Origin of the sequence: Nocardiopsis sp. NPDC058631 (assembly GCF_042716955.1) — a bacterium.
Lineage (GTDB): Bacteria > Actinomycetota > Actinomycetes > Streptosporangiales > Streptosporangiaceae > Nocardiopsis.
On the sequence record NZ_JBHXQY010000009.1, the window covers coordinates 1 to 56,519 of the forward strand.

General features: G+C 70.5%; 56 protein-coding genes and 1 pseudogene. 19 read left to right on the plus strand and 38 right to left on the minus strand.

Annotation, left to right across the window (positions count from 1 at the left end; translation table 11 throughout):
- Window positions 1–30: 30 nt before the first annotated feature.
- Window positions 31–1,023, minus strand: a complete 993-nt coding sequence (gene rpsB / locus ACFWTE_RS05220) for a 30S ribosomal protein S2 (protein ID WP_378778066.1) — start codon at window positions 1,021–1,023, stop codon at window positions 31–33.
- Between the two features lie 312 nt (window positions 1,024–1,335).
- Between rpsB and ACFWTE_RS05225 the strand changes: the two genes are divergently transcribed.
- The 4 genes from ACFWTE_RS05225 to ACFWTE_RS05240 are packed head-to-tail and all read left to right on the plus strand — an operon-like array spanning window position 1,336 to window position 5,274.
- Window positions 1,336–1,905, plus strand: a complete 570-nt coding sequence (locus ACFWTE_RS05225; protein ID WP_378778068.1) for a peptidoglycan DD-metalloendopeptidase family protein — start codon at window positions 1,336–1,338, stop codon at window positions 1,903–1,905.
- A gap of 51 nt (window positions 1,906–1,956) precedes the next feature.
- On the plus strand, window positions 1,957–2,295 hold the full coding sequence (locus ACFWTE_RS05230) for a hypothetical protein (protein ID WP_378778069.1): 339 nt from the start codon (window positions 1,957–1,959) through the stop codon (window positions 2,293–2,295).
- A 20-nt stretch (window positions 2,296–2,315) separates the two neighbouring features.
- A complete protein-coding gene (locus ACFWTE_RS05235; protein ID WP_378778070.1) occupies window positions 2,316–4,823 on the plus strand; it encodes a hypothetical protein in 2,508 nt (835 codons plus the stop codon).
- 43 nt (window positions 4,824–4,866) lie between these two features.
- Complete coding sequence (locus ACFWTE_RS05240) at window positions 4,867–5,274, plus strand: hypothetical protein (RefSeq protein WP_378778071.1); 408 nt, start codon at window positions 4,867–4,869, stop codon at window positions 5,272–5,274.
- On the opposite strand, the gene ACFWTE_RS05245 is transcribed toward ACFWTE_RS05240, so the two are convergent.
- From ACFWTE_RS05245 to ACFWTE_RS05330, 18 genes are all read right to left on the minus strand, one after another.
- Complete coding sequence (locus ACFWTE_RS05245) at window positions 5,275–6,150, minus strand: tyrosine recombinase XerC (protein WP_378778142.1); 876 nt, start codon at window positions 6,148–6,150, stop codon at window positions 5,275–5,277.
- Window positions 6,147–6,500 (minus strand): RidA family protein, encoded by a 354-nt coding sequence (locus tag ACFWTE_RS05250; protein ID WP_378778072.1) that lies wholly within the window; start codon window positions 6,498–6,500, stop codon window positions 6,147–6,149. The genes ACFWTE_RS05245 and ACFWTE_RS05250 overlap by 4 nt, the downstream gene beginning before the upstream one ends.
- A gap of 71 nt (window positions 6,501–6,571) precedes the next feature.
- A complete protein-coding gene (locus ACFWTE_RS05255; protein ID WP_378778073.1) occupies window positions 6,572–7,744 on the minus strand; it encodes a DNA-processing protein DprA in 1,173 nt (390 codons plus the stop codon).
- A 91-nt stretch (window positions 7,745–7,835) separates the two neighbouring features.
- Window positions 7,836–9,359 (minus strand): YifB family Mg chelatase-like AAA ATPase, encoded by a 1,524-nt coding sequence (locus tag ACFWTE_RS05260; protein WP_378778074.1) that lies wholly within the window; start codon window positions 9,357–9,359, stop codon window positions 7,836–7,838.
- On the minus strand, window positions 9,359–9,724 hold the full coding sequence (locus ACFWTE_RS05265; protein ID WP_378778075.1) for a YraN family protein: 366 nt from the start codon (window positions 9,722–9,724) through the stop codon (window positions 9,359–9,361). Before ACFWTE_RS05265 ends, ACFWTE_RS05260 begins: the two co-directional genes overlap by 1 nt.
- A 165-nt stretch (window positions 9,725–9,889) precedes the next feature.
- Window positions 9,890–10,234 (minus strand): DUF2469 domain-containing protein, encoded by a 345-nt coding sequence (locus ACFWTE_RS05270; RefSeq protein ID WP_378778076.1) that lies wholly within the window; start codon window positions 10,232–10,234, stop codon window positions 9,890–9,892.
- Window positions 10,235–10,485: 251 nt separating this feature from the next.
- Complete coding sequence (gene lepB, locus ACFWTE_RS05275) at window positions 10,486–11,361, minus strand: signal peptidase I (protein ID WP_378778077.1); 876 nt, start codon at window positions 11,359–11,361, stop codon at window positions 10,486–10,488.
- A gap of 67 nt (window positions 11,362–11,428) precedes the next feature.
- Window positions 11,429–11,788, minus strand: a complete 360-nt coding sequence (gene rplS / locus ACFWTE_RS05280) for a 50S ribosomal protein L19 (RefSeq protein WP_378778143.1) — start codon at window positions 11,786–11,788, stop codon at window positions 11,429–11,431.
- Window positions 11,789–11,977: 189 nt separating this feature from the next.
- Entirely contained in the window at window positions 11,978–12,742 is a 765-nt protein-coding gene (gene trmD, locus ACFWTE_RS05285) for a tRNA (guanosine(37)-N1)-methyltransferase TrmD (protein ID WP_378778078.1), read from the minus strand.
- 10 nt (window positions 12,743–12,752) lie between these two features.
- Entirely contained in the window at window positions 12,753–13,265 is a 513-nt protein-coding gene (gene rimM / locus ACFWTE_RS05290; protein WP_378778079.1) for a ribosome maturation factor RimM, read from the minus strand.
- A gap of 118 nt (window positions 13,266–13,383) precedes the next feature.
- On the minus strand, window positions 13,384–13,626 hold the full coding sequence (locus tag ACFWTE_RS05295; protein WP_378778080.1) for an RNA-binding protein: 243 nt from the start codon (window positions 13,624–13,626) through the stop codon (window positions 13,384–13,386).
- Window position 13,627: 1 nt separating this feature from the next.
- Window positions 13,628–14,095 (minus strand): 30S ribosomal protein S16, encoded by a 468-nt coding sequence (gene rpsP / locus ACFWTE_RS05300; RefSeq protein ID WP_378778081.1) that lies wholly within the window; start codon window positions 14,093–14,095, stop codon window positions 13,628–13,630.
- Between the two features lie 244 nt (window positions 14,096–14,339).
- Entirely contained in the window at window positions 14,340–15,935 is a 1,596-nt protein-coding gene (gene ffh / locus ACFWTE_RS05305) for a signal recognition particle protein (RefSeq protein ID WP_378778082.1), read from the minus strand.
- A gap of 273 nt (window positions 15,936–16,208) precedes the next feature.
- Window positions 16,209–17,411: a hypothetical protein gene (locus ACFWTE_RS05310; protein WP_378778083.1), complete on the minus strand. Its 1,203-nt coding sequence runs from the start codon at window positions 17,409–17,411 to the stop codon at window positions 16,209–16,211.
- Window positions 17,412–17,802: 391 nt separating this feature from the next.
- Entirely contained in the window at window positions 17,803–19,131 is a 1,329-nt protein-coding gene (locus tag ACFWTE_RS05315) for an ammonium transporter (protein WP_378778084.1), read from the minus strand.
- A 472-nt stretch (window positions 19,132–19,603) separates the two neighbouring features.
- Window positions 19,604–20,779, minus strand: a complete 1,176-nt coding sequence (gene ftsY, locus ACFWTE_RS05320) for a signal recognition particle-docking protein FtsY (RefSeq protein ID WP_378778085.1) — start codon at window positions 20,777–20,779, stop codon at window positions 19,604–19,606.
- A gap of 117 nt (window positions 20,780–20,896) precedes the next feature.
- Window positions 20,897–21,931 (minus strand): FecCD family ABC transporter permease, encoded by a 1,035-nt coding sequence (locus ACFWTE_RS05325; protein WP_378778086.1) that lies wholly within the window; start codon window positions 21,929–21,931, stop codon window positions 20,897–20,899.
- A 1-nt stretch (window position 21,932) separates the two neighbouring features.
- Window positions 21,933–22,934: an ABC transporter substrate-binding protein gene (locus tag ACFWTE_RS05330; RefSeq protein WP_378778087.1), complete on the minus strand. Its 1,002-nt coding sequence runs from the start codon at window positions 22,932–22,934 to the stop codon at window positions 21,933–21,935.
- A gap of 633 nt (window positions 22,935–23,567) precedes the next feature.
- Between ACFWTE_RS05330 and ACFWTE_RS05335 the strand changes: the two genes are divergently transcribed.
- On the plus strand, window positions 23,568–26,216 hold the full coding sequence (locus ACFWTE_RS05335; RefSeq protein WP_378778088.1) for a S8 family serine peptidase: 2,649 nt from the start codon (window positions 23,568–23,570) through the stop codon (window positions 26,214–26,216).
- A gap of 64 nt (window positions 26,217–26,280) precedes the next feature.
- On the opposite strand, the gene ACFWTE_RS05340 is transcribed toward ACFWTE_RS05335, so the two are convergent.
- The 11 genes from ACFWTE_RS05340 to recG all read right to left on the minus strand — a co-directional run bounded on the left by ACFWTE_RS05340 (window position 26,281) and on the right by recG (window position 38,273).
- Window positions 26,281–26,454: a hypothetical protein gene (locus ACFWTE_RS05340; RefSeq protein WP_378778089.1), complete on the minus strand. Its 174-nt coding sequence runs from the start codon at window positions 26,452–26,454 to the stop codon at window positions 26,281–26,283.
- 70 nt (window positions 26,455–26,524) lie between these two features.
- Window positions 26,525–30,070: a chromosome segregation protein SMC gene (gene smc / locus ACFWTE_RS05345; protein ID WP_378778090.1), complete on the minus strand. Its 3,546-nt coding sequence runs from the start codon at window positions 30,068–30,070 to the stop codon at window positions 26,525–26,527.
- Window positions 30,071–30,437: 367 nt separating this feature from the next.
- A complete protein-coding gene (locus ACFWTE_RS05350) occupies window positions 30,438–30,629 on the minus strand; it encodes a hypothetical protein (protein ID WP_378778091.1) in 192 nt (63 codons plus the stop codon).
- Window positions 30,630–30,995: 366 nt separating this feature from the next.
- Window positions 30,996–31,256, minus strand: a complete 261-nt coding sequence (locus tag ACFWTE_RS05355; RefSeq protein ID WP_378778144.1) for an acylphosphatase — start codon at window positions 31,254–31,256, stop codon at window positions 30,996–30,998.
- A 184-nt stretch (window positions 31,257–31,440) separates the two neighbouring features.
- The gene (gene mutM / locus ACFWTE_RS05360; protein ID WP_378778092.1) at window positions 31,441–32,295 is read right to left on the minus strand and encodes a bifunctional DNA-formamidopyrimidine glycosylase/DNA-(apurinic or apyrimidinic site) lyase; all 855 of its coding nucleotides are present in this window, start codon (window positions 32,293–32,295) and stop codon (window positions 31,441–31,443) included.
- Window positions 32,296–32,302: 7 nt separating this feature from the next.
- The gene (rnc, locus tag ACFWTE_RS05365; RefSeq protein ID WP_378778093.1) at window positions 32,303–33,058 is read right to left on the minus strand and encodes a ribonuclease III; all 756 of its coding nucleotides are present in this window, start codon (window positions 33,056–33,058) and stop codon (window positions 32,303–32,305) included.
- A 391-nt stretch (window positions 33,059–33,449) separates the two neighbouring features.
- On the minus strand, window positions 33,450–33,626 hold the full coding sequence (gene rpmF / locus ACFWTE_RS05370; RefSeq protein ID WP_017545944.1) for a 50S ribosomal protein L32: 177 nt from the start codon (window positions 33,624–33,626) through the stop codon (window positions 33,450–33,452).
- Window positions 33,627–33,759: 133 nt separating this feature from the next.
- Window positions 33,760–34,308, minus strand: coding sequence for a YceD family protein (locus tag ACFWTE_RS05375; protein WP_378778094.1), 549 nt, complete (start codon window positions 34,306–34,308; stop codon window positions 33,760–33,762).
- Between the two features lie 246 nt (window positions 34,309–34,554).
- Window positions 34,555–35,055, minus strand: coding sequence for a pantetheine-phosphate adenylyltransferase (coaD, locus tag ACFWTE_RS05380; protein ID WP_378778095.1), 501 nt, complete (start codon window positions 35,053–35,055; stop codon window positions 34,555–34,557).
- Window positions 35,056–35,455: 400 nt separating this feature from the next.
- The gene (gene rsmD, locus ACFWTE_RS05385) at window positions 35,456–36,037 is read right to left on the minus strand and encodes a 16S rRNA (guanine(966)-N(2))-methyltransferase RsmD (protein WP_378778096.1); all 582 of its coding nucleotides are present in this window, start codon (window positions 36,035–36,037) and stop codon (window positions 35,456–35,458) included.
- 28 nt (window positions 36,038–36,065) lie between these two features.
- Window positions 36,066–38,273, minus strand: a complete 2,208-nt coding sequence (gene recG / locus ACFWTE_RS05390) for an ATP-dependent DNA helicase RecG (RefSeq protein WP_378778097.1) — start codon at window positions 38,271–38,273, stop codon at window positions 36,066–36,068.
- Window positions 38,274–38,703: 430 nt separating this feature from the next.
- Here recG and rpmB point away from each other — a divergent pair, with 430 nt between their 5' ends.
- On the plus strand, window positions 38,704–38,889 hold the full coding sequence (gene rpmB, locus ACFWTE_RS05395; RefSeq protein WP_013151263.1) for a 50S ribosomal protein L28: 186 nt from the start codon (window positions 38,704–38,706) through the stop codon (window positions 38,887–38,889).
- Between the two features lie 158 nt (window positions 38,890–39,047).
- Here the strand turns inward: rpmB and ACFWTE_RS05400 are convergent, their stop codons facing one another.
- Both ACFWTE_RS05400 and ACFWTE_RS05405 read right to left on the minus strand, forming a co-directional pair.
- The gene (locus ACFWTE_RS05400; RefSeq protein ID WP_378778098.1) at window positions 39,048–39,707 is read right to left on the minus strand and encodes a cellulose binding domain-containing protein; all 660 of its coding nucleotides are present in this window, start codon (window positions 39,705–39,707) and stop codon (window positions 39,048–39,050) included.
- 215 nt (window positions 39,708–39,922) lie between these two features.
- The gene (locus ACFWTE_RS05405) at window positions 39,923–40,927 is read right to left on the minus strand and encodes a thiamine-phosphate kinase (protein WP_378778099.1); all 1,005 of its coding nucleotides are present in this window, start codon (window positions 40,925–40,927) and stop codon (window positions 39,923–39,925) included.
- Window positions 40,928–41,067: 140 nt separating this feature from the next.
- Between ACFWTE_RS05405 and ACFWTE_RS05410 the strand changes: the two genes are divergently transcribed.
- Together ACFWTE_RS05410 and ACFWTE_RS05415 are read left to right on the plus strand one after the other, a co-directional pair.
- Window positions 41,068–41,301 (plus strand): Lrp/AsnC family transcriptional regulator, encoded by a 234-nt coding sequence (locus ACFWTE_RS05410; RefSeq protein WP_378778100.1) that lies wholly within the window; start codon window positions 41,068–41,070, stop codon window positions 41,299–41,301.
- 38 nt (window positions 41,302–41,339) lie between these two features.
- Entirely contained in the window at window positions 41,340–41,801 is a 462-nt protein-coding gene (locus ACFWTE_RS05415; RefSeq protein ID WP_378778101.1) for a DUF3515 domain-containing protein, read from the plus strand.
- 118 nt (window positions 41,802–41,919) lie between these two features.
- On the opposite strand, the gene ACFWTE_RS05420 is transcribed toward ACFWTE_RS05415, so the two are convergent.
- Entirely contained in the window at window positions 41,920–42,666 is a 747-nt protein-coding gene (locus tag ACFWTE_RS05420; RefSeq protein WP_378778102.1) for a DUF3105 domain-containing protein, read from the minus strand.
- An 89-nt stretch (window positions 42,667–42,755) separates the two neighbouring features.
- Between ACFWTE_RS05420 and ACFWTE_RS05425 the strand changes: the two genes are divergently transcribed.
- Window positions 42,756–43,493: a DUF305 domain-containing protein gene (locus ACFWTE_RS05425; RefSeq protein ID WP_378778103.1), complete on the plus strand. Its 738-nt coding sequence runs from the start codon at window positions 42,756–42,758 to the stop codon at window positions 43,491–43,493.
- 36 nt (window positions 43,494–43,529) lie between these two features.
- Here the strand turns inward: ACFWTE_RS05425 and ACFWTE_RS05430 are convergent, their stop codons facing one another.
- The 4 genes from ACFWTE_RS05430 to ACFWTE_RS05445 form a co-directional block, all read right to left on the minus strand.
- Entirely contained in the window at window positions 43,530–43,664 is a 135-nt protein-coding gene (locus tag ACFWTE_RS05430) for a zinc-ribbon domain-containing protein (protein WP_378778104.1), read from the minus strand.
- A gap of 3 nt (window positions 43,665–43,667) precedes the next feature.
- Window positions 43,668–44,111: a hypothetical protein gene (locus tag ACFWTE_RS05435; protein WP_378778105.1), complete on the minus strand. Its 444-nt coding sequence runs from the start codon at window positions 44,109–44,111 to the stop codon at window positions 43,668–43,670.
- Window positions 44,112–44,229: 118 nt separating this feature from the next.
- A complete protein-coding gene (locus ACFWTE_RS05440; RefSeq protein WP_378778106.1) occupies window positions 44,230–44,430 on the minus strand; it encodes a DUF397 domain-containing protein in 201 nt (66 codons plus the stop codon).
- 10 nt (window positions 44,431–44,440) lie between these two features.
- Entirely contained in the window at window positions 44,441–45,283 is an 843-nt protein-coding gene (locus ACFWTE_RS05445) for a helix-turn-helix domain-containing protein (RefSeq protein WP_378778107.1), read from the minus strand.
- 228 nt (window positions 45,284–45,511) lie between these two features.
- Between ACFWTE_RS05445 and ACFWTE_RS05450 the strand changes: the two genes are divergently transcribed.
- The 7 genes from ACFWTE_RS05450 to cydC all read left to right on the plus strand — a co-directional run bounded on the left by ACFWTE_RS05450 (window position 45,512) and on the right by cydC (window position 52,832).
- On the plus strand, window positions 45,512–45,700 hold the full coding sequence (locus tag ACFWTE_RS05450) for a hypothetical protein (protein ID WP_378778108.1): 189 nt from the start codon (window positions 45,512–45,514) through the stop codon (window positions 45,698–45,700).
- A complete protein-coding gene (locus ACFWTE_RS05455; RefSeq protein ID WP_378778109.1) occupies window positions 45,697–45,975 on the plus strand; it encodes a hypothetical protein in 279 nt (92 codons plus the stop codon). The genes ACFWTE_RS05450 and ACFWTE_RS05455 overlap by 4 nt, the downstream gene beginning before the upstream one ends.
- On the plus strand, window positions 45,972–46,301 hold the full coding sequence (locus ACFWTE_RS05460; protein ID WP_378778110.1) for a hypothetical protein: 330 nt from the start codon (window positions 45,972–45,974) through the stop codon (window positions 46,299–46,301). Before ACFWTE_RS05455 ends, ACFWTE_RS05460 begins: the two co-directional genes overlap by 4 nt.
- A gap of 200 nt (window positions 46,302–46,501) precedes the next feature.
- Window positions 46,502–47,947, plus strand: a complete 1,446-nt coding sequence (locus ACFWTE_RS05465) for a cytochrome ubiquinol oxidase subunit I (RefSeq protein ID WP_378778111.1) — start codon at window positions 46,502–46,504, stop codon at window positions 47,945–47,947.
- A 12-nt stretch (window positions 47,948–47,959) separates the two neighbouring features.
- Window positions 47,960–49,060 (plus strand): cytochrome d ubiquinol oxidase subunit II, encoded by a 1,101-nt coding sequence (gene cydB / locus ACFWTE_RS05470; RefSeq protein WP_378778112.1) that lies wholly within the window; start codon window positions 47,960–47,962, stop codon window positions 49,058–49,060.
- Window positions 49,061–49,257: 197 nt separating this feature from the next.
- Window positions 49,258–51,015 (plus strand): thiol reductant ABC exporter subunit CydD, encoded by a 1,758-nt coding sequence (gene cydD, locus ACFWTE_RS05475; protein ID WP_378778113.1) that lies wholly within the window; start codon window positions 49,258–49,260, stop codon window positions 51,013–51,015.
- Window positions 51,016–51,140: 125 nt separating this feature from the next.
- Window positions 51,141–52,832 (plus strand): thiol reductant ABC exporter subunit CydC, encoded by a 1,692-nt coding sequence (gene cydC, locus ACFWTE_RS05480; RefSeq protein ID WP_378778145.1) that lies wholly within the window; start codon window positions 51,141–51,143, stop codon window positions 52,830–52,832.
- Window positions 52,833–52,892: 60 nt separating this feature from the next.
- Here cydC and ACFWTE_RS05485 read toward each other — a convergent pair whose 3' ends face one another.
- Window positions 52,893–53,495, minus strand: a complete 603-nt coding sequence (locus ACFWTE_RS05485; RefSeq protein ID WP_378778115.1) for a TetR/AcrR family transcriptional regulator — start codon at window positions 53,493–53,495, stop codon at window positions 52,893–52,895.
- A gap of 112 nt (window positions 53,496–53,607) precedes the next feature.
- Between ACFWTE_RS05485 and ACFWTE_RS05490 the strand changes: the two genes are divergently transcribed.
- The 3 genes and pseudogenes from ACFWTE_RS05490 to ACFWTE_RS05500 form a co-directional block, all read left to right on the plus strand.
- Window positions 53,608–54,261 (plus strand): hypothetical protein, encoded by a 654-nt coding sequence (locus ACFWTE_RS05490; RefSeq protein WP_378778116.1) that lies wholly within the window; start codon window positions 53,608–53,610, stop codon window positions 54,259–54,261.
- A gap of 22 nt (window positions 54,262–54,283) precedes the next feature.
- The gene (locus tag ACFWTE_RS05495) at window positions 54,284–55,522 is read left to right on the plus strand and encodes a DUF418 domain-containing protein (RefSeq protein ID WP_378778117.1); all 1,239 of its coding nucleotides are present in this window, start codon (window positions 54,284–54,286) and stop codon (window positions 55,520–55,522) included.
- Between the two features lie 126 nt (window positions 55,523–55,648).
- Window positions 55,649–56,473 (plus strand): annotated as a pseudogene (locus tag ACFWTE_RS05500) (EI24 domain-containing protein); the annotation flags it as partial.
- Window positions 56,474–56,519: the final 46 nt, after the last annotated feature.

Sequence of the window (56,519 nt, forward strand, 5' to 3'; positions counted from 1 at the left end):
GCGACCGCTCCCGCAACGTGTGGTGGCTGACTACTCGGCGGAGCCCTCGGTCGACTCCTGGGCCGGAGCCTCGGCGGGGGTCTCGGCGGGGGTCTCGGCGGGGGTCTCGACCGGAGCCTCGGCGGCCGGGGCCTCGGACTCGATCTCGGCCTCGACCTCGGGCTTCGGGGTCTCGGCCGGAGCCTCGGTCAGGTCCTTGTCGACCTCGGGGGTGTCCACGGCCGCGGCCGGAGCGGCCTCGGTCTCGGGCTTGCCCTCCAGGAGCTCGCGCTCCCACTCGGCCAGGGGCTCCTCGGCGGCCTTCTGCTCGCCGGAGCCCTCGGAGGCACCGGAACGGGCCATGAGGCCGTCGGCGACGGCGTCGGCGATCACGCGGGTCAGCAGGCTGACCGAACGGATGGCGTCGTCGTTGCCCGGGATCGGGTAGTCGACCTCGTCCGGGTCACAGTTGGTGTCGAGGATCGCGACGACCGGGATGTTCAGCTTGCGAGCCTCGCTGATCGCGATGTGCTCCTTCTTGGTGTCCACGATCCACACCGCGCTGGGCACGCGGGACATGTCGCGGATACCGCCGAGGGTGCGCTCCAGCTTCTCCTTCTCACGGCGAAGGTTGAGAAGCTCCTTCTTGGTGAGCGCGGAGCCGGCGACGTCGTCGAAGTCGATCTCCTCCAGCTCCTTGAGGCGCTGGAGCCGCTTGTGCACGGTGGAGAAGTTGGTGAGCATTCCGCCCAGCCACCGCTGGTTGACGAAGGGCATGCCAACACGACGAGCCTGCTCGTCGATGGCCTCCTGCGCCTGCTTCTTGGTTCCGACGAACAGGACGGTGCCGCCGTGGGCGACCGTCTGCTTGACGAACTCGTAGGCGCGGTCGATGTGCGCCAGCGACTTCTGGAGGTCGATGATGTAGATGCCATTGCGCTCCGTCAGGATGAAGCGCTTCATCTTCGGGTTCCAGCGACGGGTCTGGTGCCCGAAGTGGACGCCGCTCTCCAGGAGCTGGCGAGTCGTCACGACTGTGGCCATGACTGGTCCTCTCTTGCGGTGGCGGAGAGGGGTTCTCCGCCGTCGGTTGTGCCTGACGCCCCGACCGCACCGCCATCCCGCCGTAGCGGGGTGGACCGTAGGTACGACCCCTCCCTGAGGAGGCGCGTGGACGTGCGTATTGTGGATTGGCCCAGAGGGCCACGGACGATTCTATCCTCCGTCGGACACACACCGGACCTGTGCTGCGCCTACGAGTGACCCCGTCCCCTCGTCCGGCGCCCCGGCACCGGGGTTGTCCACAGTTTCCGACACGCTCTGGCGGGCTTCACCCGTCCCCCGGATCCTGGAGGCATGGACCTCTCCCGCCTCGTGCTCCCGCCCCTGCTCGCTCTCCTCCTGGCACTCCCCTCCTCCCTTGCACACGCCTCGGGGAACACCGACTGGCGCTGGCCGGTGGGCCCTCCCGCCGAGGTACTGCGCCCGTTCGACCCTCCCGAGCAGCGCTGGCTTCCGGGGCATCTGGGCGCGGACCTGGCCGCCGATCCCGGCCAGGAGGTGTACGCGGCCGGTTCCGGGCGGGTGCGCTTCGTCGGCACGGTGGCCGGAACGCCGCTGGTCAGCGTCGCCCACGGGGACCTGCGCACCACCTACCTGCCGGTGGAGTCCGACCTGGCCCGGGGCGACCCGGTCGCCGCCGGCGACCTCCTCGGCACCCTGGCCGGTGACCCGCTCCACTGCCGCGACCGCCCCTGCCTGCACTGGGGCCTTCTCCGCGGCGGCGACTACCTGGACCCCCTCGGCCTCCTCGGCCTCGGCGAGGTCCGCCTCCTCCCCCTCGGCCCGCCCCGTGAGCCCGCAATGACCGTGCGTTCGATAATCTCCCAGAGAAGATTGATTCCCCTTCTTCCATTACCCCTCTGATCAGGCAATTTGCCTGACGGAAAAACCCAGGGAACGAACAGGAGACGCGCCTTGTCCGGACACGAGGTCGGGGTCAACGCCTACGACGCCTATGGCGCGGGAAGCGACGCCGAGGCCTACGCAAGCGGGTTCGTCGGCTTGGGCGAGGACTTCAACGAAACCCTTCTCGCCGCCAAGGCGGCTTGTGACCACGACCCGAAGGTGACGGGGTGGTCGGCGTATGGGGAGGAACAGGCGGAGGCGATGGCCAAGGTGGCGAACCACGGCATCGCCCTCTCGGAGAACGTTCAGGCAGGAGCATCTGAGGCGTCTTCGACCGATGAGCAGAGCAGCGCGGAGTTCCTGGCGGGCGACGGCTCGCTGAGCCGTCCCCTGAACGTCCATCGGTAGACCCCACCACTAAGGACACGATGAACTTCTCCCCCGAAGAATGCGACGTAGACACTGGCACGCTTGACAGCGTCGCCGATGACATGCTGAACCTCGTCTCCCGTATCACCGGAAAGTCCGGGGATCTGGAGTCGCTTTTCAACGACTCCGCCAAGGAGTTCTCCGATCTCGTCGCCTCCGACATCCTCTCCACCGCAACAGAGAACCAGACCGCCTGGATGGACGCTCTAGCCGCCTGCTTCCACGTGTGGGGAGTCGTCACCAAGTGGCGGGGCGAGGTCGACCGATACGAGCAGAACATCGACGGGCTTCGCGAGGAGTGGGAGTCGGCGGTAGGCAACAACTTTGGTTACGACGCCCCTGACAACTACGCCATCGTCGAGGCCCAGCGGTGGAAGGCCGAAGAGCTGAACGGCCGGGCGGAGACCTACTGGACCACCTTGGAGGGGCAGTCCGAGGACAACTCATCGAACCTGGCGGGCGGACCATCCGTGAGCAGCCTCCGGGAACTGATCGACGCGGGCGTCCTGGGCTTCGCGGCCTACAACTCGACCCGGCAGATCATGTACTACCCCACCACCGAGGGCAACGGAGAGGAGCACGCGGAGGAGCTACTCGAATACATCGAGGGCGGCAAGGAACCGGACGCGCACTACTACCATCTGCTGGCGCAGTTGGCCGCGATCAACGCCCTCTCTCTTGACGGACAGCGCAACGGTGACAAACTGCGCCCCGACCAGATCGACTACCTGGAGGACTTCTACACCGCCTTGGAAGACCAGTCCGAGGACGGCACGGTCACCAGTGTGGTTAATGCCGTCCAGCAGGGCGATCTCCCGGACAGCAACCAAGACGAACTGATGGAGGCCCTGGGCGGCGGGATCCTAGCCCTGTCCGACGGGAGCCTGGGCGGAGGCTACGACCGTCTTCCAGAGAGCGTCCGCATGCTGGTCGAAGGCCCCAGTGACTACTGGGAACCCGAGTACACGGGACGTGACTACCACCAGGACACCGAAGGCAACCTGAACAACAATTGGGCCAGGCACGCGGGCCTGCTGGCCGACCTACTCCAGAGCGCTCCCAGCTTGGAAGGACAACCCATGCAGGGCGGCACGGGGTTCTCCGCCCACCTGACCGTCACCGTCAGTGAGGCTTTGGGGCTGCACTACAACAACGATGCGAGCCACGACGAGGCGCTGCAGTCCCTCCTGGACGTCTCGACACGCAACCCTGAAGCGAACGCCGTGCTCTTCACCGGGGACACTACGAACGACAGACCCTACTCCCACCCCAATTTCGGTGATATCGAACTCGGCGACGTACTCCAAAACCTCTACCAGCATGACTGGGACGATGACGGCGAAGCCGTCGGCCAGATGACCGACTGGATCTCCGAATACGCGAACAGCGACGACCCGGACCAGCGCGAACTCGCGGGAGAATCAACGGCCGATCTCATCGAGGCCATCGCTGGCGACAACGAGCTCTACCTCGAACTTATCGGCGTCGAGATGGAAGAGGACGAAGGAAAGTTTGTAGTCACAAACAACGACGACCCGAAAGTCTCTTTCACTGAACTCAATCCAGGAATAGCCGAGTCCTTCTTCGAAGTTTTCCACACCTACATCGAGGACTTCGGAGGGGAGACCGACGGGGTCTACGAATACAGACCAGGCGAGCGTGACCTGAACCTACCCCTGGAGGCCCGCACAAGGTTCATGCAATACATCGCCAGTGACGATGATTCAGCCGTGCGCATGATCGCTTCCGTCGAAGGTCAACAGATGTCGAATCTCAGCTTCGACAATCTCAACTCGGACAGCAAATTCACTGCGGGAGCTGAGAACGGCACTCTCCAAGGACTCCTCGACTCAGCCCTTCAGAACGAGGCGATGAACAGGACCGCCAATGAGAATGAGGCCGCCGAATCCACCGCTGAACGGCAACGAAAATCAGCGATGCTGGTCACCGACATCGCCCTTGGCGTCGCCAAGATACCTGCCTCCACGCACCCCGCCAGCGCCATCGGAGCCGAAATCCTCGCGGCCACCATCAAGGACGGGATTCAGACCCAGGTGAACGAGGATTTCCAAGCAGAGATCGGAGACTTCGCGGAAGCACGAGGAGACAGTTATACTCCGGAAGACGACGTCCGGCGAAACGCCTCGCTCTACCTTCTTAGCCAACTCGTCGATTCAGAGCAATCCAATCTCGAACTGAGCGATATCGATGAAATCGCCATCACGGAGAGCAGCGATGGCACGAGGCGGGTTGCTTCCGATATTCACGAGATTTACTCCCGAAGCCTGTCCACAATGGACGGAAGAATCGACTCCGACCTTAGGGAGAACGAGATCATCCTGAACCAGGAAGAGATGAGAGATAGCCCCGGAGCCACACCGGAAACCATAACTGCATACGATTTTGTCACAACATACACTCGCAGCCATCGGGAACAATACGAAGAAATTACCGATAACTACCGATCACGAACTCCACAGGAGATTGCTGAGATGATCGGCCAGTGACCCCGAACCTGTCCGCACTCAGACACGACAAGAGCACCGACGCATGAGCGATGATCCTGCCAACACCACAGAATCAGCTTTCCAACCCCATCAGCAAGGCCCGCGTTTCCAACCGGCAATATTACTGAACCTGGGCATCGCGGTGATCGGCCTGATCTCCATGATTCTGCTTCTCGCAACGCCCTCCACCCGCTTCCAGGATGCCGAGAACCCCGTGGACTGTCGTCCTGTCGCGGAGTGGGGTCTCACCCCTGGTGACACCGACTTCGACAGCGACCGTCCTGGAGAAGTGATCCGAGACTCCTGCGACCGGAACCGACAGGACAGACTCGCGACGGCGGTGATCATTGCGGTGCCGACGGCGATCGCCGGGTCGGTGGGGATGACGGCGCTGGTATTCCGACGTCAACTGTCCGGGCCGAAGGCGAAGGAGCCCGAGCCGGAAGGCTGATCAAGCCCGGGGGTGGGCCTGGCGGTAGGTGTCGCGCAGGCGCTCCACGGACACGTGCGTGTAGATCTGCGTGCTGCGCGGGCTCGCGTGGCCCAAAAACTCCTGCACGCTGCGCAGGTCGGCGCCGCCGTTGAGCAGATGTGTGGCGGCGCTGTGCCGTAGTCCGTGCGGGGCGCCGTCCGCGCCGGCGGCGCGCAGGTACGCGTGCACGTCCTCGCGTGCCTGGCGCACCCCCAGGCGACCGCCGCGCGCGCCGACGAACAGCGCCGCGCCGCTGGCCGGGGCGGCCATCTCCGGGCGGCCTGCGGACAGCCAGGCGTCGAGGGCGTCCAACGCCGGAGCACCCACGGGGACGGTGCGCTCCTTCGCCCCCTTGCCGAGCACGCGCACGGTGTCGCGTTCGCGGTCCACGTCGGCCAGGTCCAGAGCGCACAGCTCCGCGACGCGCACCCCGGTGGCGTACAGCACCTCCACCACCGCGTGGCGGCGCAGGTCCGACGGTGAGTCCCCGGAGGGCCGGGAGAGCACCGTGGCGGCCTGCCCCTCGTCCAGCACCGTCGGCAGCGACCGCTGCTGGGAGGGGCCCGACAGGCGGGGACCCGGATCGGCGGCCAGCACCCCCTCGCGGTGCAGAAACCGGGTGAGGGCGCGTACGGCCGCCACGCGGCGGGAGACGGTGGCACGGCCGGCACCCGCGTCGCGCGCCCGGGACAGCCACCCGCGCACCAGGAGCACGTCCAGGTCCTCGACCCGGTACCCGTTCTCCTCAAGGAAGGCCAGGAGGGAGCGCAGGTCGGCGAGGTACCCGCGCACGGTGTGGGGCGAGCGGCCCAACTCACCGGACAGGTACGCGGCGAAGCGGTCCAGCACGCTCATGTGCGGGGCAGGCACGCGACGCCCTCGATCTCCACGAGGTACCTCGGGTTGACCAGGCCGCTCACCTCCACCAGGGTGCCGGCCGGACGGTGCTCGCCGGGGAGGCAGTCGACCAGGGCGCTGCGGAACTCGTCCAGGTCGGCGATGTGGCGGAGGAAGTAGGTGAGCTTGACGAGGTGGCCCAGATCCGCCCCGTGGGGGGCCAGGACGCGCTCCATGTTGCGGAAGACCTGACGGGTCTGGCCCTCCACGTCTCCGGCGACGTCCCCGTCGGGGGCCTCGGGGGTCTGCCCGGACACGAACAGCAGCGGGCCGTCCGCGAGCACGACATCACTGTACGGTTTGGCCATGGCGGAACCCTACCCGTCATCGCGCCCGCCTATCCGCGCCCCGTGGTCCGCTCGGCGACCACCTCCTCCCGTCATCGGTGCGGCAGCCGCCAGCCGGAGCTACAGCGCTCCACCAGACCCGCGGCCGCCAGCAGGCCCAGTGCCCGCATCGCCACGTCCAGGGACGTCCCGCTCTCCACGGCGATCACCGCGGGCCCGGTCCCGGACCGGCCCACCGCGTCGAGCACCCGGGCGCTCTCCGCGTCGAGGTGGGCCGACACCCTCAGCGGTCCGCTCACCGGAGGGAGCTCCCCCACCGCCCCGACCTGCACGACGACGTCGTCGGCGCAGGTAACACAACCCGCCTGCCAGTCGCGGAGCAGGACGTGGCACCCCACCGACATGGCGGAGGTGACCGGACCGGGCACGGCCATGAGCACCCGGTGGAGTTCGACGGCGTGTGAGGCGGTGTTGAGGGCGCCGCTGCGCCTGCCCGCCTCCACGACCACCGTCCCCGGGGTGAGCGCCGCGATCAGCCGGTTACGGATCAGGAAGTCCTTGGCCCGGGGCGTGGTGCCGACCGGCCGCTCACTCACCAGCACCCCGGTCCGGGAGACGTCCGCGAACAGACCCGCGTGTCCGCGCGGGTAGTCCACGTCCAGTCCGCAGGCCAGCACCACCACCGTGCTCCCGTTGGCGTGGGCGGCCCGGTGGGCGGCGCCGTCGATTCCGTAGGCTCCGCCGGAGACCACGACCACGGCCTGTTCGGCCAGCTCGTAGGCCATCTCCGCCGCCACGTGCTCCCCGTAGGCGGTGGCCGAGCGCGCACCCACCACGGCGACAGAGCGCAGGCACAGGTTGCGCAGGTCCCCGCCGCCGCGCACCCACAACCCGTGGGAACGGCGCCCGCCGGGCAGGTCCAGTCCGTCCAGCCGACCGGGCCACTCGGGATCGTCCGGGGCGACGAACCTGATCCCGGCCGCCGCGGACGCACCCAACAGCGCCTCGGGGTCGACACGCGCGGCGGTGGCGCTCCAGCCCTCCCACCGGCGGCGCAGCCGGTCCCACGCCTCCGGGGAGGGGTCCGCGTCCTCCTCCGGGAGCACGTGCGGCGGAGGCTCCCCCGCCACCAGAGCCGACCAGACCCTGGCCGCGCCGTGCTCGGCGAGCATCGCCCCCAACCAGAGGTCCCCCGGCGGCGCCACCACCGTCAGGCAGGCCCGTGCCCTGGCCTCGGCCTCCCCCTCCACGTCCCGTACGGTCACCGCGCTCCCCCTCCACCCGCTCCGCTCCGACCTGCCGGGCCCACCCGGCCCACCGCCCCGCGCCGGGGCCGACGCCCGCCCCCGGTCCGCCTCACCACGCCCGTCCCGACCACAGCGCGAAGGCGTAGGCGGTCTCCTCCTCCCCCGGGCGTTCCCGCTCGGCGAGGTCGGCCAGCGTCCACGCGACCCGCAGGGCCCGGTCGACTCCCCGGGCGCTGATCTGCCCGGCGTCCATCGCCCTCCCGAGCACCCGCAGAGCGGCGGGCTCCACGGGGAAATCCCGGCGCAGACGCGCCCCGGGGACCGCCGCGTTGGTCGTCCAGGGGGTGTGCGCGAGCCGCCCGCGAGCACGGGCCCTGGCCTGCTCCACCCTGGCCGCCACCACGGCCGAGGACTCCGCGAACGCACGGTCGGCGAGCAGTTCGGCCCGTGTCACCGGTTGCAGCTCGACCTTGAGGTCGATCCGGTCCAGTAGCGGGCCCGAGAGCCGTGAGAAGTACCGGCGCCTCTCGCCCGGCGGGCAGGTGCACATGCTGCCCGGCCTGGCGCAGGGGCAGGGGTTGGCGGCCATCACCAGTTGGAACCGGGCGGGGAAGGTCACGGTGGCGGAGGCGCGGGCGAGCACCACCTCCCCGCGCTCCAGCGGCTCGCGCAGGGAGTCCAGCACCCCCCGTGCGAACTGCGGGGCCTCGTCGACGAACAGCACTCCCCGGTGGGCCTTGGACACCCACCCCGGTCCGGGAAACCCGCTGCCCCCGCCGATGATCGACGCCCGGGAGGACGTGTGGTGGGGGGCGGCGAACGGAGGCCGGGTGACCAGGGGCGTGCCCCGGGGCAGCATCCCCGCGACCGAGTGGATGGCGGTGGCCTCCAACGCCTCGGCGGGACTCAGGCTTGGCAGGACGGTGGGCAGGCGTTCGGCGAGCAGGCTCTTGCCCGTTCCCGGGGAGCCCAGCATCATGAGGTTGTGCCCTCCCGCCGCGGCGACCTCCACCGCCCGGCGCGCCACCGGCTGGCCGAGCACGTCCGCCAGGTCCGGGCCGGGGTCACCCGACCGGCGGGCCCGGGGCTCCTCCGGCCCGGCGGCCTCCTCCGGGAGGTGCTCGCCGCGCAGCCACCGGCACAGGTCCGCCAGGCTGCCCACCGCCCTCACCTCGACGTCGGGCACCAGCCCGGCCTCGGCCGCGTTGCCACGCGCGACGACGAACCCGCGGTACCCCTGGCCGGTCGCCGACACCATCGCCGGAAGCACGCCGAGCACCGGGCGGGCACGCCCGTCCAGTCCGAGTTCGCCGATCAGGACGGTGCCCTCCAACCGGTCCTGGGGCACCGCGCCCGTGGCGCACAGCAGGGCAGCGGCGATGGCGAGGTCGAAGAGGCTGCCCGCCTTGGGGAGGCTGGCCGGGGAGAGGCTGATGGTGATCTGGCCGCTGGGCCACTCCTCCCCGCTGTTGGCCACGGCCGCACGGATACGGTCACGGGCCTCACGCAGGGCGGCGTCGGGCAGCCCCACCAGGGTCACCCCGGGGTCACCGCCGCCCAGGTGCACCTCCACCTCGACGATGTGGCCCTGGACCCCCAGAAGGGTGATGCAGTGGGTGCGGGCGAGCGTCATCACGTCATCCCCCGCTCGTGGGAGACGAACACGCGTCCTCCGGTGACGAGGACGCAGACGCCGTCCACACGCAGCGGCCGGGCCGGAACCCGGTGCAGGGCCGCCCACTCCCGCCCCAGCCGGCGCAGACGGCGCCGTTTGTCGGGGGTGATGGCGTCCACGGGGTGGCCGTACCGCACGGAGGTCCGCGTCTTGACCTCGGCGACGACCAGGGTCGGGCCGTCGCGGGCCACGATGTCGATCTCCCCCGCCGGTGACCGCCAGTTGCGGGCCACCACCCGCATACCGGCCCGTCGCAGGAAGACCGCGGCGAGGTCCTCGCCCCGGCCGCCCAGGGTCCTGCGGTACTCGGCCCACCTGTCCACGGTCGACCACCTCCCGTTACCACGGTGGGTGATCGCCGCCCGGTGCGCCAGGGGGAGTTCTTTCCTGTGGACAACCCGTCCACGGTTCCCGGAGCCAGACCACCGGTGGGACGACACGCCGTCCCCCGGCGGACGCGGCGGCCCCTGTGGGACGGCGGGGCCGGGTCAGGGAAGCTCGGGGCCTCCGCGGCCGCCGCCGTCCGCGGGAGGCAGCTCCAGATCGGACTTCTGGATCTCCTCGACGTTGACGTCCTTGAACGTCACCACGCGCACGTTGCGGACGAACCGGGCCGGGCGGTACATGTCCCAGACCCAGGCGTCCTCCATCACGACCTCGAAGTACATCTCCCCGTTGTCGGTCGAACGCGGCTGGAGGTCGACGTTGTTGGTCAGGTAGAACCTGCGCTCGGTCTCCACGACGTAGCTGAACAGACCGACGACGTCCCGGTACTCGCGATAGAGCTGGAGCTCCATCTCGGCCTCGTACTTCTCCAGGTCCTCAGAACTCATCCACGCGCTCGCTTTCGTCGCACTCTCCGGTCGTGGTGTGCCGGTCTCCTCATCACGTGTACACCGCCACCGCCCCGGTTGTTCCCTCCGTGGGGCGCCCCACGCACGAGGGGGCATCAGGACGATCCGAGATCCATCATGCGTCACGGAACGGACTTCTGGGCCCCGCCGAGCAGATTTCCTTCGACGGATCGGTCACCGGAAGCCTCCGGAGGTCCCGGTCCGTCTTCGGACCGGGCTCCGTCACGGTGTCACCCGTCCGCGCCGTCGAGGGCCTCGAAGCTCTCGGGGACGCCCAGGCCGCCGGCCTGGTTGAACGGCCAGATGATGACGAACGCCCGGCCGACCACGTGGTCGATCGGGACGGCGCCGCCGCCGGGGTTGTTCTGGTTGAGGCGGGAGTCGTAGGAGATCGCCCGGTGGTCCCCCATCAACCACAGGTGCCCCTCGGGCACCTCGATCGGGCCGAACTCGGTGTGGCTGGCCACACTGCCCGGGTACAGGTAGGCGTCCTCCTCCAGGGGGACGCCGTTGACCAGGACGCGGTTCTGCTCGTCACAGCACTCCACGGTGTCGCCGGGAAGCCCGATGACCCGTTTGATGTACTCCTTGCCCGAGGGGGCGGTGCCCAACTGCTGCTGCACCCAGGTGAAGGCGCCCGCGACGGGGTTGGTCGGCTCGGGGGTGACCACGGTGTTCGGATCGTCCCACGACCCGTTGCCGTTGAAGACGACCACCTCGCCGCGCTCGATGTCGCGGATCTGGTAGACGACCTTGTTGACGAGCACCCGGTCGCCGACGAGCAGTGTGTTCTCCATCGACGTGGAGGGGATGTAGAACGCCTGCATCACCCAGGTCCTGATCACGAACGCCAACACCACGGCGACCACGATCAGGATGGGGAGTTCCTTCCAGAACGACCCCTTCTTCTCAGCGCTCTGGGACTTGCTCATCTCGGCGTCCGCCTTCTCCTCCGGCTCCTGGCCAACGGCTTCGGAGACACCACTGGCTCCCGGGTCCTCAGGGACTCGGGAGCCAGTGGCGGAGCTTCGCTCCTCCGGGCCGGGCCGGGCGGAATCCTCGTCCTGGACCCCGTCCGCGCCGGGGTCCCTCTCGTCTTTGTTCATCGAGCCGAAGCCTATCCTGCCTCCCACTCGGGAGGAGGTCGGTTCGGCTCCGAAAGAGAGCGGAAGACTACTTGGAGACGGGCTCGCGGCGCTCGCGGATGCGTGCGGCCTTCCCGCGCAGGTCGCGCAGGTAGTACAGCTTGGCGCGACGCACGCGGCCGCGGGCGGCGACCTCGTACTTGTCGACGGCCGGGGTGTGGATCGGGAACGTACGCTCCACGCCCACGCCGTAGCTCACCTTGCGGATGGTGAAGGTCTCGCGGTTGCCCGAACCCTGGCGGCGGATGACGACGCCCTTGAAGACCTGGACACGGGTGCGGGTGCCCTCCGTCACGCGGACGTGGACGTTGAGCGTGTCACCCGGACGGAACTCGGGGACGTCGGTGCGGAGCTGAGCCTTCTCGAGCTCCTGGATGGCGGTGTGCATCTCGCGATTCCTCATCGGTAGCGCTCCGCGCCCAGTCCCCGGCGTGGTGCGGGAAGGGGGGCGCGGGCGAGGGCCCGTACGGGTCTGGACATTCGAACCACCCGGTGACCGTCACAGAGGCCGACGTCGTACCGCCGGCATGCGGATGCCATGGGTCACCAAGGGGGAACCCACCCAGTTTGCCACATGTCAGGTGGCTTCCCGAACCGCTTCCTCGGCGAGGACCTCCCGGTCACGCCGGTCGAGGTACCCCTCCGGCATCGCGTCGACGAGGTCGGGCCGGTTGCGCGCGGTCTTGCGGAGCGCCTGGTCACGGCGCCAGCGGTCCACCGCCCCGTGGTTGCCGGACAGCAGCACCGGCGGCACCTCCTGGTCCCGCCAGGTGACGGGCTTGGTGTACACCGCCCCCTCCACCAGGTTCTCCATGCCGCCGGAGGCGAAGGAGTCCTGGACCGCCGACTCGGTGTTGCCGAGAACACCCGGCAGCAGCCGCGTGATCGCCTCGACCATCACCAGCGTCGCGGACTCGCCCCCGTTGAGCACATAGTCGCCGATGCTGATCTCCTCGACCGGCATCCGCAGTACGGCGTCCGCGGCCACCCGGGAGTCGATGCCCTCATAGCGCCCGCACCCGAAGACCAGCCGTTCCTCTCCGGCCAGGCGTTCGGCGTCGGCCTGCCGGAAGGGGCGGCCGCTGGGGGTGGGCAGGATCAGCCGCGCCGGAGCGCCCTCCACGACCTCGTCGAGCGCCTCCCCCCAGGGTTCGGGCTTCATGACCATGCCCGGGCCTCCCCCGTAGGGGGTGTCGTCCACGGTGTTGTGCCGGTCGTGGGTCCAGGAGCGCAGGTCGTGGACCCGTACGTCGAGCAGCCCCGAGGCGCGGGCCCTGCCGATCAGGGACAGGTCCAGCGGGGCGAAGTAGTCGGGGAAGATGCTGATGATGTCGATGCGCACGGGGCGCCCTTCAGTCGGCGAGGTCGAGCAGGCCGGGCGGGGGGTCGATGACGATCCGGCCCCCGGCCACGTCGACCTCGGGGACCAGGGCGGCGACGAAGGGCACCAGCACCTCGCCGCCCTCGGGCGTGGCGACGACCAGAACGTCCTGTGCGTGGTGGAGCACGTCGCCGACCGTACCGACGGCATCGCCCCCGGTGGTCACTGCGGCCAGTCCGATGAGTTCGTGGTCGTGGAACTCGTCCGGGTCGTCCAGGGGGGCGATGTCCTGGGAGTCCACGAACAGGAGGGTGCCGCGCAGCGCCTCGGCGGAGTCGCGGTCGGCGATCCCCCGGAAGCGCACCAGCAGCCGGTCACTGTGGCGGCGGCTGGACGCGATGGTGAGCGGCCCGGCCGCCGCCGGGTCGGTGGCCATCTCGGTGCCGTCGGCGAAACGGGCCGCGGGGTCGTCCGTCCGGACGTCGACGGCGACGTCGCCCCGGATACCGTGCGCGCGGCCGATCCGGCCCACAACGAGTCGCATGGGAGGTTCCGTCCTTCCGCCCGTCCCACCTGGAGACGGGAAAACTGTGCCCGGGGCACGCTGCCCCGGGCACAACTACGGGGCGCCGACCGTTGTGGTCGGCGCCCCAAGAGGCGCGTCAGCGCACTTCGTGCAGGTCCAGCAGGTCCACGCGGACGTAGCGGCCCCCGGCGAGGGAGCCGATGACGGTCCGCAGGGCCTTGGCGGTGCGGCCGTTGCGGCCGATCACCTTGCCGAGATCGTCGGGATGGACCCGGACCTCCAGGACTTTGCCCTTGCGGAGCCGCTTGGCTCTCACCTGGACTTCGTCGGAGTTCGCAACGATCCCCTTCACGAGGTGCTCAAGCGCCTCTTCCAGCACGTCAGGCCTCGCCCTCGGACTTCTCGGCCTCGGCGGTCTCGGCGGGCTTGTCAGCCGCCTTCTCCACCTTCTCGGTCTTCTTCTCGGTCTTCTTGGCCTTGGTCTTGCCCTCGCCACCGGGGAGCACGAGCTCCTTCAGCGCGGCCTGGAAGGCGGCTTCCTTGGCCTCGGGGTCCTTGGCCTCGGCGACCTGGAGCGGAGCCGGGGCGGGCAGGCCCTTGAACTTCTGCCAGTCGCCGGTCTTGCGCAGGAGGACCTTGACCGCGTCGGAGGGCTGGGCCCCCACGGACAGCCAGTACTGCGCCCGCTCGGAGTCGACCTCGATGAGGCTCGGGTGCTCCTTGGGGTGGTACTTGCCGATCTCCTCGATCGCCTTGCCGTCACGCTTGGTGCGGGCGTCGGCGACGATGATGCGGTACTGGGGCGTACGGATCTTGCCCATGCGCTTGAGCTTCAGTTTGACAGCCACTGGAGTGGTCTTCTCCCGATGAACGGTGTTCGGCGCCCGGCAGCGAAACCACGTGGGGTTGCAGTACCCGCCTAGGCAAGACGTGGGTGGCGGGTTAGTTAGAGGGCTGACCCGTCCACCGTTAGTCGACTACTCATTGTGCCAGACGCGAGCGCGTTCCTCGGCCAGGACACCGGCCCCCGCGTGGTGTCACCGCGACGAACGGCCCGCCCCCGCTCGGGGGACGGGCCGCGTGTGGCCTTCGCTACTGTTTGGGCAGCTTGAAGTTCGACAGGTCCGGCATGTTGGGTCCGCCGAAACCGGGCGGGAGCGTGGGCTGCCCGCCGCCTCCGCCGAGGCCCGGGGGCAGCTGCGGCATCTGCTGGCCGCCCTCCTCCTGGCGCTTCTGGCGTTCGGCCGCGCGGTCGGCCTCCTGCTGGCGGGCCTTCATCGGGTTGCCGCTGCGCTGCTTGCCCTTCTTCGCCTTCTTGGACTGGGCCTTGGCCTTCTTGCGGTTGCCACCGCCCACACCGGGCATCCCGGGCATGCCCGGCATCCCGCCGTTCTTCATCTTGCGCATCATCTTCTGCGCCTCGAAGAAGCGGGTGACCAGGCCGTTGACGTCGCTGACCTGGGTACCCGAGCCGTTGGCGATGCGCAGGCGGCGCGAGCCGTTGATCGTCTTGGGGTGGGCGCGCTCCCCCGGGGTCATCGACTGGATGATCGCCTGGATCCGGTCCAGGTCCTTGTCGTCGATGTTGTCGATCTGGTCCCGCATCTGCCCCATACCGGGCATCATGCCGAGCAGGTTGCCGATCGGGCCGAGCTTGCGGACCATCGACATCTGCTGGAGGAAGTCGTCCAGCGTGAAGTCGTCGTCCGAGGCCATGGTCGAGGCCATCTTCTCGACCTCGGCGTCGTCGAACGTGCGCTGTGCCTGTTCGATGAGCGTGAGGACGTCACCCATGTCCAGGATGCGCGACGCCATCCGGTCCGGGTGGAAGAGGTCGAAGTCCTCCAGCTTCTCGCCGGTGGACGCGAACATGATCGGGCGGCCCGTGATGTGCCGGATGGACAGGGCCGCACCACCGCGGGCGTCACCGTCGAGCTTGGTGAGCGCGACCGCGTCGTAGCCGACGCCGTCGAGGAAGGCCTGGGCGGTGTTGACCGCGTCCTGGCCGATCATCGCGTCGACGACGAAGAGGATCTCGTCGGGGCTGACGGCGTCGCGGATGTCGGCGGCCTGCCGCATCAGCTCGGTGTCCACACCGAGGCGGCCCGCGGTGTCGATGATGACGACGTTGTGGTTGTTGCGGCGCGCGTGCTCGACGGACGCCCGCGCGACCTCGACCGGGTCGCCCACGCCGTTGCCGGGCTCGGGAGCGAACACCGGGGTGCCGGCGCGCTCACCGACCACCTGGAGCTGGGTGACGGCGTTGGGGCGCTGGAGGTCGGCGGCGACGAGCAGCGGCGTGTTGCGGTCGGCCGCCAGCCACTTGGCGAGCTTGCCCGCCAGGGTGGTCTTACCCGCGCCCTGGAGGCCGGCGAGCATGATCACGGTGGGCGGGTTCTTGGCGAACCGCACCTGCCTGGTCTCGCCGCCGAGGATCTCGACCAGTTCCTCGTTGACGATCCTGATGACCTGCTGCGCCGGGTTGAGGGCCTTGGAGACCTCCTCACCGCGGGCGCGCTCCTTGATCCGCGCGATGAACTCGCGGACCACCGGCAGCGCGACGTCCGCCTCCAGCAGCGCGAGACGGATCTCCCGCGCGGTCGCGTTGATGTCCTCCTCGGACAGCCGCCCCTTGCCGCGCAGCGAGGAGAAGACCGAGGTCAGCCGGTCGGAAAGCGTCTCGAACACGAGTTTGGCCAGTCCTTCGTCTCGTAAGTGGTTTCCCAGCCTACCCGCCCACCGCCGCCGGACAGTAGCCCGAGGCTGCGGGGGTCGGGAACGGGGGGAGGGCGGAGCCTGTGCGCCCCGCCCTCCGTGTCGTCGGTGACCGCTGCCACCGTCTGCCGTCCTGGCCTGGTGCCCGCGGGGTTGCCGGAGGTTCTGCGGGCGGGTTCGCGAGGAACCGGCCGACCCGCGGTGGGAGTCCGGCGGCCTTCCCGGAAGCGGGGGCCGAAGCGGGGGCTAGTTGCCCTCGTCCTCCTCGGACTCCTCTTCCGAGGGGGCGCCGCCGGCCAGGGTGGCCTCGCGCTGCTCGGCGAGGGCCGCCAGCATGTCCTCCTGCTGGCCGCCGCTCAGGCCGCGGGTGGAGAGCTGGGCCTCACCGTCGATGGTGTAGCTCTGCTGGGTGGAGCTGACGATGCCGTAGTCGGCGCTGCACGACAGGTCCAGGGTCGAACCGGCCTCCAGGGTGCCGCCGTCGTCGCACGTCTGCTCACCGATGTCGGCGTTGGTGAAGGTCACGTCCATGCGGACGGTCACGTCGCCGCTGCCGTCGCCGCCCGCGTCCCTCACGGTACCCGACCAGGTGCAGTTGGGGCCGTCCTCGCAGTTCATCTCGGGGTTGCCGTCCCATCCCACCTCGATCCTGGCGTCCCTGGAGCCGGTCAGGTCGTCCTCGGCTGTGGCGGTGATGCCGTCGTAGAGCTCCTCCACGGCGGCGGTGTCGGCCTCAGCGAGGTCCAACCGGACCTGCGGGCCGGTCTCGGCGCCCTCGGGGACGAGCTCCTCGATGGCGATGCGCTGGATCTGCTCGGTCTCCGCGTTGATCCAGACCTGGTTGCGCTCACCGGCGAGGTCGACCCGGTAGGTGAGGGTGCCGTCCAGGTTCTCCTCGACGGCCTCCTCGGAGTCCAGCTCGATCGCGGAGAGGATCGCGGAGAGATCCGGCGGGGCGAGGGTGGCGCTGGGGTTGAGCCCGGCATGGGCGGCGGAGGAGCGCACCCAGTTCTCACTGAAGTCGTCGAAGTCCGGACCGAAGACGCCCTGGTCGAGCCAGAAGTCCTCGATCGCGCGGATGAAGAGCTTGCCGTCTGCGGCGAGCACGTCGGCCTCGACGCTGTTGGCGCGGATGGTTCCGCTGGTCGCGCCCGTGTCGGCGACGGTGAGCGAGGCGTCCCGGACCTCGGAGGAACCGACGGTCTCGGCGACCTGCCCGGTGGCGGTGAGCGCCGGGTAGGCGGCGAGGTCGGCCAGGGCGCTCTCCAGCAGCGGCGCCGCGGCCACCGGCTCGGCGGGCTCGGGGCTGGGCTCCTCCTCGCCCCCTCCGGGGCGCAGGTTGCTCAGGTCGATGGAGCACGCGGTCAACCCGAGCACGGCGACCGCGCTCGTCGCGGCGAGCGCGGCGCGCCCGCCCCTGCGACCCCTGAAGTGACTAACCGGCGCCATCTTGCCTCCTGACCCCGACCTGTGGGGCACTGTACGAATCAGCGTGGGTTTCCGGGTGGGCGGCGGGATGGCCGGCCCTGACCCGTTCTTGGCGTGAGACGCGGATGCGCGGCCCCTGGTTTTACCCCGGTCCCCTGGAAAGGCGCCGAGACGCATCTGTGATTCGGCCGTCGTCCCCGGCCGAGCGCACGCGTCCCGCGGCTGCACCGCCGCGCCGCTCAGAAATGGTACCGAACCAACACGCAGGCCACGGCCAATACCGGCCCGCGAATGGCCATATATGCCACGAAGCACTCTAGGGCACAAAAACGGGGCCGACGGGATTTTCCCGCCGGCCCCTGGCCACCTCACCGCGTCAACGGTGCAGGGCCGCCGACCTCGACGCTGAGGCCTAGGCCTTGACCTGCGGTGAGGCCGTCTCCCCGCCGGGAGGCGTCGGCGAGGAGACCGCTTCTGCCTCGATCTCGTCGAGTTCCTCGAAGGCGTAGGCCGACTCGGCGTGCAGCTCGTGGTCCAGGCCGTTCGTCTCGACCTCCTCGGTGATGCGGAACCCGACGATGAGGTCGATGATCTTGGCGATGACCCAGGTCACGGCGAAGGAGTAGAGCATGACGCCGACGACCGCGATGGTCTGGACTGCCAGGAGCCCGATGCCGCCGCCGTAGAAGAGGCCGTCCACACCGCCGGTCACACCCGCGGCCAGGAAGCCGAGGACGAGCGAACCGATGATGCCGCCGACCATGTGGATGCCCACGACGTCGAGCGCGTCGTCGTACTTGAACTTGAACTTCCAGCTGATGGCGTAGGCGCAGACGGCACCGGACAGGGCACCGACGGCGATCGCGCCGAGGGGGGTGACGTTCGCGGCGGCCGGGGTGATGGCCACCAGGCCGGCGATGGCGCCGGAGGCGAAGCCGAGCGCGCTGACCTTGCCGTAGCGCAGGCGCTCGACGAGCATCCAGGCGCCGGTGGCGGCGGCGGTGGCGACCTGGGTGTTGACCAGGGCCAGGGCGGCGGTGCCGTCGGCGGCGTAGGCGGAACCGGCGTTGAAGCCGAACCAGCCGAACCACAGGAGCGCGGCGCCCAGCAGGACGAACGGAAGGTTGTGGGGACGCATCGACTCGGAGCCGAAGCCCTTGCGGCGCCCGAGGACGAAGGTCAGCGCGAGCGCTGCCGCGCCGGCGTTGATGTGGACCGCGGTACCGCCGGCGAAGTCGATGACCTCGTATCCGCCGATCGTCAGGCCGCCGACCCAGCCGTCGCCCCAGACCCAGTGGGCGACGGGGAAGTAGACGAGCAGGGCCCAGACCGGAGCGAAGAGCATCCAGGCGCCGAACTTGGCGCGGTCCGCGATCGCGCCGCTGATGAGGGCCACGGTGATGACCGCGAACATCATCTGGAAGCCGGCGTCGACGAGCAGCGGGTAGCCGCCGGCCCCGTCGGCCGCGGGCTCGATCTCGCCGATCAGGCTGCTGAGCCCGACGTAGTCGAAGCCACCGATGAAGGCGTTGAGCGGGCCCCCGTCGGAGTAGGTGAGCGAGTGGCCGACCAGGACCCAGAGAACGCTGACGATCGCGATGCTGGCGAAGCTCATCAACATCATGTTCAGGACGCTCTTCGCCCGGGACATGCCTCCGTAGAAGAAGGCCAGGCCCGGGGTCATGAGCATCACGAGTGCTGCGCTGATGAGCAGCCACGCCGTGTTGCCGGTGTCAATCATTGCGTCGCCTCCATAGGACGGACGGGGGATTGTGTCTGTGAGGGCGGCAGTCAGCGAGCGCATCATCGGGCCCGATGCAGATCACCACGCAGGCAACCTTCCGACCGGGGTGTTTCTCCTCGGGGCCCGAAGTGTTGCGCGGGGGTAAAAGGACAGCCAGAAGTGTTAACGCACCATGAACCGAACCCCCAGCACGCCCGAACGCACGTGCACCGGCACAGAGCGACCCCCACCACATGAGCGGAGAGCGATCATCAAGGCACCCTCAGTCAGATCTCACGTCCATAACGGTGGCACCGTCAAGTAGGCGGCATTCCGTGTTTCACCGGCATGTCGATCGTATGAAGTGGATCACACCAGCGGTGATGCCGGGAAACGCCCGCGTTCGCACCGTGTGAACACGGCTGTGGCCGGGCACCCGCTCGGGTGCCCGGCCACGTTCTCCGCCCTCCGCCCTGCGGGCGGACCGGTCTCAGCCCAGGATGGCGTCCACGAAGACCTCGGGGTCGAAGGGCGCCAGGTCGTCGGGGCCCTCACCGAGCCCCACCAGCTTGACCGGCACACCCAGCTCCCGCTGGACCTGCACGATGATGCCGCCCTTGGCGGTGCCGTCCAGCTTCGTCAGCGCGATACCGGTGACGTTCACGACCTCGCCGAACACGCGGGCCTGGCGCAGGCCGTTCTGCCCGGTCGTCGCGTCGAGGACCAGGAGCACCTCGTCGACCTGCGACTTCTTCTCCACGACACGCTTGACCTTGCCCAGCTCGTCCATCAGGCCGGTCTTGGTGTGCAGGCGTCCCGCGGTGTCGATGATGACGGTGTCGGCGCCCTCCTCGATGCCGCGGGAGACGGCGTCGAAGGCCACGCTCGCCGGGTCTGCGCCCTCCTCCTTGCGTACGACCGGAGCCCCCACGCGGCTGCCCCAGGTCTGGAGCTGCTCGGTGGCGGCGGCGCGGAAGGTGTCCGCGGCGCCGAGGACCACGCTGCGCCCGTCGCCGACCAGGACGCGTGCCAGCTTGCCGGTGGTCGTGGTCTTGCCCGTGCCGTTGACACCGACCACCATGATCACGGCGGGACGGTCGCCGTGGGGCTCGGTGCGCACGGTGCGGTCGGCGTCGGTGCGGAGCTGCGCGAGGAGCTCCTCGCGCAGCAGGGCGCGCACCTCGTCGGGGCCGCGGCTGCCGAGCACCTTGACGCGGGTGCGCAGGCTCTCCACGATCTGCGAGGCGGACGTCACACCGATGTCGGCGGTGATGAGGGTGTCCTCGATCTCCTCCCAGGCGTCGTCGTCCAGGGTGTCGGAGGAGAGCAGGTTGAGCAGCCCTTGACCGAAGGAGCTCTGCGACCGGGCCAGCCGGGCGCGCAGGCGCACCATGCGTCCCGCGGAGGGGGGCGGGGTCTCCAGCTCCGGCTCGGCGGGCGGGGCCGCCGGGGTCTCCGGCGGAGCGTGCGAGGGAGGCGTGCGGACGGTCCCGGAGTCCCTGTCCCGGTCCTCCTCGACGGCGGTCGCCCCTGCGGCCCCCGTGGTCTCGGGTCCGGGTTCCTCCTGGCCCGGTTTGACCCGGCTTCGGATCCTGACCAGGAAGAACCCGCCGACGGCCAGGAGCGCGACGACGATGACGATGACAGCGATCAAGGTGATGTCCATAGCGTGCACCAGTCTCCCAGAGTGTTCGACGCATTCGCGTCACGACCGTGTGGCATGCCGGGCACGAACGGCCCGGTAGGTCCGGCGCAGAGGGTGTGGGGCCCCTCCTGGCGAGTCTCAGGTGCCTCGGTGGCGTGTGGTGCGCAGGATGAGGACGAAGAAGGGCGCGCCGAGGAAGGCGGTCACCACGCCGATGGGCAGCTCGGCCGGCGACACCAGGGTCCGGGCCACGATGTCCACCGCGACCAGGAACGCTCCGCCGAACAGCACTGTCACCGGCAGGATCGCACGGTAGTTGGAGCCCACCAGCCGACGCACGACGTGCGGGACGACGATCCCCACGAAGCCGATCAGGCCGCTCACCGACACCGCGGCGGCCGTGGCCAGCGACGCGGCGCTGATCACCACGATGCGCACCGCGGCCGGGTTCAGACCCAGGCTGACGGCCTTGTCGTCGCCCAGGGCGAGCATGTCGAGCAGGTAGCCGGAGAGCAGGAGGACGACCAGGCCGACCACGGCGTAGGGGGCGATCAGCCGCACGTCGTTCCATCCGTCCCGGCCCAGGCCGCCGAGCAGCCAGGCGTAGATGCGCTGGAGCTGGTCGACCCCCAGCTGCTGGACGAGTGTCTGGGCCGCGGAGAGGAAGGAGGACACGGCGACCCCTGCGAGGACGAGGGAGGCCGTGCCCCCTCCGCCCGCCGTGGAGCCGAGCAGGTAGGCGGCGGCCACCCCGAGGAGCGCCCCGACGAAGGCGGCGACGGGGACCAGCGCACGGGGGGAGTCGCTGAAGTCCTGCCCGAAGACCATGACCAGGGTCGCGCCGAGCCCGGCCCCGGCCGCGGCTCCGAGAAGGAAGGGATCGGCGAGCGGGTTGCGGAACACACCCTGGTAGGCGCCGCCGGCGGTGGCGAGGAGTGCGCCGACGATCGCGCCCATCACCACGCGGGGCAGGCGAAGCTCCACGAGCAGGGCCGCCTGCCGCTCGGTCAGCGGGGACTCCACCCCGAGCGGCAGGAGGCTGAGGAGGTGGCGGACGATATCGGCTGCCGACAGGGAGGCGGCTCCGGCGGAGATGCCGAAGAGGCCCGCCGCGACCAGCGCTGCCAGACCGACGGCGGCCCATCCGACGGGGAGGCCGGCACCGCCCTTCACGCTAGCGTCCCGCGTTCTCGGTGACGGCCCCGCCGACCAGCTCGGCGAACTCGACGACGCGCGGCCCCCAGCGGGAGGCGACGTCGGCGTCGAGCAGGTGGACGGCGTCGTTCTGGACGGCGGTGACGGTGTCGAAGGCCGGACGCCCCGCGACGTCGTCGACCGTGGACTCGTCACCGTAGGACAGGAAGATCAGGTCGGGGTTCTCCTCGACGATGTACTCCTGGGACAGCTGCGGGTAGCCGCCCGCGGAGCCGTCGTCGGCCGCGTCGGCGATGTTGACCAGACCGAAGGACTGGTAGATCTGCCCGACGAAGGTCTCGGAGGTGGCGGAGAACGAGGTCTCGTCGAGCTCCTGGTAGAAGGTCAGCCCCGCCCCGTCGGCCGCGTCGCACACGCCGTCGACGACCGCGTTGAACTCGGTCTCGACCCGGTCCGCCTCGGCGTCGGCCTCGGCGGTGCGCCCGGTGGCGTCTCCGAGCAGGCGGATCTGCGCGTAGGTGTCCTCCAGGCCCATGGCGGCGTCGATGACGAGGGTGGGAATGCCCACGGTCTCCAGCTGCGAGGCGGTGTCCTCGGCGCTGCGGGCGAGGACGACGAGGTCCGGGTCGTACTCGGTGACGGCCTCGACACTGGGCTCGAAACCGCTCAGCGCCGTGGTGGGGGCGTCCTCCGGGTAGTTGGAGTACTCGTCGGCGGCCTCGACCTGGTCACCCGCCCCGATGGCGAAGAGCATCTCGGTGTGGCTCGGCGACAGGGAGACGATCCGCTCGGGCTCCTCCTCGACGGTGAGGTCGCCGGTGGCCCCGGTGACGGTGACGGGGAAGGTGCCGTCGCCCACCGCGGGGCGGTCGGGGTCGGCCTCGGGGGCGCCGCAGGCGACGGGCGCGGCGTCGGTCGTCGGTTCGGCCTCGGGCTCACCGCCGTCCGCCCCGCTGCCGCAGGCGGTCAGGGCGAGGGTGGTTCCGAGGAGGAGGACGGGAATTCGGCGTGCGATCCGCACGGTGCTCCTTGTGGGGTGGGGGAAGGAGCACGGTCCTGGCGGAGACTGCCTGTCCTTCCCACGAGGACGGGTACGTCGATGCCGTGAGGCGACCTGGCTCGTCCCCGCCGGACGGGGCTTCACAGTTGCGGGACAGCGCCGGATTGGGCGGCCTGGTGTGGCCGCGGTACCGGACTTCGCTCCTTCGACACCGGACAGGCCGCCCGGAGGCGGCCCGACGATCCCAGCCTACTCGGCTCCACCCGGACCCTCGCTGGCGACCCTGAGCCCACCCTGACCTGCGCCTTCTCTAAAAACGGACCGGGCCACCCCGGAACGGGGGGAAGAAAGAGAACCCCGTACCACAATGCTTTTCATCCCATTGGAATAGAAAAAGCAATGTATGTCCGTTTATGAACCTCAAGCGAAACATCAGCAACTAGTGACACTTGATAACGCCATGTGGCCATATTGAGTCTTCGCGAACATTGACACTTTCATGGCACACGGCAATGATCTCGTTGCTATGCGCGCCGATCAATCGAGTACGGACATGAAGCGGCGTATCCCCCTGAGCACCACTTTCATCCCCAGTGGGGTACTCCGCTCCCCCGGTGTCCAGCGGCGTGCACCGAGAAGGGAAGTGTTGACAAGGTGGTACCCCACCGATCACGCCTGGCAGCGCTCGCCGGGTTGACACTCGTAGCGGGCCTCGCCGCCTCCACACCGGCGAACGCCGACGAGGTGTCCGAGCTGGCCCCCCTCCATCCCGCACCCTCCTCCGAGAACGGTGAATTGACCCACCAGGCCAACGGCCTGTGGTTCATCGAGTTCGAAAGCCCACCCACCACCGGGGGAACCTCCTCCGCGCGGGTGGACGGAGAGCACGAGGACTTCCGGGCCGAGGCGGAGGAGCACGGCCTGGAGTACACCGAACGGCATTCGTTCAGCGAACTGTGGAACGGTTTCTCCGTCGAGATGGACGACACCCAGGTCGGCGCCGCGCGGGAGATCCCCGGCGTGAGCGCCATCTACCCGGTCGTCACCTACCAGATCCCCGAGACGAGCGAGAACGTCCCGGACCTGAACACCGCCCTCCCCATGACCGGCTCCGACATAGCCCAGAACGAACTCGGGCTGACAGGCGAGGGGCTCCGGGTGGCCATCATGGACACCGGGGTCGACTACACCCACCCCGACCTGGGCGGAGGCGGATTCCCCGGCGACCGCGTGGTCGTCGGCCACGACTTCGTCGGCGACGACTTCAACGCCGGCGACCCCGCCTCCGTCCCCGTCCCCGACGAGGACCCCCAGGACTGCAACGGGCACGGCACACACGTCGCCGGGATCGTCGGGGCCGAGGGCGAGGTCACAGGAGTGGCGCCCTCCGTCGAGTTCGGCGCCTACAAGGTGTTCGGCTGCACCGGGTCCACCACCTCCGACATCATGATCGCGGCCATGGAGCAGGCCCTCGCCGACGACATGGACGTGCTCAACATGAGCATCGGTTCCTCGCACTCCTGGCCGCAGTACCCGACCGCCGTCGCCTCCGACAACCTCGTCGACGAGGGCATGGTCGTGGTCGCCTCCATCGGCAACTCAGGAGCCAGCGGCCTGTACTCGGCGGGCGCCCCCGGCCTCGGCGAGGACGTGATCGGCGTCGCCTCCTTCGACAACACCCACATCCAGGCCGCGTCCGTGACCGCCAATCCCAGCGGCGAGGAGCTGGCGTACATGGAGATGGGCGCGGCCGAACCGCCACCCACCTCCGGTGAGACCGACGAGCTCGTCCACGTCGGCAGGGGATGCACCGCCCTGGGCGACGAGGTCGCGGACGTGGAGGGCAGGACGGCCCTGATGGTGCGCGGCGAGTGCACCTTCGCCGAGAAGTACGACGCGGCCCTCGCCGCGGGCGCCACCGGCGTCGTCATGTACAACAACGTGGCCGGCATGTTCGCCGGCGGCGGCATCGTCGACCAGGGCGCGTTCTCCATCGGTGTCTCCGACGAGGCCGGCGCCCACCTGCTGGAGCTCCTGGAGGGCGACGAGCCCGTCACCCTCACCTGGACCGGCGAGGACATCACCATCCCCAACCCGACCGGCGGGCTGATCAGCTCCTTCAGCTCCTTCGGCCTGGCCGCCGACCTGGCCCTCAAGCCGGACATCGGCGCACCCGGCGGACTGATCAACTCGACCTACCCGATGGACCAGGGGGCCTACGCCACCATCAGCGGCACCTCCATGTCCTCCCCGCACGTGGCGGGCGGCGTCGCGCTGCTGTTGCAGGCGCGCCCGGACCTGGACTCGCACGAGGTGCGCACCGTCCTCCAGAACAGCGCCGACCCGAAGCACTGGTGGGGCAACCCCGGTCTGGGCCTCTCCGACAACGTGCACCGCCAGGGCGCGGGCATGCTGGACGTCCCCGGCTCCGTGCTCGCCGCCACCACCGTGACCCCCGGAAAGCTGTCCCTCGGGGCCACCGATGAGGCCGTGACCGAGACGGTCACCATCACCAACGACAGTGGCGAGGAGGCCACGTACGAGCTGGCCCACGAGGCCGCCCTGGGCACCCACGGCGACACGTTCGCGCCGGGGTACAACGACGGCTCCGCCGGGGTGTCCTTCGACAGCGACTCGGTGACCGTCCCCGCCGGAGGGTCCGTGGAGGTCGAGGTGACCGTCACCCCGCCCGCCCAGGACTTCGAGCAGATGATCTACGGCGGGTACGTCTCCGTGACCGAGACCGGCGGGGAGACCTACCGGGTGCCGTACGCCGCCTACAACGGCGACTACCAGCAGATCGAGGCGATGACCCCGATCACCGACGGGTCGGGCCAGGTCGCGGACCTGCCGTGGCTGACCAGGATCACGGAGTGCGAGGCCTTCTCCGGCCTGGACTGCGCGAGCGCCGACGGCGGCACGTTCGAGAACCAGCCCGAGGGCGCCACCTACACCATGGAGTGGGCCGACGGCCTGCCCGACGTCCCGTACGTGATCGCGCACTTCGACCACCACGTCACCAGGCTCGACATGGTCGTCATCGACGAGCGCACCGGCCGCCCCGTCCACCCCGACCGCAACCTGGGGGTGTCGGTGGACTACGTGCACCGCAGCGCGACGAGAACGTCGTTCTTCAGCTACCCGTGGGACGGCACGGTCGTGGACAGCCACGGCCGGATCACCGACGTGAGGGACGGCTCCTACCGGCTGGAGGCCCGCGCGCTCAAGGCGCTCGGCGACCCGGACAACCCCGACCACTGGGAGACCTGGACCTCCCCGGTCATCACCATCGACCGCGGGTAGCCCCGCACGCGCCACGGGGCCGTCCTCCCTCCGGGGAGGGCGGCCTCCGCCGTGCCGACGGCTCTCAGGCCGAGCCGCCGCCCCGCCGGCGCCGCTCCAGGTGTACGCGGAGGTCGTTCTGCTCGTTGATCTCCGAGACGGCCCTCTGGTGGGTGTGGTGCACCAGGCAGACCAGGGCGGCCACCGAGACGGCGATGACCGCCACCATCCCCGCCAGGGCCCAGAAACCGCCGTCCATCCGCCATCCCTCCTCACGACCGTGGGGATGCTACTGGAACGCGGAGGGGCGTGCGTGGCCGGAACCGGCCTCAGGCCGGGCGCACGAGTTTCTGGCTGATGACCTGCGAGATGCCGTCGCCCTGCATCGTGACGCCGTACAGCGCGTCGGCGGCCTCCATCGTGCGCTTCTGGTGGGTGATGACGATCAGCTGCGACGAGGACCGCAGCTCTTCGAAGATCACCAGCAGCCGCTGGAGGTTGGTGTCGTCCAGCGCGGCCTCGACCTCGTCCATCACGTAGAACGGCGACGGGCGGGCCTTGAAGATCGCCGCGAGGAAAGCCACCGCGGTCAGCGACCGCTCTCCGCCGGACAACAGCGACAGCCGCTTGACCTTCTTGCCGGGGGGCCGGGCCTCCACCTCGATACCGGTGGAGAGCATGTCCTCGGGCGCGGTGAGGAGCAGCCGCCCCTCACCCCCCGGGAACAGGCGTCCGAAGATCGCCGCGAACTCGCGTTCCACGTCCAGGTAGGCGGAGGCGAACACCTCCTGCACGCGGGCGTCGACCTCCTGGACGATGTCCATCAGGTCGCGGCGGGTCTTCTTGAGGTCCTCCAGCTGCGCGTTGAGGAAGGCGTGCCGCTCCTCCAGGGCCGCGAACTCCTCCAGCGCGAGCGGGTTGATCTTGCCCAGCTGGTTGAGCTGGCGCTCGGCGGCCTTGGCCCGTTTGGCCTGGACCTCGCGTACGTAGGGCAGCGGCACGGCCTCCTCGCCCGCGTCGGCGGGCGGCGGGACGGGTACGCGCGGCCCGTACTCGGCGACGAGGGTGGGCACGTCGACACCCATCTCCTCCATCGCCTTGGTCTCCAGCTGCTCCAGGCGCAGGCGGCGCTCGGCGCGGGCCACCTCGCCGCTGTGCGCCGAACTGGTCAGCTTCTCCAGGTCGACGGACAGCTCGCGGACCCGGGCCCGCACGGTCCGCAGCTCGCCGTCGCGCGCCTCCTTCTCGGCCTCGGCGACAGCCCGTTCGTTCTCCGCGGCCGCCAGGGAGACGGCGATCCGCTCCAGGGCCAGCCGGGCGCTCTCGGCGACCGCCTCCGCGATGGTGGCCTGCGCAACACGGCTCCTGCGGCGCTCGACGGCGCGCTCCATGGCGCGGCGCTCCTCGAAGGCCTGGGCGCGCAGCTGCTCGGCGCGCCCCGCGATCGACCGGGCCCGCTCCTCGGCGGTGCGTACCGCCAGGCGGCGCTCCATCTCGGTGGCGCGGGACCGTGAGGCCTGGGCGGCGAGCTCGTCCCGGGTCTCGGCGTCGGGGGCGTCCTCCTCGATGGAGGCGGCGACCTCCTCGGCCTCGGCCAGTTCCTCCTCCATCCGCGCCAGTTTCGCGGCGTCCTCGCCGCGCGCGGCCGAGGACCTGGCTGCGGCCGCCGCGTACCGCTCGGACTCCGCCTCGGCCGAACGCGCCTGGCCGCCGAGCTTGCCCAGCCTCTGGGCCGACTCGTTGCGCTTGCGGTCGCTCTGGCGGCGGCGGGCGGTGAGCTCGTCGGCCTGGGCCGCCAGGTCGGCCCGTTCGCGCTTCTTGGCCTCCAGGTCGGCGGCGATCCGCTTGGCGCTCTCGGTGGCCTCCTCCAGCCTCTCCCCCGCCTCGTCCACGGCGGCCTGGACCTCAAGGAGGCTGGGCGCCCCGGCGGAGCCGCCCTGGACCAGACCAGCGGTGAAGAGGTCGCCCTCGGGGGTGACGGCGCGGACCCCGGCCAGGGTGGTCACGAGTTCGCGGGCCGCGTGGACGTCGGCGGCCAGGGCCGTCCGGTCGAGCAGCGCGGTGACGGCTCCGCTCAGGTGGTCCGGGGCCACGACGGCGTCGACGGCGTAGCGCACACCCGGGGGCAGGGCGGGCCAGGAGTGGCGGGGGACGGAGGACACGGCGTCGGCGACGACGATGCCCGCGCGGCCCGCCTCCTGGGCCCGGAGGAGTTCGAGTGCGGCGACGGCCGTGTCGGGGGACTCCACGGCGACGGCTCCGGCCGCGGCGCCGAGGGCGGCCGCCACGGCCGTCTCGTTGCCGGGGTCGACCTGGACGAGGGCGGCGAACCCGCCCAGCACTCCGGGCAGGTCGGAGCCCAGGAGGGCGCCTGCGCCGTCCTTGTGCGCCAGGCCCAGTTCGAGGGCCTCCTTACGCGCGAAAAGCGCGGATCGCTCGCCCTCGGCGGTGCGCTCGGCGTCACGGAGCCGGTTGAGCTCGGTGTCGGCGGCGGACAGCTGGCGGGCCGCCAGCTCCTGCGCGGAGTCGAGTTCGGCGTCTCCCTCGTCCAGCCCGGCGGACTCCTCGGCGGCCATCTCGTACTCGGCCTGCGCCTGTTCGGCGCGCTCGGCGGCCTGCCGTGCGGACTCCTCCAACCGTGTGGTCTCGGCCTCGTTGGAGGACAACCGTCCGCGCAGTCCCTCGACCCGGGCGGACATCCGGACGAGGCCCTCGCGGCGTTCGGCGGTGGCGCGGGCGGCCGCCTCCAGGCGCTTCTCCTCGCGGTGCAGCGCGTCCTCGGCGGCCGACCGCTCGGTGACGGTGGCCTCCAGGGCCTCGCGGGCCTCCTCCAGGCGGGTGAGGAGTTCCTCCTCCTGGGCTGCGGCCTCCTCGGCCTCCGACTCCAGTTCTTCGGGGTCGCGGCGGTGGACGGGCTCGTCGGCGACGGCGGCCAGGTTGCGGTGGCGCTCGTTGGCGAGGCCGCGCACGGCGTCGAGCCGTTCGGTGAGGCGGGACAGCGCGTGGTAGGTCTCGGAGGCCCCGGCCAGGGCGGGGGCGGCGGCGGTGGCCTGCGCCTCCAGTACGGCCTCGCGCTCCTGGGTCTGGGTGAGCGCCGTCTCCGCGGCCCGACGGCGGGTGAGGACCTCCTTCTCGTCGGCTTCCTCCTTGGCGAGCTGCTCGGTGAGGGCGACGATGTCGTCGGCCAGCAGCCGCAGGCGCGCGTCGCGCAGGTCGGCCTGGATGACGGCGGCCCTGCGGGCGAGCTCGGCCTGGCGGCCGAGCGGCTTGAGCTGGCGGCGCAGCTCGGCGGTGAGGTCGGTGACGCGGTCCAGGTTGCCCTGCATCGCGTTGAGCTTGCGGATCGCCTTCTCTTTGCGCTTGCGGTGCTTGAGGATGCCGGCGGCCTCCTCGATGAGGGCGCGGCGCTCCTCGGGGCCCGCGTGCAGGACGGTGTCCAGCTGGCCCTGGCCCACGATGACGTGCATCTCACGGCCGATGCCGGAGTCGCTGAGCAGGTCCTGGATGTCGAGGAGGCGGCAGGTGTCGCCGTTGATGGCGTACTCCGAGCCGCCGTTGCGGAACATGGTCCGCTTGATGGTGACCTCGGAGTAGTCGATGGGGAGCGCGCCGTCGGCGTTGTCGATGGTGAGGCTGACCTCGGCGCGGCCCAGCGCCTGGCGGGTGGAGGTACCCGCGAAGATCACGTCCTCCATCTTGCCGCCCCGCAGGGACTTGGCCCCCTGCTCCCCCATCACCCAGGAGAGGGCGTCGACGACGTTGGACTTGCCCGAGCCGTTGGGGCCGACCACACAGGTGATCCCGGGCTCGAAACGCAGGGTGGTGGCCGACGCGAACGACTTGAAGCCGCGCAGCGTCAGATTCTTCAGGTACACCCACACCTCCCACGGCGCTCACCGGCCTTGCACGGCACGACCATCCAAGGGTGCCACGAAGCGGTGGCTGTGGGGGGTGGATTCGAGCAGACGCCCCCCGCTGGAACAGGCCGCTGACCAGGGCCAGCGCCACAGCGGGGAAGGGGGGATGTCCGGCGGACACGGAGGGTTGCGAAAGGGCCCGCCGGGTACAACGGTAAAGAAAGCCGCAACGGAAAGGAAAATCCGCGGTAGGTGGTCTGTCGCCGGGACCGTGGCCGTCGACGGGCTCCTCAGGGACGCCTGCATCACGCGTTGGGCGTCCCCGCCGGTGAACAAAACACCTCGGAACCGGTCAGGCTGCCGTCCGGCACGTCAGCGCTGCGGGTCAGGCGAGCGCGGGCTCACGGTCGGTCGCGCTGGAGGCGACGTCGGTGACGGCCATGTTGAGCTGGTCGTTCTGTGCCTGAAGACGGCTGATCTCGTCCTCAAGGTCGCGTACCCGCTTCTGCAGCCGTCGCATCTCCGAAACCATCCGGGGGTCGGAGCCGCCGACGTGGCCAAACAGAGCCTTCGCCATGATGTAGGTCCTCCACACTGAGTGACCAGTGGATTCTGCGCATGCGATGTCCCGCGGGATTCTCAACTGACGTTGTCTTCTACACGGGTGGAAGGTTGCGCGGTGTGCCTTCCAGAGTCTCACTCTGCGCGCCACTGGTCAAGATTGGATTACGACAGTACGTAACGACCACAACCCGGCCAGAGACGATCCGGGCACGTGGTAGCGCACGATCCGAACGTGACGACCCCGGCTCCGCCGAAGCGCGCGGGACGCCTCACGGCACCGCGCGATGATCGCCCCACACCCCCTGAAACCCTTGCCACGAACCCTCTGGGCCGCCGCGGTTCCACGGTGTGCTCGAATCGCGTTACGCCTCCAGCATACTCACCGCTCGACGAAACCGGTGAACCTGCCCCCAGCCGGGGCCCAACGTTCGACCACGGAGTCCACACGACCGGGTGTACCGCCGCCCCGGAGATGGTCAAGAAGGCGTTGGCAGGCAACCTCGGGGCCCTCGGCGACCACCTCCACACGACCGTCGTCGAGGTTCGTGGCGGCTCCGCGGAGCCCGAGTTCGAGCGCACGCGAACGTGTCCACCAGCGAAAACCCACTCCCTGGACGCGTCCTCGCACCCAGGCGGTCATCCGCACGGGTGCGGTCTCGTTCCCCACGGGCCAACCTACTTCCTTACCTGAAAGACAGAGTTTCCTCACTGACACGCCCAAGGCTCGGCTCCCCGGAGGTCCGGATTCCCCCCGGAGTCGGGCAAGAAAGGCCCCGGATGCCCCCCGGCGGCGCCCACCGTGTCCGTCCACGCGCCCAGGCCCCTCAGGAACGCGGACGCGGCGGCTTCTGGCAGCGCGGACAACTGTAGGAGGAGCGGTTCATGAACGCCTCGCGCACGATCAATGCTCCGCACCGGCCGCAGGGGCGGTCCAGCCGCCCGTAGGCGTTGAGCCCGCGCTCGAAGTAGCCGCTCTCACCGTTGACGTTGACGTACAGGCCGTCGAAGGTGGTGCCGCCCACCTCCAGCGCCTCGGTCATCACGTCGCGCGCGTGACCCAGCAGCTCGTTCGCCCGGTCGGCGGACAGCCCTCGTGTGGAACACGCCCAGTGCAGGCTGGACCGCCACAGCGCCTCGTCCGCGTAGATGTTGCCGACACCGCTGATGAGCGACTGGTCCAGCAGAGCACGCTTGACCTCGGTGTTCCGCGCACGCAGCGCCCTGACGAACGCCTCCGGGACGAACCCCGGGTCCAACGGGTCCAGGGCGATGTGGTCCACGGACGACGGCACGTCCACGAGCGCACCCGGCACGTCCACCATGACGTGACCGAAGGTCCGCTGGTCGACGAAGCGCAGCTCGGTGCCGTCCGAGAGCGGCAGGCGCACGCGCAGATGCCGCTCGTCCGGCTTGCCCGCCGGCTGGACCAGCATCTGCCCGCTCATCCCCAGATGGGTGAGGAGCATCTCACCGCTGTCCAGGACGAGCCACAGGTACTTGCCGCGCCGACGCACCGCGGTCGGTACCCGGCCCGCCAGGCGGGCGGCGAAGTCGGCCGCGCCGGGCGCGTGCCGCCGTACCGACCTGGGGTGCAGGACCTCGACCGCGCCGATGGCGCGGCCGACCGCGTGTTCCGCCAGTCCGCGGCGGACGACCTCGACCTCGGGGAGTTCGGGCATGGCCTGCTCAGCTCCGGCCGTCGCCGGGGGACGCGTCCCCGGCGGTCTCGGCGGCGCGGGCGTCGGCGCGGGCCCTGATGGCCTTCCACGCGGACTCGGCGGCCTGCTGCTCGGCCTCCTTCTTGCTGCGTCCCTCGCCCAGGCCGTAGCTCTCCCCGGCGACGCGGACCGTGGCCCGGAAGGTCTTCTGGTGGTCGGGGCCGCTCTCGTCGACGTGGTACTCGGGGACTCCGAGCATCTCGGCGGCGGTCAGCTCCTGGAGGGAGGTCTTCCAGTCCAGGCCGGCGCCCAGCCCGGACGCGGTGGCGATGAGCGGGTCGAAGAGCCTGTGCACGAACTCCGACGCCACGTCCAGGCCCCGGTCCAGGTAGACCGCGCCGATGATGGCCTCAAGGGTGTCGGCGAGGATCGAGGACTTGTCCCGGCCTCCGGTGCCCTCCTCGCCCCGGCCGAGCCGGATGTACTCGCCGATGCCCAGACCCCGTGCGACGTCGGCGAGTGCGCGCATGTTGACGACGGCGGCCCGCAGCTTGGCGAGCTGCCCCTCGGGCAGGTCGGGGTGCTTGCGGAAGAGGGTGTCGGTCACCACCAGGCCGAGCACGGAGTCGCCGAGGAACTCCAGGCGCTCGTTGGTCGGCAGACCGCCCTTCTCGTAGGCGTAGGAGCGGTGGGTCAGGGCCCGGAGCAGGATCTTCGAGTCGACCTCGACCCCGATGGCCCGCTGGAACGCCCTGGCCTCGGAGACGGAGAGTTGGCTAGCCACTCGTTCACTTCCCTGTTCGTACGCGCCGGGGAACGGCGCGCGGACGGCTGGAGTCGGGTGCGGACCCCGCGGCCCGTCCAGGGTGCTCGAAAACGAGGTGACCGTCGCGGGAGCGTCCGCTCCCCCGGCAACCACCACGAACTCGGGAACCCGGGGCCCGGATCTCTGGTGTGGTGCTCGGTGTTCCTGGTGTTTCGTGTCGTGTCGGCTGTCTCTGGGGTCACTCTACAAACCCCGGTGCCGCGCTGTCTCCTGAGCGGGCCCTGTCCGGTGTCCGCGAGCGCCGGGCGGACTCCCCTGGCCGGGCAACACGACGGGGCGGACCCGTAGCGGGTCCGCCCCGAGATGAATCGGGAATCGGGTACTGAGACCCGAAGCCTGTCATTCGCGCCTAGGCCGGGTTGATGACCTGGCGGTTGTTGTAGGTGCCGCACGACGGGCACGCGATGTGGGGCTGCTTCGGGTCACGGCAGCGCGGGCAGTTGACCAGCACCGGGCGCGAAGCCTTCCACTGGGAACGGCGGGTCCGGGTGTTGCTCCGCGACATCTTCCGCTTCGGGACGGCCACTTCAATCCTCCTGGGTCACCCCCGCGCGGTCGCGGGAGGTCGCTTATCTGGTCACCCCGCGCGCTGTGGCGGGGAGGGTGTGCTCCGCTCGTCGGGGGCGCCCGCAGGTGCCGTCCGCGATCGGTTCACGAGCTCATCGTTCGCCGGGGTCGTCCGCGATGGTGCGGAGCGCCTCCCAGCGGGGGTCGACGTTGTCACCGTGGCCGTGGTCGGGGCCGGCCTCGGCGAGTTTGGCGCCGCACTCGGAGCACAGGCCGGGACAGTCCGGCCCGCACAGCGGTGAGAGTGGGAGCGCCAGCACGACGGCGTCTCGGACCACCGGTTCGAGGTCGAGCAGATCGCCCTCTAGATAGTAGTCCTCATCCTTGTCGGCCGCGTCCTCGTCCGCCCCGGGGACCTTGGTGTCCTCGTCGGCGGTGTACCTGTACATCTCCTGGAACCCCGCCTCCATGTCGTCCGACAGGAGGTCGAGGCAGCGCGAGCACTCCGCCGTGAGCTGGCCGCGCACGGTGCCGGTGACGAGGACTCCCTCCATCACCGCCTCCAGACGGAGGTCCAGCTCGATCTCGCTGCCCTCGGGAACGGAGGCCATCGCCGTCGCGAACGCGTCGGGGACGGCCACGATGCGGTTGACGGTTCGCATCGACCCCGGCTGGCGGCCCAGCTGGCGGGTGTCGACCACGAACGGGTCACGAGGATCTAGACGAGACAGGGTAATCGCGCTTTCACGAGAAGACGGGTTCGCCGGACGCGCGGAAGGCGCCATGACGACGGCCGCGACCAGCGTGAGCGCACACCGAGATCCGGCGACGCCCATGGTCAAACCCTGATCCTACCTATCATGTCCCCGACCACCCAAATCAGACCCCGGTCAGCCCTGTGGCAGGGCCTTTCCGAGCCGGGGCCGGCGGTCGGATCACGGGCTCCCTCAGCCCTGGGCGCCCCCGGAGTCCCGCTGCGCGTACTTCTCCCGCAGGCGCCCCTGCACGTAGGGGGTGACCAGGCTGGAGACGTCCCCCCTGTGCTGGGCGATCTCGCGCACCAGGCTGGAGGACAGGAACGAGTACTGGGGGTTCGCCGTCATGAACACGGTCTCCACACCCGAGAGGCGGTAGTTCATCTGGGCGATCTGGAGCTCGTAGTCGAAGTCGCTGACCGAGCGCAGGCTGCGCACGATGGTTTCGATGCCGTTGTCACGGCAGAAGTCGACGAGGAGTCCGTCGAACTCGCTGATACGGACGTTGTCGAACTCGGCGGTGCCCTCCTCCAGCATGTCCAGCTTCTCCGGGACGCTGAACAGCCCGCGCTTGCTGACGTTGTTGAGGACGGCGGCGACGACCTCGTCGTACTGCTTGGCCGCCCTGCCGATGATGTCGATATGACCGTAGGTCACCGGGTCGAAGGAACCCGGACAGACGACACGGCGCACGGTGGATCGCCCCTCTCTGGAACTACCTTCGGGTAACGCGATGGTAGGGGCTCATCCCGGCGCCAATTCGGGCAACACCCACTTAGTGGCCGCATTCACCCGTTGACCGGACTCTTGTGCGCTTGGCGCACAACATCTGCCCCGGAGCTGCTCCCGCACTGGGTGATACATGCCCCACGCGTACCAGATCAGTCACCTTGCCCGTTTTCCACTCCGGTTCACACCGGGGCTGGGGAGGCTCGCCGGGGCCAGAGGCCCGGGGTGACGGGCACGGAAAGAACCGCGCCGCAGGCGTCAGTTGAGGGTGGGGGAGGGTGACGGGCACGGAAAGAACCGCGCCGCAGGCGTCAGTTGAGGGTGGCGGGGGGTGACGGGCACGGAAAGAACCGCGCCGCAGGCGTCAGTTGAGGGTGGCGGGGGGTGACGGGCGGGCGTACCAGAGAACCGCCTCCCCGTACCCGCGGCTGCGGTCGAGTTCCAGCCCTGCGGGCCACACGGGTTCGGCGCCGCGCTTGGAGCGTTCGACGACGACGAGCGCGTCCGGGGCGAGCCAGCCGCGGCCGGCGAGGCCGTGGAGGACCCCGGCGACCTCGTCGTCGGTGACGGCGTAGGGCGGGTCGGCGACCACGAGGTCGTAGGGTGCGCCGGGGTTGTCCTGGCCGACGACCTTCTCCACCCGGTCCGGTACCAGGCGCGCTCCGGCGAACCCGAGAGTCGCGATGTTGTCCCTGATCACCTGGGAGGCCTTGCGGTCGGCCTCCACCAGCAGCGCGTGGGCGGCGCCACGGGACAGCGCCTCCAGCCCGATCGCCCCGGAACCCGCGTACAGGTCCAGGACGCGGAGGCCGTCGAGCGGGCCGAGGTCGGACTGGGCGGAGGAGAACAGCGCCTCACGGGCGCGGTCACTGGTGGGGCGGGTGGTGCGGCCGTCGGGCGCGAAGATGCGCCGTCCGCCGGCCGTCCCGGCGATGATGCGGGTCATGCCCCCACGGTAGCGGCCGGAGCGCGGGTCAGGTCTTGTCGAGGTACTCCGCCCGTTCCTCGGGGAGGAGCGCCTCCAACGCCTCGGCCAGGGGCGGGTAGCCGTCCAGGCCGGGGTCCTCGGCCACGTAGGCGGTGGCCTCCTCCCGTGCCTCTCCGATCAGCTCCTCGTCCTTGAGCAGGGTGAGCATCCGCAGGCTGGAGCGTGCTCCCGACTGGGAGTCGCCCAGGACGTCGCCCTCCCTCCTCATCTCCAGATCGACGCGGGACAGCTCGAACCCGTCGGTGGTCGCGGCCACGGCCGCCAGCCGCTCCCGTGCGGGGGACCCCTCCTCCGCGTCGGTGACCAGCAGGCACAGACCGGGAAGGCCGCCTCGTCCGACCCGGCCCCGCAGCTGGTGGAGCTGCGAGACCCCGAACCGGTCCGCGTCCATGATGACCATCACCGTGGCGTTGGGCACGTCCACGCCGACCTCGATGACGGTGGTGGAGACGACCGCGTCGGTCTCCCCCGCGGAGAAGCGGCGCATCACCGCGTCCTTGTCGTCCGGAGCCATCCGGCCGTGCAGGCTCTCCACGCGCAGACCGGAGAGCGGACCCTCCCCGAGCCGGGCCGCCACGTCCAGTACGGCGAGCGGAGGGCGCCCCCCGGGGGCGTCCTCCTCCGGGACGTCTGCGACCTCCTCCCCCGCCTCGCCCGTGTCGTCGTCACCGATCCTCGGGCAGACCACGAAGGCCTGGTGGCCGTTGGCGGCCTCCTCCCTGATGCGCTCCCACCCGCGCGTCAGGAAGTGGGGCTTCTCCGCGGCGGGCACCACGTGCGTGGACACGGGGGCGCGCCCCGCGGGCAGCTGGGTGAGGGCGACCACGTCGAGGTCCCCGTAGACGGTCATCGCGACGGTGCGCGGGATCGGGGTGGCGGTCATCACGAGCACGTGCGGTCGGCCGTCCACGGCCTTCTCCCGCAGGGCGTCCCGCTGCTCCACCCCGAAACGGTGCTGTTCGTCCACCACCACGAACCCGAGGTCGGCGAAGGACACGTGCTCCTGGAGGAGGGCGTGGGTGCCGACGACGATCCCCGCGGCACCGGACGCGGCGTCCAACAGGGCCTCCCTGCGGGCGGCCGCGTTCATGGAGCCGGTGAGCAGGGTCACCCTTGTGGCGGTGTCGGCGCCGTCGATCTGGCCGGCGCGGCCCAACGCCCCGAGCATGGCGTTGATGGAGCGGTGGTGCTGCTGGGCGAGGACCTCGGTGGGGGCGAGCATGACCGCCTGGCCTCCGGAGTCGACCACGCGGAGCATCGCGCGCAGCGCCACCAGGGTCTTGCCCGCGCCCACGTCGCCCTGGAGCAGGCAGTGCATGGGGTGCGCGGCGTCGAGGCGCCGGGCGAGGCGTTCGCCCACCTCCCGTTGGCCGTCGGTGAGCGTGAACGGGAGCTGTGCGTCGAAGGCGTCGAGGATCCCCCCGGCCGTGCCGGGTCGGGGCTTGGCGGGCAGCTCGTCGGCCTGCCTGCGGCGGCGGGCGAGTGCCAGTTGGAGGACGAACGCCTCGTCCCACTTGAGGCGGCGGCGGGCCGTGCCGATGTCGGCCCAGTCGGCGGGTCCGTGGATACGGCGCAGTGCGTCGGCGATACCGAGGAGTTTGCGGTTCTCGCGCAGCCGGGGAGGGAGCGGGTCGGGGAGGCTGTCGACGTCGGCGAGAACGATGGCGACCGTGCGCGCGATCGTCGTGGAGTCCAGGCCCTTGACCGCGGGGTAGACGGGGATGAGCTCGTCGGCGTAGGCCTGGGCGCGCTCCTCCTCGTTGCCGTCCTCGTCGAGGAGCTCGTACTGGGGGTGGTCGAGCTGGCGGCGGCCCTTGAAGGTGGACACACGGCCGGAGAACATGGCCAGCCGTCCGGGAACGAGCGCGTTCTGGTGGTAGGCCCCCCGGTTGAAGAAGGTCAGGTGCAGACGTCCGGTGCCGTCGGTGACGGTGGCCTCCATCATGTCCATGCGCCTGCGCCCCTGGCGGGCCGGGACGGTCCGCCTTCTGGCGTCCAGGACACGGGCCTGCACGGTGACCTCCTCCCCCTCGCGCAGCGCGGCGAGGTCGGTCAGGTCGCCCCGCCGGTCGTACCTGCGCGGGTAGTAGCGCAGCAGGTCGCCGAGGGTGTGCAGGTCGAGCTTCTCGGCGAGCGCCTTCGCCGTCTTGCCCCTGAGCGGTCCCCTGCTCAGCGGTTCGTCCCAGGTAGTCACGTCTGTTCCCGTCCCGGCGTCTCTGGATCGCTGGTCACCGCAACGGTAGACCCCTCCTGCGACGCTCGGGGGACCTCCGCGTCGACCACGCCGCGATTCGGGGCGGTATCGCCCTGCCGGGGCCCGGGACCGGGTCGGACGGGCGTCCGGCCCGCCCCGCCCGGGGTATACTCGTCAGAGTTCATCGCGTTTTCGCCATGCCCGCATGGTGGATTCGATGCGCCGGTGGGTGCTGGGGTCCTCGACCACACCACGTTCCACCGTTGCGCGTACGGGCGCTGGCCAGCGGTCTGATCCGTGTACGGCCTTGTCCTTCGTGTAATCTTCCACGGTTGGCGTCCGCGCCGACCTGTCCGCCCGACCTCTCCCGGTCGGATGAATTTTCGCGTGCGGCAACGTGCGTGATTCTGAGCGCTTGAATGGAGTTACCGTGGCTTCCGTATGCGACGTTTGCGGCAAGGGACCAGGGTTCGGTAACAGTGTTTCCCACTCGCACCGTCGCACCCGCCGCCGCTGGAACCCCAACATCCAGACTGTTCGCACCCGTGTCGGTGGCACGCCCAAGCGCGTGAACGCCTGCACCTCGTGCATCAAGGCCGGCAAGGTGACCCGTTAGGGTTCCCGCACCGCTGCATGTTCCTCGAAGGCCCTCCGACCACGGTCGGGGGGCCTTCGTCGTCCGTGCCGGGCCACGTTCCCGGCGGCTCCCGGTACTCGGCGGGCGGGGATCCGTGGCGCGGGGGTGGCAAGGGGTGCGTGCGTCGGCCAGCCGGGTCACAGCTCGCAGACGTGCCCGTTGAGGGAACAGCGCACCGGGCTCTGCGGGACGCCCAGTGCCTCGAAGGTGAGCGTCGCGGAGGCTCCCGGCTCCAGTCCGTCCCCGCTGCCGGGCTGGCGGGCGAGGATACCGTCGTCGATCGGCTCCCAGTCGGCCTCGCTCACGTCGGTGACCTCGGCGCTGTCGAAGGCCAGGGCCAGCTCCCAGGCCTCCAGCCGGGTTCGCGATGTGTTGGTGACGGTGATGTGGCCGGTGAACCCGGCCGGCGTCGATTCCAGCACCTGGTAGGCGACCGTGGTGGGTTCCGAACCCGCCTGGGTCTGCGGGCCCTGGCTGCCGTCGGCGGCCGACCCGTCGCCCGTGGGCTCCGGTGAGGCGTCCTGGCTGGGCGGGGCCCCGTCCTGTGCGTCGGGTGTCTCGCTGACACCCGGCGTGCCGCCGAACTGGAGGTAGATCTGGGTGGTGCTGTAGCCGAACAGGATCAGCCCGAGGATGACGCCGGAGACGACGAGCACGTTGAGCAGCCGGGGCGGTTCGACGCGTTTGGGAACCGTGCTCTCGATGAGGCCGCCGAGCCGCCGCAGCGCGCCGACGTCCGTCGGCTCACTGCGGTGCGCACCCCGCCGGGTGTCGTTCCGCCAGCCATGGCGCCCCATAAACCGCCTCTCGACGCTCCGCTTCCCGCCCGTCGCCCTTCGTCATGCCGGACGCCTCCGCGGCGGTATCCTCCCAGCCCGTTCCCGGGCCGCTCCTCGTGGGGACTTCCTGGGGCCTGTCGCACCGCACGGGCCCGGGGGCCGGGGCGGAAGGAGACGCGGGCCGCGTTGGCAAAGCCTAGTGTGACAGCCGAACAGGACAAACCCAAAGGGGCTCATCCCCGCCGGAAGTGATCCCAACCCCCGCCCCGGGACGCGCGTCCGTCCACGGTGACGGGCTCCTCGGCCTCCTCTCCGCCGCCGTTCTGTCTCCCGACGGCGGCGGACACCAGACCCACCCGGTGCCAGTGCCCGGGCAGGGCGGTGTCCGGTGGGAACGCGGCGACCAGCGCGTGGTCCTCTCCCCCCGCGACCATGAGGCCGCGAGCGGCCTCCGCCGCCCCCCGCGCCCCGGCCCCCAGGACGGCGACCGCCTCCAGGAGGGCGGGTTCGGGCTGCAGCGCGGCCGATTCCAGATCGATACGCACACCGCTGGTCCGGCAGACGTGTCCGAGGTCCTGGACGAGGCCGTCGCTGACGTCGAGCATGGCGGTGGCGCCGAGCAGGGCCGCCTCGACGCCCCGGGCGTAGGGCGGGCTGGGACGGCGGTGCTCGGACAGGCAGGCTGCGGGTCCGTCGATCCCCCGTTCCAGGAGGGCGAGCCCGGCGGCGGAGAGCCCCAGGTGGCCGGTGTAGGCGATGACGTCACCCGCCCGGGCCCCGTCCCTGCGGACCGGCGCCCTCCCCTGGAGGTCTCCGAGGGCGGTGACGGCGATGGTGAGGGTGTCCGAACCGACCATGTCGCCGCCCACGACGGCACCGCCCGCGACCGCGCACTCGTCGCGTACCCCGGCTGTGAACTCCTCCGCCCAGGCCACGGGGAGGTCGGGGGGTGCGGCGAAGCCGATGAGCAGCCCCGTGGGGCGCGCGCCCATGGCGGCGACGTCCGCGAAGTTCTGGGCGACGGCCCTGTGGCCGACATCGCGGGCGGTGGACCACTCCCTCCGGAAGTGGCGCCCCTCGACCAGCAGGTCGGTGGTCGCGACCGTTCGGCCGTCGGGCGCGGCGACGACCGCCGCGTCGTCACCCGGCCCGAGGATGACATCGTCCGTCGCAGGGAATTGGCTCGTCACGCGTGTGATCAGAGCGAACTCCCCGAGACCCCCAATGGTGTTGTGCACAGAGATCAGGGTACGGTGACGCTCCGGCGCAGTGGTCTAGACCCACGTTTGTCTTTCGTTCGTCATCGGCCGCACCCTCGGCTCGGCCGGGAACCGCTCACCGCTCATCGCTCACACCCGGCGCACACGAAGGAGTTCTCATGGTGCAGGCATACATCCTGATCCAGACCGAGGTCGGTCAGGCGGCGGAGGTGGCGGAGCGGATCCGGGGCATCGAGGGGGTCGAGACGGCCCACGACGTGACCGGGCCCTACGATGTGATCGTCCGGGCCGAGGCCTCCGACATCGACTCGCTGGGCGCCCTCGTGGTGGCGCGTATCCAGCGGTTGGACGGTATCGCACGGACTCTGACCTGTCCCATCGTCAACATCTGACGCGCTCCGCCGCGTCGGCGGCACCCCGGGGGTTACTTGTGCTGAGGCGGTTCGCCGGTGCGGGTCTGGCCGTCGCCCTCGTGGCGACGGGTTGCGGCGCGCAGACCGTGCGGATGGAGCCCCCCGAACCGGACGAGGCGACAGCGCGGACCTGCGCGGGTCTGGTCGAGTCGCTTCCGAACACGCTGCTGGGCGCCGAACGCGCCCAGGTGCGCCCCGACTCGGAGCTCACCGCCGCGTGGGGGGACCCGGCCATCGGTCTGCGCTGCGGGGTCCCCCGTCCCGTGGCACTCGCTCCGGACTCCCTCCTGCAGGAGGTCAACGGCGTGGCCTGGCTGCCGCAGCCGGAGGACGCGCCCACCCTGTACACGGCGGTCGGCCACGAGGCCTACGTCGAGCTGTCGGTCCCGCCGGCCCACGGTGCCCCGGCAGGAGCCCTGAGCACGGTCAGCGACCTCGTCGCCGAGCACGTCCCCTCCCTGCCCGACGGCGAACTCTGACCGGCCCGCGCGAAAACGCGTGGGGGCCGCCGGTGTCCGGCGGCCCCCACTGTCGTCGGACCGGGTGGTCGGGCCCGGTCCTCAGGTCACGGTGTCACGGAGCGATGGGGGTGTCCCGTCACTCCTCTTCCTCCATGGGCTCCTCCTCGGCGCCCTCCTCCTCAGAGCCCTCGGCGCCCTCTTCCTCGGAGCCCTCGGCGCCCTCTTCCTCGGAGCCCTCGCCGCTGATCAGGGCCGCGACCTCGGCCTGCGTCTCCGCCACCTGGCCGGAGCAGGAGGCCCCCGGCTCGGGCACCTCGGTACCGCGCTCGTAGAGGCGCACGAACCGCTGGAGCATCTCGTCGTCAGCGGTCTCGGCCGTGATCTGGCGGCCCCAGCTGGAGGCGACGATCGGCGCTTCCATCTCACCCTCGTAGGGGCTGATCACGAGGTAGTCACCCGCGCTGTACATGCCCGTCAGCTGCTCGACCTGGGCCTCGGGCAGGTCGGGCTCGTAGTTGATCCACACGGCGCCGTGCTCCAGGGAGTGGACCGCGAACTCGGGGGTGACCGGTTCGGGGTACACGCCACAGTTCTGCCAGGCGCTCCAGTGGTCGCCGCCGACGGGCGGGGACTGCTCGTAGTCCACCGGCTGGCCGGTCTCGACGTGTTCGTAGGAGCCGACCTCGTGCTCGGCCACGTTGGACACCGACCGGCTGCGAACCTCCATGAAGACGAGGAAGGCGATCAGCCCGACCACCAGAACCACAGCGGTGACGATCCCGGTGATGGTAAGGATCTTACGGCGGCGCTCCTCTTTGAGGCGTTGTGCCTTGAGCTCGGCCGCGCGCTGGCGGCGCTCCTCCGCCGTCTTCTTCTTTGCCACGGGGTCTCCTGAGGTGGGTGGTGACATAAGGGACTTATCTATCCTCTACTTTGGCACCACAGTTGGGCGATTTGACCAGGATGGTTCCCATGGAACAGACGAACGGTCCCGACTCGGGAGCCGCCGGAGGTGTCGGGGACGCCGACGGAACCCCGGACGAGGGCGAGCATGTTCAGGAGGACATGGCACCGGAGGACGACGCGTCCGCGCAGGTGTCGTGGCGTTCGGTCCCGACATGGATCACGGTGATCCTCGTCGCACTGGCCCTGGCCGCCGGCTACCTGTGGGGCCGCCCCTCCTACCCGTTGGACACCGGGGCGGACGCGGGATTCCTGCGTGACATGAGCGCGCACCACGCCCAGGCGGTGGACATGTCGATGGTCGTCCTGGACAAGACCGAGGACCCCGAGCTCCACACGGTCGCCACGGACATGGCCCGCACCCAGCAGGCGCAGATCGGGATCATGCAGGGCTGGCTGATGGCCTGGGACCTGCCGGCCCGCGGCCCCCGGCCACCGATGACCTGGATGGAGGGACACGACCACGGGGACGGCGACACCGAGGTTCCCGACACCATGCCCGGCCTGGCGAGCCCCGAGGACCTGACGGCCCTGGAGGACGCCGAGGGGGTGGAAGCGGAGCTCCTCTTCCTCGAACTGATGATCGCCCACCACCAGGGCGGTATCGAGATGGCCGAGGCGGAGGTGGACCTGGGCAGCGAGGACATGGTCACCGGGTTCGCCCAGGGGATGATCGACGCCCAGCAGTCGGAGGTGAACCTGATGGAGGGCATGATCGACGACCGCAGCGGATCCGGCGAGGACTGAACGGCACCACCCCCGGATGTGCGGCCGCCGCGCCGCTCAGGAGTGGTGGTGCCCGCAGTTGGGGCAGGTCCTGACCCCCGCCGACATGGGCTCCCCGCACTTGTCACACCAGCGCGCGATCGGTTTGTTCCGCTCCCCCATGGCAGGAGAGCCCTGCTCGGTCGCGCCCATCCTTCACCCCTCCGTCTCGGCCAGTCCGTCCACGATGTCGTCCAGGACCCGGCGTCTGTCGCCGGTCGGCATGAGTCTGAGCTCGCGGAGCGCCGGCGCGGTGTCCACCGCCGTCTCCCGGTGGGGGCCGGGCTCGACAGTGCACACCCGCATGCAGTGCTGGGTCGGGGTGTTCCAGCGCACGCGCTCGGACACCGGGGCGAGGCTGTACACGGTGGCGGGCAGGGCTGCGGGGCGGCCGTGGGAGTGCCAGGCGCTCACGCGGGAGGTCACGTAGCCGGTGAGGAGGGAGTCCATCACTCCCATCTCGGTGAGGTCGGAGACGGCGTCCTTGTCACCCTCGGTACGGCAGTCGCCGCACCCCTCCAGCTCGGCTCTCAGGAGCCAGCGGGCGCGCGCGTGGCTCACGTCTGAGTTCTTCAGCTTGCTCGGGTGGCGGTGTCCCATACACGGCAGGGTATGACGGCAGGGCCTCGGGGAGTAGGCGCTCCGCCGTTCTTCCCTGGTGCATCAGGTAGGCAACGTCAGAGGCCCCGGTCATCGACCGGGGCCTCCCTCGTCTGCGCTACTCGCCTGTGCGAACGCCCGACAGAAGGGCTGACCACTCGGTTCCGGGGAAGGCGAGCATCCCCGCCTCGCGGTTCTGGGTGTCGCGAACGGCGGAGCCACCGGCGAAGTCGGCAACCTCCACGCAGTTCTCGCCGCGCGCGGTGCTGTAGCTGGACTTGCGGAACTCCAGGTCAGGGTGGGATTGCTGGTATTGCATTGTCGTCCTCTTAGCTGATGAGGCTCTCCAGGAACACGACTGACTCCTGTATGCCCAGAGCGGATGCACTCACATACTGATACACGCGATCCCAGGCTTCGATGTCCTCTGGCTCATCATGTACCCGCTGCACCACGCTGTTCTCGGTGCAGACCAGGCCAGTGTCCTCGGCGAAGTCCAGCATCATGAAGGCGCCACCCACGGCAGCGTGCAGACCTGCCGAGTCCGGGAGCACCTGGACGCGAAGATCGGGGCGCTGGACGTCGATCAGGTGGCGGATCTGCTCTTCGCGAACCCCTTCGGGACTCTTGCGGAGTGCGGCCTCGTCGATGATCGCCCAGTACTTCGGGCCGTCCGCCTTGGGGTCCAAGATGCGCTGCCGCAACATCCTGGCCTCCACACGGCGATCGATCTCCTCCGAGTCGACGATACCTCCGCCGATGATGACCGCTCGCGCATAGGCGTGCGTCTGGAGCAGGCCGGGGATGATGGTGAGGGCGACGTCCCTGATGCGCGAGGCCCCCGGTTCCAGACCAGTGAGCTTGCCTTCGATCACGTCGTCATAACTCCGCCACCAGCTCTTCTGCCGAGCTTCTTTGGCGAGACGAATGTATTCGGCGCGGTCGTTCAGACCCTGGATGCCGTAGATGTCCAGCAGGACCTCGACGTCTTCGAGCTTGGGGCGCACCCACTCGTCGCGTTCCAGCCGCGTGATCTTCGAGGGCGACCACCGTGTGGCACCGAGCTCGTGCGCTCTTTCGGTGACCTGGTCCGCGGTCAGACCTGAGGTCTCTCGACTCTCACGCAAGAGCCGTGACAGACGCCGCTTACTCAGGGGCGGTGACGTGGCCACGACGGGACACTCCTTGCTCTGGTCCTTGGACGGGCGCCCCGATCCTACGACTGAGTCTGGGTTTCCGGACATTTAACGCATCACCAACTTCAAAGTAGGGGATCTATCAGTGATTCTCTCACCAATACAAAAGTTGGTCTTGCACTTTTTCGTTTTGGGGGTGACGATGGTCCCACCTGATGAATCCCACCGGGCGTCCCACCCGGCCCCACACAGGAGGTGTGCGCCATGCCGCGCTCCCTGCACCCTTCGGCTCTCGAAGCCGTCCGCACCCTCGCCGCTGAGGCGATCCGACACCGTCGGCCCCGACGGGTCACCCGCGTCCGGATCTACGCCCTGGCCCTCGCGCCCGCCGGTCCCTCGCTCACCGTCCTGGGCGCGGTCCTGGACGGCCTTCACCGCCTGGGCACCTCATGAGCGGCGCCGACATTGCCACCCAGGGCCTGCTCACCGCTGCCGCTGAGGCTCTCGACCTCCCCTATCCGAGCACCCCGCGGGCGCGCGTGGCCTACCTGGAGCTGGGCCGTGACCGGGCGGCCGTCGTCCGCTGCGCCCTGCACCACGCGCTGACCAGCGGTGACATGGCCGCCGCCACCGACATGATCGACTCCGTGGCGCTCACGCACCCCGTGACCTATCCGGCGGAGCAGCGGTGGAGCCCGGCCGGGATGGAAGCGCAGGTGCCCCGATGATGCCCCCGCCCGAGCTGTGCTCCGACAAGCGCCTGACCGAGGGCGGGCGCCACCGCCGCTGCGTCATCGAGGTCGGCCACGACGGCGACCACATGGACGCGGACGGCGAGTGCTGGGAGCCCCCGGGGCTCACCCTGGCCCGGCTCCAGAAGACGTGGGGCGCCACCTACTGGATCCGGTGGACCGGGACCCTGTGGCTGGCGACCGCCCGCGACCCCCGAGCCCCGCACCAGACCGAGATCGAGAACACGCCCGAGCAGCTCGCGCGGGCGATCCAGCTCCACAACACTCCACGCCCCATCACCCGCGCGAGGAGCCACCCGTGAGACCCCGCGCGCCCTGGAGCCCGAGGACCCTTCCCTCCGGGGCGCGCGATAGTACGACGGACGAACGCTGCCCGACGGGACGAATTCCCTTCGGGCAGCGTTTTCGCAGGTCAGGACGTAGACAGGGGTCACGTTTCCCTGCCCGCCCTCGTGCACTACATTGTGTAGTACTACCGGAGGTCGGTACCTGAGAGGTGGGCATGGAAGCTCTTGAACTCGCGAGGTGGCAGTTCGGCGTCACCACGATCTACCACTTCCTGTTCGTCCCGCTCACGATCGGACTGTCGTTCATCGTGGCCGTGCTCCAGACCCTCTGGTACCGCACCGGCAGACACGAGTACCTCCAGGCGACCCAGTTCTTCGGCAAGCTGTTCCTGATCAACTTCGCCATGGGCGTGGTCACCGGCATCGTGCAGGAGTTCCAGTTCGGCATGAACTGGAGCGAGTACTCGCGGTTCGTCGGCGACGTGTTCGGCGCCCCCCTGGCCATGGAGGCCCTGCTCGCCTTCTTCCTGGAGTCGACCTTCATCGGACTCTGGATCTTCGGCTGGCACCGGCTCCCCCGCGGAGTCCACCTGGCCTGCATCTGGATGGTCGCCGTCGGCACCAACCTGTCCGCGTACTTCATCCTCGCCGCCAACGCGTGGATGCGGCACCCGGTCGGATTCTCCGTCAACGAGGAGAACGGGCGCGCCGAACTCAACGACATCTGGGCCGTCCTCAGCAACGACCAGGCCTGGTCCACCTACCTGCACACCGTCTCGGCGGCGTTCATCACCGCCGGGCTGTTCGTCGTGTGCGTCAGCGCCTACAAGCTCTGGCGCAACCAGCGGCACGGCGACACCGGCATCGCGGGCGTCGCACCGCCGAAGAACGACTTCGCCCTGTTCCGGGGCACCCTCAAGGTGGGGCTGGTCTTCACCCTGATCGCCGGCGCGGTCGTCGTCTTCTCCGGCGACCACCAGGCCAAGCTCGCCGCCGAGTACGAGCCCATGAAGCTCGCCGCCGCCGAGGCCCTGTGGGAGACCGAGGAGGGCGCCGCCTTCTCCGCCCTGGCCGTCGGAGACACCGAGGCGCGCTACAACCCCGTCGACGTCACCATCCCCAACGTGCTCAGCTTCCTCGCGACCGGCACGTTCGACGGCGAGGTCCACGGGATGAACAACCTCCAGGAGGCGTACGAGGAGTACTACGGGCCCGGCGACTACACCCCCAACGTGTTCGTCGTCTACTGGTCCTTCCGCCTGATGATGGGCTTCGGCCTCTTCGGCATCGCCGTCGCCGCCCTGGGCCTGTGGCTCACCAGGGGGAGGAGTCGCACACCGACCAACCGGTGGTTCTACCTCGCGGCGATGCTCGCCCTGCCCGCCGCCCTGGCCGCGAACATCTTCGGCTGGGTCCTCACCGAGATGGGCCGCCAACCCTGGACGGTGCACGGCTACCTGCTCACCGCCGACAGCGTCTCGCCCGGGGTCAGCCTCGGGACCGTCGCGATGAGCCTGACCATCTTCACCGCCCTCTACGGGCTCCTCGCCGTGGTGGAGGTCGGGCTGCTGGTCAAGTACGTCAAGGCCGGACCCTCCCACCTCGTTCCCGACCTGGAGAACGACGAGGACGAGTCCCAGATCCCGCACTTCAGCTACTAGGAGCCACGGACCATGGAACTCCCCGTCATCTGGTTCATCGCCATCTCGGTCCTGTGGATCGGGTACTTCGTCCTGGAAGGGTTCGACTTCGGGGTCGGCACCCTCCTTCCGTTCATGGGCAAGCGCAACTCCGTCGACCGCCGGGTCGCCATCAACTCCATCGGCCCCGTCTGGGACGCCAACGAGGTGTGGCTGCTCACCGCGGGCGGCGCCATGTTCGCCGCCTTCCCCGCCTGGTACGCCTCCCTGTTCAGCGGGTTCTACGTACCGCTCTTCGCCATCCTGATCGCGCTGATCCTTCGCGGAGTCGCGTTCGAGTACCGGGGCAAGCGCGACAGCGACACCTGGCGGACCTGGTGGGACCGGGCGATCTTCTTCGGCAGCGCCGTACCCGCCCTGCTGTGGGGCGTCGCGTTCGCCAACATCGTCCAGGGCGTGGCCATGGACTCCGACCACATCGTCACCGCCTCCACGGTGGACCTGCTCAACCCCTACGCCCTGCTCGGCGGGCTGACGACACTGTCGCTGTTCACCCTGCACGGGGCGATCTTCCTGACCCTGAAGACCGACGGGCCGGTACGGGTGCGCGCGCGGCGGGCCGCGCTGGTGGTCGCCTGCGTGGCGGTCCCGGCAGGGGCCGGGTTCCTGCTGTGGACCCAGGCCGCGCACGGCGGCCCGTGGACCCTGCCGCTCGTCGTGGTCGCCGCCGCCGCCCTGGTGGGCGGGGTCGTGGCGGCCTGGCGGGGCCGCGAGGGGTGGTCGTTCGCGTTCACGGCGCTGACCATCCTCACCGCGGTCGCCGCGCTCTTCGGGACGCTCTTCCCGAACGTGCTGCCGTCCACCACGGACCCGGCCTTCAGCCTGACCGTGGAGAACGCGTCCTCCGCCGACTACACGCTCACGGTGATGACCTGGGTGGCGGTGGTGTTCCTGCCGCTGGTGCTCCTGTACCAGGGCTGGAGCTACTGGGTGTTCCGCCGCCGGGTGACCGGCGCGTCGGTGACCGGCGCGTCGGTGACCGGCGCGTCGGTGACCGGGGAGAGCGTCACCGCGACGGGCGAGGGTCCGGGGCACGGCGACGGGGCCGGTGACCGGAGTGTTCCCGTCCCCTGACCCGCGGGGGCGCGGGCGGTCCGCCCGCACCCCCGCCGCACGGCCGACCCGCACGGCCCGGGGTTCCCGGCCGCACCGGGGCTCCCTGGTGGATACTGGCCCGACGCCCGGCCCGACCCGCGCCGTGCCGTGTGGAAGAGCCCTCCATCCCTACCGGGTACCCGCGAGGCCCGGCCGAGACGACAAGGTCCGCACGCATGAAACCCCTTGATCCGCGCCTGGTACGCACCGCGAGCGCGGTCCGGGCGCACCTGGTGGTCTCCGTGGTCAGCGGAGTGCTCATCACCGGCCTGATCCTCGCCCAGGCCTGGCTGCTCGCCCGCGTCATCAGCGGCGCCTGGCAGGGGGAGGGGCTGGGCTCGCTGGGCTGGGCGATCGGCGCCGTCGCCGCCATCGCCCTGGTGCGCGCGCTGCTGTCGTACCTGGCCGAGACCTCCGCCCTGTACAGCGCCGCGCGCACGAAGTCGCAGCTGCGCCGGCGCCTGGTGGCGCATGTGACGGGGTCCGGCAAGGTGTGGACCGCCGAACCCGGCGCCGAGGACGGGCAGGGGTCGCCGAAGGCGGGCGAACTCGTGACCCTGGCGACCCGGGGGCTGGACGCCCTGGACGACTACTTCGCCCGCTACCTCCCCCAGCTCGTGCTGGCCGCGATCGTGCCGGTCGCGGTCCTGGTGGTGGTGTTCTGGTCGGACTGGATCTCCGGAGTCGTCGTCCTGGTGACGCTGCCGCTGATCCCGGTCTTCATGGCGCTCATCGGGATGCACACGCAGGCCCGGACCGACCGGCAGTGGCGGCTCCTGAGCCGTCTTGGCGGCCACTTCCTCGACGTGGTGGAGGGGCTTCCGACCCTGGCGGTGTTCCGTCGCGCCAAGGCGCAGGCGGCGATCATCCGACGGGTGGGCGAGGACCACCGGAAGGCGACGATGGGGACGCTGCGGATCGCGTTCCTGTCGGCGTTCGCACTGGAGCTGCTGTCGACCCTGGCCGTGGCCCTGGTCGCGGTGGAGGTGGGACTGCGCCTCCTGGGCGGCCACATGGACTACCAGACCGCGCTCCTCGTGCTGATCCTGGCGCCGGAGGCGTACCTGCCGCTGCGCGAGGTCGGGGCCAGGTTCCACGCGAGTATGGAGGGCGTGGCCGCCGCGGATCAGGTGTTCACCGAACTGGACCGCGAGCGCGGCGTGCCCGCCGGAGAGGACGGGGAGCGCTCCGGGGTCTGCGCTCCCCCGGCGACCGGTGGGGCGGCGGCAGCGGCGGGCGGTGACATCCGCTTCGAGGGGGTGGGGATGAGCTACCCGGACAGGGACCTCCCGGCGCTGTCCTCACTGGATCTGGAGGTGGCGGCGGGTGAGCACGTCCTGCTCACCGGCCCCAGCGGAGCCGGGAAGACCACACTGCTGTCCCTGGTGCTGCGGTTGAACGAGCCCACCGAGGGGCGGATCAGCGTACGCGCGCCCGGCGGCGGATGGGAGGCCCTGGACGGGATCCCGGCCGACGACTGGAGGCTCGGCATCGCGTGGGTGCCCCAGCACCCCTACCTCTTCGACGTGTCCGTGGCCGACAACATCCGGCTCGGAGCCCCCGGCGCCTCCCTGGAGCGGGTCAGGGAGGCGGCCCGGCTCGCCGAGGCCGACGCCTTCGTCCGCGCACTGCCCGAGGGCTACGACACCAGGCTCGGCGAGCGCGGCGCACGGCTGTCGGCGGGACAGCGGCAGCGCATCGCGCTGGCCCGCGCGATGTGCCGCGACGCGCCACTGGTCCTGCTGGACGAACCCACCGCCCACCTGGACCCGGAGAACGCGGCGGCGGTGCGCACCGCCGTCACACGCCTCCTGGAGGGGCGGACCGCCGTCATCGTCGCGCACGACACCGGTTGGGCCAGGAACGCCCTCGGCGGCACCCTGCGGTCCGTGTCGCTGCCGCTGCCGACCCCGGAAGGAAGCGTGTCGCGATGAACCACGGGAGCACCGAGGACACGGGCGGAGCCCCCCGGGCCTCCGTGGCCGGTACCCCGACCGGTACCGGCGGGGACGCCCCTGAGGTCCCCGGACGCGCACGCCGTCGCGACCCGCTGCTGCGGATGGTCGCCCTGGCCCGGCCGCGCGGCGGCCGGTTCGCCCTGGGCGTCCTGTGGGGAGCCACCGCCACGGGAGCCGGGGTGGCGCTGCTGGGGGTGGCCGCGTGGATGCTCGCCACCGCCGCGAACCACCCCGGCATCACCGCGCTCGGCATCTCCGTCGTCGCCACCCGCGCGCTGGGGGTGGGCCGCGGCGTGGCCCGTTACCTGGAACGGCTGGTCACGCACGACGCCGCGTTCCGGACGCTGGCCGAGGTACGGGTGCGGGTGTACGAACGGCTGGCGGCGACCGAGCCGTTCGGCCGCTTCCGCTCCGGCGACCTGGTGTCACGCCTGGTCAACGACACCGAGGCCACCCTGGACCTCCTGGTACGCGGGCTGACTCCCCCGCTGATCTCGCTGGTGACCGGCGGCGCGACGGTCCTGTTCCTGACGGCGGTGTACGTGCCGGGCGGACTCCTGCTGGCGGGCGGTCTGCTCCTGGCCGGGCTGGCGGTCCCGCTGGCCGCCGCCGCGTTGGGCAGGGGACCCGGTACGCGGCAGGCCAGGGCGCGCGGTGAGCTGTCCACCGCGCTCGTGGACACCCTGCACGGGGCCCCCGACCTGGTCGCCTACGGTGCGATGGACCGGCAGGTGGCGCGGGTCGACGCGGCCGACGCAGAGCTCACCCGGCTGGCACAGCGGGACGCGGCGGTCCTCGGCCTCGGCGCCGGGGCCTCCGCGCTGATCACGGGGCTGACCGTGTGGGGCGCCCTGTTCCTCGGGGTGGCCGCCGTGGAGGGCGGCACGCTCAGCGCCGTGTCGCTGGCGGTCCTGGTCCTGACGACGCTGGCGGCGTTCGAGATCGTCGCCCCGCTGCCCGCCGTCGCGGCCAGGCTCGGAGCGATCCGGGCCAGTGGGGCGCGCCTGTTCGGGGTGTTGGACACCCCGCCCGCCACCGCCCCGCCCACCCGCTCGGGGCTGGACCCGGACGGGGAGGCGACGGTGCGGGTACGGGACCTGCGCGTCCGCTACGGACCGGACGAACCGTGGGCCCTGGACGGGGTGGATTTGGAGATCCCCGCCGGGTGGACGGTCGCGGTGATCGGACCGAGCGGAGCGGGCAAGAGCACACTGGCGTCGGTGCTCCTGAGGTTCCGCGACCCGGACGGGGGCAGGGTGGAGCTCGGCGGCGAGGACATCACGTCGTACCCGGCGGACGAGGTGCGCGGAGTGGTGTCGGGGGTGCCGCAGGACCCGCACGTGTTCGCCTCGACCCTGCGGGAGAACCTGCGCCTGGCACGTCCGGAGGCGCAGGACCAGGTCCTGTGGGAGGCGTTGCGGCGTGCACGGCTGGCCGACGACGTCGCGGCGATGCCGAGGGGGTTGGACACCCGGGTGGGTACGCACGGCCTGGGGTTGAGCGGCGGGATGGCGCAGCGGCTGGCGCTGGCCCGTGCCGTGCTGGCCGCACCGCGCGTGCTCGTGCTGGACGAGCCGACCGCCCACCTGGACCCGGACACGCGCGACGGGGTCGTGGACGACCTTCTGGCCGCCGCCGAGGGCTTCTCCACCCTGCTGATCACACACGACCTGACGGGCCTGGACCGGGTGGACCGGATCTACGTGGTGCGCGACGGGAGGGTGGTCCAGCACGGCACGCATGAGGAGCTCACCCGCGCGAAGGGCTGGTACCGCGACGTCGGCTCCGGTTGAGCCGCAGGCGCCGGGGGGCGGGCGGGTGGCTCACCATCGGTGAAGGACGGCCCACCGGGCTCAGCCGCTCAGGACGCTGTCGACGGCGGCGAACAGGGTTGCGGTCTCGGATGTGAGAAGGGACTCCGAGTTCGGAAAAGCCCTTTCGACCGAGAGGCCGTTGACCACGGTGATCAGGAACTTCGCGCGTTGGGTGTTGTCTCCGCCGGGCAGTGCTCCCTCGGTGGCCAGGACGGACAGCCAGTGCTCCACGCGGTGCCGCGCTGCCCGTTCCATGGCGAGGTAGGCCGCCCGGGTCTCCTCGGTCGGTTCGGGGGCGATGAACATTTCATAGGTCGTGCCCCATAGCTCTCTCGCCCGCTTTCCGGTGCCGACAGGCGCGAGCAGCTGCCGGACGCAGCTGACCAGCCGGTCCCGCGCCGGCAGGGCCGTGTCGTGGATGGGATCGCCTGCGAACACCGTCTCGTAGACGCCGGCGAGCACGGCGTCCTGAAGAGCGTCCTGCGTCGGGAAGTGATGCCGGAGAGAGCCCGTACTCACCCCGGCCCTGGCGGCGACGGCCCGCACGCTCAGCCGTGCGGCCGGATCCTCGCCCAGCATCGTCGCGGCCGCCACCAGGATCCTCTCGCGAGAACTGGGCTTCGCGCTGGTTGGTTCAGTCATCACACCTCCTTCTCCCACCTTACCAATACACCGTACTAATACAGTGTGTTAGTCTCCCGATGACACCAACACAGTGTGTTGGTCACGCATCCGTCCGGGGAGGGGGAGGGACATGCTCGACCAGTGGCGCCGCCGACGGGCGGCACGGCGTCTGCGGGGCGGGGACGGACACGAGCTGCGCGGCTTCCGTTGGTGGCAGTTGCTCGGCCGCTCCCTGTTCCACCTGCGCCTCACCCGGATCGACGGCCGCCGGACGGAGTACGCGGTCGACGTCAGGCACCGGGGCGAGGGCGAAGACGCCGAGGTCAGGGCACACCTGTACCTCGACGGCCGACACCGCGCCCAGTCCAGGGTCCCCGCGTCCTTCCCCGTCCCGGGCGGTCACATCGAGGTCGCCACGAGCGGCTTCGGGCTCAAGCGCTGCCACTACGTCACCGCAGACGGCTCGGAGCACCAGCTCACCCCCGACCCCCGGTCCGGCGAGGGCCGCCGCGCCCGCCTGGACCGCGAGCACCCGGCCCTGAGCCGCTGGATCGGGGTCGTCTCGGTGGTCCTGCTCCTCGTCGGTGTCGGCCTGAACCTCCTCCAGGTCCTCGAACCGGTCTCGCAGATCCCCCCGGTCCACGAGGTGACCGGGACCTTCGCATCACCCGTCGTGCTGCCGTTCTGGCTCAACCTCACACTCGGAGCCGGCGCCGCCCTGGGCAGCGCCGAACGCGCGCTCCGGCTGCGCTACTCCTGGCTGCTCGACGGCGCGGGCAACTGAACTCCCCACCGAAAGGACATCCATGACCACCCGCCATCCCGACCGCGCTCCGGCCCCGCCGCCCGGCGACCCGGTGCGCTCGACCCCGCTGTCGGAGCGGTCCCTGGCCCCCGACCTGGCCCGGGGGATGATGCTGCTGCTGATCGCCCTGGCGCACACCCCCTACTTCCTCTACGTCGCGCAGGCGGGCATGGTCGGCGTGCACCCGGTGGAGGGGGGTGTGGCCGACAAGATCGCCCAGGCGTTCACGCTGATCGTGGTGGACGCCCGGGTCTACACGATGTTCGGGTTCCTGTTCGCCTACGGCATCGGGCAGATGTACGCACGCCAGACGGCCAAGGGAACCAGCGCCGTCCAGGTGCGCCGGCTGCTGCGCCGGCGCCATCTGTGGATGATCGTGTTCGGGGCGGTGCACGCACTCCTGCTGTGGCAGGGCGACATCATCGGCATGTACGGGCTGATCGGCCTGATCATGGTGCCTCTGTTCTTCGGCCGCTCGGACCGCACGCTCAAGGTCTGGATCGGGGTCCTGCTCGCGCTGGCCGCGCTGGCCTCCCTGGCGGGCGCGCTGGCCACGACCGATGCCGGCGGCGCGGTGGCGGCCGAGATGCAACGGGCCAGTATCGCCGAGCCGTCCTATCTCGCCTCGGCGGCGGTGCGGCTCCCGGTGTGGGTGATCCAGACGCTCACCGGTATCGCGCAGTTGGCGCTTCCGGCGGCGTTCCTGATGGGCGTGCTGGCGGCGCGGCACCGGCTGTTGGACGAGCCGGGCCGGCACCTGGTGCTGCTGCGGCGGCTGGCGTTCTGGGGGATCGCCGCCGGGTGGATCAGCGGTGCGGTTCTGGCTCTCCAGCACACCGGGGTCGTCGAATTCGGTCCGGTGTCGGTGCTGACCGGGGTGCACTTCTTCGCCGGGACCTTCACCGGGGTGGGCTACGCGGCGCTGTTCGGTCTGGTGGCGCACCGGTTGAGCGGGCGTGCCGCCGCCACGGCGTGGCCGGTCCGGTGGATCGGGGCGCTGGGCCGACGGTCGATGAGCGGGTACCTGGCGCAGTCGCTGGTGTGGGGGCCCTTGCTGGCCGCCTGGGGGCTGGGACTGGGCGCTCACCTGTCGAGCTGGTCGGTGTCGGTGCTGGCGGTCCTCACCTGGGCGGTGACGGTGGCCGGTGCGGCGGCGCTGGAGCGGGCGGGCCGGCGGGGCCCGGCTGAGGTGCTGCTGCGCAAGCTGACCTACCGGAAGGTGCGGTCCGGCACCGGATGAGCGGGCCGACCCGGGGAGGTTCTCCCCGGGCCGCCCGTACCGCCCCCCCGCACCGGAGCACCCGTGCGCGGGGGGCGGCCCCGGCCCCGATCTGACACCCGGGCCGGGGTCCTCTAGTGTTCCCCCGTGGCCAATCCTGTACGTGAGTTCTTCGGCGGAGTCGGCGTCCTGGCACGCGGCTTCGCCCTCTTGTTGCGCAAACCGCGCCTGTTCCTGCTCGGGGCCCTGCCGGCCCTGATCACCTCCCTCGTCTTCCTGGTCCTGTTCGTCCTCCTCGTGGTGAACCTGGTCGACCTGGCTGCGTGGGCGACCCCCTTCAGCGACGACTGGGCCCCTGTCTGGCAGGGGCTCATCCGCGGAGCCGTGTCGGTCGGCATCCTGGCCGGGACGATCCTGCTGATGGTGGTGACGTTCACCACGGTGACCCTGACGCTCGGGGCGCCCATCTACGACAAGATCACCGAGCTGGTCGAGGAGGAGCTGGGCAACGCGCCCGAGGACCCCGACGAGCCGCTGATGGCGTCGATGTGGCGTGCGGTGCGCCAGTCGCTCGTGATCGTCGCGGTGTCCCTGGTGGTGTCGGTCCTCGTCCTCGTGGTCGGTTTCATCCCGCTGGCCGGGCAGGTGATCGGCCCGGTGCTGGCCGCCCTCCTGGGCGGGTGGCTGCTGGCGATCGAGCTGCTGGCGAGCGCGTTCGACCGGCGCAGGCTGACGACCATCCGCGACCGACGGCAGCACATGGCGAAGCGGCGGATGCGTGTGCTCGGCTTCGCGGTGCCGACGTACCTTCTGCTGGCGATCCCGTTCGTGGCGGTCGTGGTGTTCCCCGCCGCCACGGCGGCCGGTGCGATCCTCACCCGCGACCTGGTGCCCGCGGGTCCGCCCGGGATCCCGGGCGGACCGGAGGGGAGCGGCGACCGCGTCGGCCCGGGCGGCCCCGGGGCACCCGGAGGCGCGCTGTCCGACGGAGCGGCCGACACCCTTCGCGCCGGCGGCG

Coding starts and splice junctions, on each gene's coding strand:
- rpsB (WP_378778066.1), bottom strand. CDS start 1,023: ATGGCCACAGTCGTGACGACTCGCCAGCTCCTGGAGAGCGGCGTCCAC.
- ACFWTE_RS05225 (WP_378778068.1), top strand. CDS start 1,336: ATGGACCTCTCCCGCCTCGTGCTCCCGCCCCTGCTCGCTCTCCTCCTG.
- ACFWTE_RS05235 (WP_378778070.1), top strand. CDS start 2,316: ATGAACTTCTCCCCCGAAGAATGCGACGTAGACACTGGCACGCTTGAC.
- ACFWTE_RS05240 (WP_378778071.1), top strand. CDS start 4,867: ATGAGCGATGATCCTGCCAACACCACAGAATCAGCTTTCCAACCCCAT.
- ACFWTE_RS05245 (WP_378778142.1), bottom strand. CDS start 6,150: ATGAGCGTGCTGGACCGCTTCGCCGCGTACCTGTCCGGTGAGTTGGGC.
- ACFWTE_RS05250 (WP_378778072.1), bottom strand. CDS start 6,500: ATGGCCAAACCGTACAGTGATGTCGTGCTCGCGGACGGCCCGCTGCTG.
- ACFWTE_RS05260 (WP_378778074.1), bottom strand. CDS start 9,359: ATGACGCTCGCCCGCACCCACTGCATCACCCTTCTGGGGGTCCAGGGC.
- ACFWTE_RS05270 (WP_378778076.1), bottom strand. CDS start 10,234: ATGAGTTCTGAGGACCTGGAGAAGTACGAGGCCGAGATGGAGCTCCAG.
- lepB (WP_378778077.1), bottom strand. CDS start 11,361: ATGAACAAAGACGAGAGGGACCCCGGCGCGGACGGGGTCCAGGACGAG.
- rplS (WP_378778143.1), bottom strand. CDS start 11,788: ATGCACACCGCCATCCAGGAGCTCGAGAAGGCTCAGCTCCGCACCGAC.
- rimM (WP_378778079.1), bottom strand. CDS start 13,265: ATGCGACTCGTTGTGGGCCGGATCGGCCGCGCGCACGGTATCCGGGGC.
- ACFWTE_RS05310 (WP_378778083.1), bottom strand. CDS start 17,411: ATGGCGCCGGTTAGTCACTTCAGGGGTCGCAGGGGCGGGCGCGCCGCG.
- ACFWTE_RS05315 (WP_378778084.1), bottom strand. CDS start 19,131: ATGATTGACACCGGCAACACGGCGTGGCTGCTCATCAGCGCAGCACTC.
- ftsY (WP_378778085.1), bottom strand. CDS start 20,779: ATGGACATCACCTTGATCGCTGTCATCGTCATCGTCGTCGCGCTCCTG.
- ACFWTE_RS05340 (WP_378778089.1), bottom strand. CDS start 26,454: ATGGACGGCGGTTTCTGGGCCCTGGCGGGGATGGTGGCGGTCATCGCC.
- ACFWTE_RS05350 (WP_378778091.1), bottom strand. CDS start 30,629: ATGGCGAAGGCTCTGTTTGGCCACGTCGGCGGCTCCGACCCCCGGATG.
- ACFWTE_RS05355 (WP_378778144.1), bottom strand. CDS start 31,256: ATGACCGCCTGGGTGCGAGGACGCGTCCAGGGAGTGGGTTTTCGCTGG.
- mutM (WP_378778092.1), bottom strand. CDS start 32,295: ATGCCCGAACTCCCCGAGGTCGAGGTCGTCCGCCGCGGACTGGCGGAA.
- rsmD (WP_378778096.1), bottom strand. CDS start 36,037: ATGACCCGCATCATCGCCGGGACGGCCGGCGGACGGCGCATCTTCGCG.
- ACFWTE_RS05400 (WP_378778098.1), bottom strand. CDS start 39,707: ATGGGGCGCCATGGCTGGCGGAACGACACCCGGCGGGGTGCGCACCGC.
- ACFWTE_RS05410 (WP_378778100.1), top strand. CDS start 41,068: ATGGTGCAGGCATACATCCTGATCCAGACCGAGGTCGGTCAGGCGGCG.
- ACFWTE_RS05425 (WP_378778103.1), top strand. CDS start 42,756: ATGGAACAGACGAACGGTCCCGACTCGGGAGCCGCCGGAGGTGTCGGG.
- ACFWTE_RS05430 (WP_378778104.1), bottom strand. CDS start 43,664: ATGGGCGCGACCGAGCAGGGCTCTCCTGCCATGGGGGAGCGGAACAAA.
- ACFWTE_RS05435 (WP_378778105.1), bottom strand. CDS start 44,111: ATGGGACACCGCCACCCGAGCAAGCTGAAGAACTCAGACGTGAGCCAC.
- ACFWTE_RS05440 (WP_378778106.1), bottom strand. CDS start 44,430: ATGCAATACCAGCAATCCCACCCTGACCTGGAGTTCCGCAAGTCCAGC.
- ACFWTE_RS05450 (WP_378778108.1), top strand. CDS start 45,512: ATGCCGCGCTCCCTGCACCCTTCGGCTCTCGAAGCCGTCCGCACCCTC.
- ACFWTE_RS05455 (WP_378778109.1), top strand. CDS start 45,697: ATGAGCGGCGCCGACATTGCCACCCAGGGCCTGCTCACCGCTGCCGCT.
- ACFWTE_RS05460 (WP_378778110.1), top strand. CDS start 45,972: ATGATGCCCCCGCCCGAGCTGTGCTCCGACAAGCGCCTGACCGAGGGC.
- ACFWTE_RS05465 (WP_378778111.1), top strand. CDS start 46,502: ATGGAAGCTCTTGAACTCGCGAGGTGGCAGTTCGGCGTCACCACGATC.
- cydB (WP_378778112.1), top strand. CDS start 47,960: ATGGAACTCCCCGTCATCTGGTTCATCGCCATCTCGGTCCTGTGGATC.
- cydD (WP_378778113.1), top strand. CDS start 49,258: ATGAAACCCCTTGATCCGCGCCTGGTACGCACCGCGAGCGCGGTCCGG.
- cydC (WP_378778145.1), top strand. CDS start 51,141: ATGGTCGCCCTGGCCCGGCCGCGCGGCGGCCGGTTCGCCCTGGGCGTC.
- ACFWTE_RS05485 (WP_378778115.1), bottom strand. CDS start 53,495: ATGACTGAACCAACCAGCGCGAAGCCCAGTTCTCGCGAGAGGATCCTG.
- ACFWTE_RS05490 (WP_378778116.1), top strand. CDS start 53,608: ATGCTCGACCAGTGGCGCCGCCGACGGGCGGCACGGCGTCTGCGGGGC.
- ACFWTE_RS05495 (WP_378778117.1), top strand. CDS start 54,284: ATGACCACCCGCCATCCCGACCGCGCTCCGGCCCCGCCGCCCGGCGAC.